Raw genomic sequence first — 57671 nt, 5'->3', positions numbered from 1 at the left:
CGCCGATATACGGCATGGGCCTGAGCGAGCAGATTGTGGGCGAAGCCATCAAAACCCTGCCGCGCGACAAGGTGCAGATTCTCACCAAATTCGGCATGCGCTGGGATTTGGCCAAGGGCGACTTCGCCATGAAAACCAAGGACAACAACGGCCAGGACGTTGACGTGTACAAGTTCGCCGGCCGCGACAGCATCATCAAGGAATGCGAGGACAGCCTCAAGCGCCTCGGCACCGACTACATCGACCTCTACCAGCAGCACTGGCCCGACACAACCACGAGTATCGACGAGACGATGGAGGCCCTGAGCCGCCTCATCGAGCAGGGCAAGGTGCGCGCCGGGGGCGTGAGCAACTACTCGGTAGCCCAGATGCAGGAAGCCGAAAAAACCCTCCACCTCGCCTCCAACCAGGTACCCTACAGCATGCTGCGCCGCGATATCGAAACCGACGTGGTGCCGTACTGCATCGAAAACAACAAGGCCATTCTGGTATACAGCCCGCTGCAGCTGGGCCTGCTGACGGGCAAGATGAAGCCCGGCCAGGAGTTCGGCGAGGGCGACCTGCGCAACGGCAACCGCTTCTTCACGCCGGAAAGCGTGAAGCGCGTGAACGACGTGCTGAATAAAATCCGCCCGCTGGCCGAAACCAAAAACGCCACCCTCAGCCAGCTCGTGCTGCGCTGGACGCTGGCGCAGCCCAGCATCACGGTGGCGCTGGTGGGCGCCCGCAACCCCGAGCAAGCCGTACAAAACGCCCGCGCTATGGATTTCAAGCTGACGTTTGAGGAGATTGATTTCATCAATAAGCAGCTAAAGACGCTGGAGACGGCAGCGGTGTAGTGTGTAGCGAATAAAAGAACGTCATGCCCCTCCCCTATCGCCGCCTCGTTGTCAAAATCGGTTCCAACGTCCTCACCCAAGATAACGGCTTGCCCGACCTCGCCCGCATGGAGCACCTTGTGGCCCAGATTGTGCAGCTTAAAGCGCAGGGCCTGGAAGTCATCGTGGTATCGTCGGGGGCGGTAGCGGCGGGGCGCAGCCTCATCACCCTGCCCGCCCAGGCCGATGCCGTGCGCAGCCGCCAGCTGCTGGCCGCCGTGGGCCAGGTGAAGCTGCTGAGCACCTACGCCGAGCTGCTGGCCCGGCACGGCCTGCTCTGCGCCCAGGTGCTGGTAACCAAGGAGGATTTCCGCGACCGCCAGCACTACCTGAATATGAAAAACTGCTTTCAGGAATTGCTCCAGCAGGACGTTATTCCCATTGTGAATGAGAACGATGTGATTTCCGTCACGGAGCTTATGTTTACGGACAACGACGAGCTGGCCAGCCTTATTGCCGCGCAGCTCGATGCCGATGCGCTCATTATCCTCAGCAACGTGGACGGCATTTTCACCGGCGACCCGCGCCTGCCGGAGTCGGAATTAATCAGGGAAATAGCGCCGGCTGATACGGGCTTCGACCAGTTTATTACAGCGCAGCGCTCGCAGTTTGGGCGCGGCGGCATGCTCACCAAGTGCCACATGGCGCACAAAGTAGCCAAGTTGGGCATCAGCGTGCACATTGCCAACGGCAAAACGGCCGATATTCTGCCCGGCGTGCTGGCCGGCACGGCGTTGAGCACTTGGTTTCGACCCAGCAAAACGGCCTCGGGCAAAAAGAAGTGGCTGGCCCACGCCCAAAGCGCCGCCAAGGCCGTGGTGCGCGTGAATGCCGGGGCCCGAGCGGCCCTGAGCACGCCCGGCAAAGCCGTGAGCCTGCTGCCGGTGGGCATTATCAGCATCGATGGGCAATTCCAGAAAGGCGATATTGTGCAGCTGGCCGACGAAGCCGGCCAGCTGCTGGGGCTCGGCATTGCCGAATACGGGGCCGAAAAAGCCCTGGAGCGGCTGGGCCAGCAGCACCAGCGCCCGCTGGTGCACTACGATTACCTGTTTTTGAATCCCGACCTGGGGTAGCGTTAAGCGTTGAAGCTCATCCTCAATTTTTGGAGTTGTTTAGAAAGTCACAAAAGGTACTCAAACGGTGATGCTTCGCTGCGCGCTGCATCACCGTTCGGGGACTTTCTAAACAGCTTCGTTAACTCCTAATTACTAACTTTTAACGCTTAACTCTTAACTTCTCCACCGTGGACCTGACGCCCCTCTTCGCCGCCGCCCAGCACGCCAGCCGCACGCTGGTCACGGTGCCCGCTACCACCATCGACGCCCTGCTGCGCGACCTGGCTGGTACCATGGTGGCCGAAACCGATTTCCTGCTGGCCGAAAATGCCCGCGATTTGGCCCTGATGCCCGAAGCCGACCCGCGCCACGACCGCCTGCGCCTCACCCCGGAGCGCCTGGCCGGCATCGCGGCCGACCTGCGCACCGTGGCCGGCCTGCCCTCGCCCCTGGGCCAAGTACTGGCCCAAAAAGACCTACCCAACGGCCTGCACCTAAGCAAAGTGCGCGTGCCGCTGGGTGTCATCGGCATCATCTACGAGGCCCGGCCCAACGTGACCTTCGACAGCCTGGCGCTGTGCCTGAAAAGCGGCAACGCCTGCCTGCTGAAAGGCGGTTCCGATGCCGCTTTCTCCAACGCCGCGCTGCTGGCCGTGGCCGCGCCCGTGCTGGCCCGCCACGGCCTGGACCCAGCCGTGGCCACGCTGCTGCCGCCCGACCGCGCCGCCACAGCGGCCCTACTGGCCGCCGTGGACTACGTCGATGTGCTGATTCCGCGCGGCAGCCAGTCGCTCATCAACTACGTGCGGGGAAATGCGCGGGTGCCGGTCATCGAAACCGGGGCGGGCGTGGTGCACACGTTTTTCGATGAAACCGGCGATTTAACCAGCGGCGCGGCCATCATCGCCAACGCCAAAACCCGCCGCGTGAGCGTATGCAACGCCCTCGACTGCCTGCTGCTGCACCAGCGCCGGCTGGCCGATTTGCCGGCGCTGCTGGCCCCGCTGGCGGCCACCAAAGTGCAGCTTTTTGCCGATGCGCCGGCCTACGCCATGCTGGCCGGGCACTACCCGGCCGCGCTGCTGGCCCCAGCTACCGACGCGCATTTCGGCACCGAGTTTCTGGCCCTGAAAATGGCCGTAAAAACCGTGGTCTCCCTGTCCGAAGCCCTCGACCACATTGCCCGCTACGGCTCAAAACACAGCGAAGCCATTATCTCGGAAGATGTAACTAACATCGAAACGTTTTTGAATGCCGTAGATGCCGCCGCCGTGTACGCCAACGCTTCCACGGCCTTCACCGATGGCGCGCAGTTTGGGCTGGGGGCCGAAATCGGCATCAGTACGCAGAAGCTGCACGCCCGCGGCCCCATGGGCCTGGAGGAGCTGACGAGCTACAAATGGCTGGTGCGCGGCACCGGACAAGTCCGGAGTTCGTAACAGTACGTCATGCCTACTCCCCTCTATTTCCACGCCGTGCTGGAGCCGGGCGGCCCCAGCTTCATGCCCACCCAGACCATTGTGGTGCCGGCCGAAGTGCTGACAGCCCTCAGTGGCAAGGCCGCGAGGCGCGTCATCGTCACCATTCGCGGGCACGCGCTGCGGCTGGGACTGCTGCCGCTGGAAGGCGGCGGGCGCTACCCCATGCTGAACAAGGACGTGTGCGCCGCCGTGGGCATCAGGCTGGGCGATGAGCTGGAAATCAGCATTGACCCTGACCACGTCGACCTGCCCGATGAGCTGGCCGAAGCCCTCGCCGCCTGGCCCGAGGCCGAAACCGCCGTCAACAGCTACAGCGGTTCGCACCGCCGGGCCATGGCCCGGCTGGTGGCCGGGGCCAAGCAGCCCGAAACCCGCATCCGCCGCGCCTTGACGCTGACCGAGCGGCTGGCGCGCGGCCTGCACTCGTTTCGGGGCGACTAGCCACTAGTGCTTCTCGATGCGGTGCACCGTGCTGCCCACTTTCAGCACGTAGAGCCCGGCGGGGATGCCGACCAGCGAAACTTCCTGAAGCTGTCCGCCCACCAGGGTTTCGTACCGCAGCAGCTGGCCCGTCAGGCTCAGCAGGCGCACTTCGCAGGGGGCGGCCGCCAGGGCGGTGAGGTCGAGGGTGAGACGGTCGGTAGCGGGGTTGGGGTATAGGCCGATGGACTCGTTGCCGGCCTTCCGGCTCACGGTTACGACCTGGGAGTATTCGGCGCTGCCATCCAAATCAACCTGGCGCAGGCGATAGTAGCTCAGGCCGACCAAGGGGGCGGCATCGGTAGCAGCGTATGCCGTGGCGGTGGTGGCATTGCCCTGGGCGGCTACATCGCGCACGACGCTGAATGCCTCGCCGGTGGCGCTGCGCTCTACCACAAACCGGGCGCTGCTGCGCTCCGTGGCCGTAGTCCAGCGTAGCTCTACTTTGCCATTCGCGACTTCGGCCGTGAAGCTGGTGAGCTCCACGGGCAGTGGGCGCAGCGAGCAGAAGGTGGTGTTGGGGCCCACCGTGCCGGACGGCATATCAAACCCCAGCCTGGGCTGCGTATCGGTGTCGCAGAAATCGAGGCGGCCCGTTGCGCCAAAGATGCCGTAGTTGCGGGTGTAGCCGCCGGCCGTGATGCTGCCGCGCAGCGGTGCTGCTGGCCCCGAAAACACTCCGCTGTTTTCGTTCGTGAAATTACCCGACACGGCGATGGTACCGCTGTTATCTACGCGCCCATTGCTGATGAACTGGCCCGTGACCCGAAACGTGGCCCCGCGGCTGTTGGTAAGCAGCGAGTTAGCGCTCAGGTCGCTCATGCCCTTGGTCATGAACATCACCCCGCCGTTGGTGATGGTGATGGTCGCGTCCATCCGCAGGTAGCTGTCGAGGGTGGCCGTGGAGCCGGCCGGGTTATTAAACGCGTTAGGGCCGGGTGTGGGGAAGATAATGCCCTTGGCCCAGGTGGCACCGTTGTTTACTACCAGCGAGCCCGTGCCGGCGAGAATAGCCGTCCAGGTCCCGCTGGTGTGGTTCACGGTGAGGGCACCGTTGTAGTTTATCTGCGCGGGCCACTGGCCCTGGTTATTCACGGTAATGGGGGCGGCGCTGTTGAAGGTAGACTCCTGCGCCCAGTTGCCGGTGCTGGTGTTGGTGATGGTGAAGACGGCCGCATTGCCACTGGTTTGCAGGTGGCCGCTCCAGCGGCCTTCGTTCACCACGGTCAGGTTGCCGGCGTTGGTAAGGTCAGGCGTCCAGGTCGCGTTTCGCTTGTTGGTGATGGTGCCCCCGGGCAGGTCCTGAATCTGAGCCGTCCACGACGCATAGTTATTAACAGTAATGGGCGCTTTAAAGTCATTGCCCACGTAGCCCGACCAAGTGGCCCCGGCTAACACCGTGGTGCCGCCATCGCGGCTCCCATTGTTGATGGTGACCGGCGAATTCAACTCGATGTTCTGCGAGGGTACCGCGCCCAGGTTGTGTATCAGCGTGCCGGTAAGGCCGTTGTTTACGGTCAGCCCGGCATTGCCGGCGATGGTGCCGTTGTTGATAATCGTCACATTATTACCTCGCACGCTCAGCCCACCCGTGTAGCTTACCCCGCTGCCAATGGTGACGGTTTCGCCCCCGACCAGCACAAAGCCAGCATTGGCATTCGTGCTGTTGATGGAAATGGTGCAGCTGATGCACTGCGCCAAGGAATTACCAGCCCCAATTGTCATAAACAACAGGGTGCCAGCCAGCACAGCCAGCTTACGAGCAACGCACCCTTTGGTGCCGGATACAGCAGCATAGAATTTTTCCATAACGAAAAAAAGAAAAACTAAAACATAAAAATGATGTAGCAAATCTAAAGCATTTTCAATAAATATAACAAGATTTTGATTTTATTTAATCATTTCCTGACACCCTCATTTACCGTAACCTCCCGCCTTTAGGTAGGAGGTTGCATTGGGACATAAAAAAGCCGCCGCTGCAAATGCAGCGGCGGCCTGGCCTATTCTGAGTTGGGATACCCACGCAGGCGGCTTCCGGCTCAGTCCTTGAGCACGATGCTCACCACCTTGCCGGGCTCGTCAACGGTGAACTTGCATTCATCGAAACCAGGCGCGGCGATGGTAGGCCGCACGTTGTTGGAAAAAGCATAAGGCTCGGTGGGGATGCCGAGGAAGTTCTTGTCGATTTTGTCGTTGTTGTTCAGGTCCTGGGTAATGGCCACGGCCCACTCGCCCCTGGGCAGCTCGACGGGCAGGGAGAACTCGCTCTTGCCCTGGGGCTTTACCGATTTGGAAAAGGCCCATTTCCCGCTTTTCAGGAAGCCTTCGCGGTTGTTGTAGAAGTACAGCCGCACGGAAGCAGTGGTGGATACCAGCGACGAAACAACCACCGTAACCGAGGTGGTTTCGTCGCGCGAGGCGGCGGGCACAGCGGCTCCCAGAAAGCTGCTGCCAATCAACAATGAGCAAAGCGGTAACACGTTCATAAGCGAATAATTTAGCTGGTGAGCGGTGGCGGGAAATACAATGCCAACGCCCGACTTTACGTAAAGAGTTCGATAACAACTGATTTCACCCGGCTAAATCGTCCATTCACCGAGGTTCTGACGCCCTACGCTGCCCTACTTCCCAACTTATTTGTTTTTCTATTACTGGAGTTGTTTAGAAAGTCACAAAAGGTACTCAAACGGTCATGCAGCGCGCAGCGCAGCATCTTGCTCGCATCGTTGAACGGGCCTGACGATGCGAGCAAGATGCTGCGCGCTGCATGACCGTTCGGGGACTTTCTAAACAGCTTCACTATTGCATTGCCACACCTGCTTACCAATCTGATGACCACCCGCCGCCTTTTCCCCCTGGCATTGCTGATGACTTTAGCGCTGGGCAGCTGCGAAAAAGACGACGCCACCCTGCCAACGCAGCCCACCGCGCTGCTGCAAAGCCGCTGGCAGCTAACGCAGATTGACAAGACCCCGGTGGCAACTTCCAGCTACGCCGAAACCAGTAAGTCCTACCTTGAATTTGTGGCGCTGGGCACCTGCACCGTGGGCCTGGGGCCGTGCAATAATTTCAGCGGCCGCTACGCCCTGGCAGCCGGCAGCCAGGAGCTGCACATCACGCCCCAGATTGCGACCCGCGCCACCTGTCCCGTGCAGGATTTGGAAACGCGCTACCTCGATAACCTAGCCCTGACGGCCCGCTACGAAATCAGCGGCAACGAGCTGCGGCTGTACGATGCCACCACGCCGGCCCCGCGCCTGCTGTTTCGGCGCACGGCGCAGTAAGCCGGACAACCTCCGGCCCGCAAAGCCGGTAAGCAGCCCATTGGTGGGCCAGCGTCTGGCCCGCATCTTTACCGCATGGAAGGGCTAACGAAAATTGACGACCTCGGCAAACCACGCGTGGTGATTGTGGGCGGCGGCTTCGGCGGCCTGGAGCTGGCCAAGGCCCTAGCCGATGCGCCGGTGCAGGTGGTGCTGATTGACAAGCAGAACTACCACGCCTTTCAGCCGCTGCTGTACCAGGTGGCCACGGCCGGGCTCGATGAGGGCGACATCGTGTCGCCGTTCCGCAAAATCCTCAACCACCAGGAGAATTTCTACTTCCGGCTGGCCGAAGTTACCAGCGTCGACCCCGAGGCGCAGGTGGTGGAAACCAGCATCGGCCTCGTTCGCTACGACTTCCTGGTGCTGGCCACCGGGGCCACCACCAACTACTTCGGCGATGCCGAGATGGCTAAAAATGCCATTGCCATCAAGAGCGTAGAGGATGCCATCGAGCTGCGCAATACCGTGCTCTCCAACTTCGAGCAGGCCCTGCAGCTCGGCGACTACGAGCAGCTGAACAGCATGCTGGATTTTGTGATTGTGGGCGGCGGCCCCACAGGCGTCGAAATTGCGGGGGCGCTCAGCGAGCTGCGCACCCACGTTTTCCCGAAGGACTACCGCGAAATCGACTTCAAGGAAATGGACATCCACGTGGTGCAGAGCGGGCCGGTGCTGCTGAAAGGCATGTCGGCCAACTCCTCGGCCAAGTCCCTGGAATACCTGAAGAAGCTGGGCGTGCAGGTGTGGCTCGATACGCGGGTGAAGTCCTACGACGGCTACACCGTGACGCTGAACAACGGCCAGCAGCTCATTGCGCGCACCCTGATTTGGGCGGCGGGCGTGACGGGCGCACCCATCGCGGGCCTCAACGCCGACTGCCTGCTGGCCGGCAACCGCTACCTGGTGGACGGCTACAGCCGCGTGCACGGCTACGAGAACGTATTCGCCATCGGCGACATCGCCATCATGAAAACCGACGCCACCCCCGACGGCCACCCCATGGTGGCCCAGCCCGCCCTGCAACAGGGCGACTGGCTGGGCCGCAACCTCAAGCGCCAGCTCAACGGCCAGCTCATGGAAAACTTCGAGTACCACGACAAGGGCACGATGGCCACCATCGGCCGCAACCACGCCGTGGCCGACATCAAGCTCTTCGGCCGCGAATTCCACCTCGACGGCTTCATTGCCTGGCTGGCCTGGAGCTTCGTCCACGTCATTTCGCTGGTCAGCTTCCGCAACCGCGTCGCCGTATTTTTCTCCTGGGCCTGGAATTACTTGACCCAGGATAAGGGCCTGCGCTACATCATCGGCAAAACCAAAGCCCCGCTGGTGGAAAAGGATATGGAGGAAAAGGCGATTGTGTAGTGGTCAGTGGTTAGTGAGCGGCGGCCGTTAGCGCAACGCCGCCAGGCCCTCGCAGAAATACCGGAAGCTGGCGGACGTATTCCGGGCCGGGTCAACGTGCCGGCCGATATCCGTGGCCCATTGCGTTTTGCGCTTGCCCGTGGCGAAGTAGCGGCCCTGCTTCAACACGCTCCACAGCACCTCATTTGGTTTAAGCGGAGCGTCGGGCTCGCGGTCAAGGCCCTTGAAATGGTGCGGCTTCACGCCGGGGTAGGCGGCCATAATGGCTTCCCGGTCGCCGAGCCACCACGCCTCCAGCTCCTGCACGGCTATCCGGTTGAGGACGTGGAATACCTCGCCGGGGCCGGCGGTGGTTTTGGTGCGTAAGCCCGCCTCCCGTGCTTTTGCTTCCAGCGCCGCTTTGCGCCGCTCGCAGATGCCGTCGCCATCCAGCAGCACCACTACCCGCAAATCCGTTTGCCCTTCCCGAAATATCCGCTTGTGGTAGCCTTGCAGCAGGGCTTTCAGCTGGCCCAACAAATCCTGCCAGCCCTCGAATACCCGCACGCGATACGAATGGCCCGGCAACAGGCGCGGCAACAGCTGGTCCAAGGCCGCTTGGGGCGAAATTTCCTCGACCAGAAAGTCAATCTGCATGGCCGCTATTTAATCGGAGCTGGCAGGTCCAGCGGGTTGCCCACGTCGAAGAAATTACGCGACCACAGGTAGCCCAGCGGCGAACCTTCCTCCACCATCGCGGGGATGCCCGGCAAGTCGGCCACCCGCGTGGCCTGGGTGTAGCCATCGGCCCCGCGATGCAGTATCCATACCTGCTCGGGGGCCAGGGCATTGAGCAGGGCCGGCGAATGCGTGACCACCAGCAGCTGCCGCAGCTCCGCCGCGTCAATCAGCTCCTCGGCCAGCCCGGCCAGTAGCTGCGGGTGCAGCTCGTTTTCCGGCTCCTCCAGGCCCAGCAGCCCGGCCGCGTCGGGCTCATAAAGCAGCGTGAGCAGGGCGGCCAGCCGCATGGTGCCGTCCGACATGTATTGCGCCGGCAGCGGCTTCTCAAATTCGGCATCCCTGAACCGCAGCAGGATTCGCTCATCCGAGGTTATTTCCGGGACGATGTCGGACAGTCCCGGCACCCATTTCCGCATCTGCGCCGTGATTTTGGCGAGGGTTTCCGGGTGTTTGGTGTGCAGGTAATAGAGCACGTTGGGCAGGTTGTCGCCATTGGGCGAAAGCTTTTCGCGCGGGCCGGCGTCGGAATAGCCTTTCAGGTGGTCGTCGGTGAGGTGGATATAGCGGTAGGATTTTAGCGTATCAATTACGGCATGTGCATATATGCTCAATTTTGAATTCACTGCGAAAGCATATCCCAGCATCACTTGCGACGAACTGCTAATCGAAATTTTAACTGGCTTTTCAATTTTGTCATCGTCAGACTGCTCAGTATTTAGTGATGAAATGAAGTCGGTCCATCCTTCTTTTCTAGCAGGCTCAGTGGTCAATAGCAATTCTTCTGTGCTATCATCCTTCACTGCCAACCATTCCTTCACCAGTATTTTTCCCTTATCACCTTCTTCTAATTCTAAGATGTATTTCAACTGACCTAGATAAGGGAAACCGCTTATTACTATTTCAAACGAAATGCTGCCTTCACTTCCTCGCGTTCGCATTCCCGCGAACCGGTTCCGCTTATCGCAAGCATCTTTTAAATCCCCCCCAACCGCTTCCGCCAGAAAATCCAGTGCATCCAGCACCGTGGATTTGCCGCTGCCGTTTGGCCCAATCAGCACCGTGAGCGGCGTGAGGTCGCGAAACTCCACGTCGCGCAGGGTGCGGTAGTTTTTGATGCGCAGATACGTGAGGCGGGGCACGGCCGGAGCCTGGGCGCGGGTGGGCATAAGGAGCATGGTTTTTCGCAAAGTAACACGGTTGAGCGCGTTGATAATTTGAGGGCCGCTCCGCCCGCAACTGCGCCGCGCCGTAGCTTACGGGCCACAAAAGCATTCCCACCCCATGTCCGACCTCACCGTTTCCTTTATTCAGACCGCGCTGCACTGGCACGATGCCGCCGCCAACCGCACCGCCTTCGACCAGTTTCTGGCCCGGCAAACCGTCCCCGCCGACCTCATTGTGCTGCCCGAGATGTTCACCACCGGCTTCAGCATGGAGGCCGCCGCCCAGGCCGAAACCATGCAGGGCGAAACCGTGGCCTGGATGCGCCAGCGCGCCGCCGACCACGATGCCGTCATCACCGGCAGCGTCATCATCGAGGAAGACGGCTACTTCTACAACCGCCTGCTCTGGGTGCGCCCCGATGGCAGCCTGAGCTGCTACGACAAGCGCCACCTCTTCACGCTGGCCGGCGAGCAGCACACCTACACCCCCGGCCACGAGCGCCTGGTGGAGGACTGGCGCGGCTGGCGCATCTGCCCGCTGGTATGCTACGACTTGCGCTTCCCCGTCTGGAGCCGCAACCAGCCCGTCGCGCCCTACGACCTGCTGCTGTACGTGGCCAACTGGCCCGCCGTGCGCCGCACCGCCTGGCGCACGCTGCTCCGCGCCCGCGCCATCGAGAACGTGGCCTGCGCCCTGGGCGTGAACCGCACCGGCAAGGACGGCAAAGGCCACGCCTACTCCGGCGATTCGGCCCTGATTGACGCCAAAGGCAGCTATCTCGTCGAAGCCCACGACCAGAACGGCATCTTCACCCACACCCTGAGCCGGGCCGAGCTGGATGATTTCCGCAACAAATTCACCGCCCTCAATGACGGGGACGGGTTTGAGTTGAACGATGTAGGGGCGGGGCCTGCCCCCGCCCACCGTTGAACGGAATCGTTGCCACGGAACCTAACGACGGGCGGGGGCAGGCCCCGCCCCTACCTTGTTCAGCCGGCACATTGAAGCCGAAACCGCCTTGGTGCCCCGCTGGGGCTTTCCGACTCCCCCTTACCGCACCAGCAGGCGCTGCACGGCGGCGGCTCCATCGGTTCCTTCGGCGCGCACGAGGTACACGCCGGCGGCCAGGCCCGTGAGGCTGAGCGTATGGCGGCGCTGGGCCGCGTCGGCGGCCTGCACCACGCGGCCCGTGAGGTCGAGCACGGTGACGCGGGTGGGCAGCGCGGTCTCAACGGTGACCATGGCGGTGGTGGGGTTGGGGTAGATGCTCAGGGCCAGGGCGCGGGCGGCCTCGGTGCGGGTGGCCGTGACGGTGCGGTTACGGGTGCCGTAGCTCAGCACTCCACCCGCCTCAATACCGATGAATAGCTCGGGCGCGCCGTCACCATTGATATCGGCGGCGGCCAGGCCGTAGTGCGAGTAGTCGCCCAGACCCAGGCGGGTGGGCTCGTAGAGCGCGGTGAGGGGGTTGTACTGCAAATCGGTACGCTCGGCGAACAGGGCCGGCGACTGCGTGCGGTAGTCGGAATAGAGGCGCAGGTAGCCGGTGGCATCGGCCGTGAGCAGGTCGGGGCGGCCGTCGCCGTCGAAGTCGGCCACGGTGGGGCTCAGGTTGGCGGGCCGGTCGCCGGTCGCGGTGCGGATGTGGCCGTAGTCGTTATTCACCAGCACGAAGGTGCTATCGAGCGGGCCGCGGCCACGGTTGCGGAAGTAGCGCAGGGCCATGCCCGGCTCGCGCACCTCATTGGTTCCGATGAGCAGGTCGACGTAGCCATCGTTGTCTACATCGGTAAAGCAGGGCATGTCGTCCTTCGTATAGGGCAGCAGGCCGGTGCCGGTGGTTGCGCCCTGCGGCTTAAAATTGATGGCATTGGCCGCGCTAAAGGCCACGGGCCGGCCGGCGGCGGCGGTGTTCAGAATGTAATAGAGGATGTTGGTGCCCCGGTCCCAGGCGGCGTAGGCCAGGTCGGTGGCGCCGTCGCGGTTCAGGTCGACGAGCACGGGTTTGAGGCCTTGCAGGCCCTGGGCAGCCAGGCCCAAGTAGTCGCTGCTCACGAACTGGAATACCGGCCGGGCGCGGGTGCCCACGTTACGGTAGTAGGTGAGGCTGGCGCGGTACACGTTGTTCACGCGGTCGGCCCGGTTGCCGATGAGCATATCCGGCAGGCCGTCGCCGTCGAGGTCGCCGAAGGTGGGCGCGGCCCCTTCGCTCACGTCAATCATGTCGTTTTGCAGGAAGCCGGCCGGCTGGCTAGTGTAAACGGGCGCACCGCTGGCGGCCGAATTGGTGAAGAGCTGCACGTTGTTGCGCATACTCACCAAATCCGACACGTTGTTGACCATGTTGGAAGCCACCACCAAATCGGGCTTGCCATCGAAGTTGGCATCGAACTGATAGCCGGCCGGAAATACTGGCACCCGCGCCGGCGCGGCCGCCGACGGAAAGCTGGCGCTGATGCCCACCTGCGTAACCACGGGCAGGGCCGTGGTACCCGAGTTGAGCAGGCGGGCCAGCTCGGGGCAGTTGTCGCGGCCGTCGAGCAGGTCCTGGTCGCCGTCGCCGTCGAGGTCCACCAGCAGCAGGCTGTGGCCGCCAGTGTGGGTGGGCCGGGTGGCCGTGAAGCACTGCTGGCCATTGAGCTTGAACTCGGCACAGCCGCCGCAGGACTGGATGCCGCCCCAGTTATCGGTGGTGAGGGTGAAGGTGAGGGCGCTGCCGCAGGTGCCGGGGCTGTTGTTAATGTACTGCTCGATGAACGACGCGCTGACGAAATCATAGGTCATGATATCGAGCTTGCCGTCGCCGTTCACGTCCTGAATGGCGGGCAGGTTGTAGCCGCCGATGGTGAGGTTGGCCGAGCCCGTGAAATTGCCGGTGAAGCGAATCTGATTAGTGGCCAGAGCAAAGCTGGGCCGGCCATTCACCAGGGCATTGCGGAACACCCGGATTTCGCCGCCGTTGATGTAGGTGAACAGGTCGGGGCGGCCGTCGCAGTCGTAGTCGCGCAGCAGCGCCCAGCCACGCAGGTCGCTGGGGAACAGGCTTTCGTACTGCGGGGCATACTCCCAGCGGCGACCGGCGGTGGTGCCGGGCGCGGCCACGCTCAGAAACGTGTAGCAGCGGCTGCTTTCGTGGTCGAAGGCAAACAGGTCCGGCTGGCCGTCGTTGTTCAGGTCGATGGTGCTGAACTGGGGCGTATTGAAGCCGCCGGCCCAGGCATTGCGCAGGGTATCGGTGCCCTGCACCACCTTGGCCGTGGCCCGGCTCTCAAACCCAAAGGCGGCGCTGCCCGACTGGCCCCAGGTAACCCCGGCAAAAGCCAGCAGCGCCAGCACCAAAGCGTAAGAACGAATCATGGAAAAGAAATTGGGGAAGCGGTGCCGTGCGCGGAACAAAAATCACGCCCACCTTTGCAGCAAGTTACACCCGGTTTGATTTTCCAGTTCCGCAGCATGTTGCTCTATTCCCGTTATTTGGCCGCCGGCGGCCTCGTCAGCACCGATTCGCGCCAGCCCCAGCCCGGCACCCTGTTCTTTGCCCTGAACGGCCCCAGCTTTCGCGGGGCGGCATTTGCGCCGCAGGCCCTGGCCGCTGGCGCGAGCCACGCCGTGGTCGACGACGTGCTGCTGGCCGCCTCCGATCCTATCCGCTACACCTACGCCCCCGACCCGCTGGTGGCCCTGCAGCAGCTGGCCCGCCACCACCGCCGGCAGTTCCGCATCCCGGTGCTAGCCATCACGGGTTCCAACGGCAAAACCACCACCAAAGAGCTACTCACAGCCGTGCTGGCGCAACAGTTCAAAGTGCTGGCCACCATTGGCAACCTCAACAACCACATTGGCGTGCCGCTCACGCTGCTGCGCCTGCGCACCGGCGAGCACGACTTTGCCGTGATTGAGATGGGGGCCAACCACCGGGGCGAAATCGCGGCCTACTGCGAGTGGGCCGAGCCAACCCACGGCCTCATCACCAACATCGGCAAGGCCCACCTCGAAGGATTTGGCGGGGCCGAGGGCGTGGCTCTGGGCAAGGGCGAGCTGTTCGACTACCTCACCCGCACCGGCGGCACGGCCTTCGTGAACACCCTGGATGCGCGCCTGCCGTCGCTGGCGGCGCAGGTGCCCGTTATTCGCACCTATCCCCGCGTGATGGACGACTACCCCGCCACGCTGCTCTCGGCTGCGCCCGCCGTGGCCCTGCGCCTCGGCGACAATACCGAAATAGTGGCCCAGCTCACCGGCGACTACAACTTCCCGAACCTAGCGGCCGCCGCCGCCGTGGGCCAGTTTTTCGGAGTTCCGACCAATAAAATCGCGGCCGCCCTGGCCCGCTACAACCCGCAAAACAACCGCTCGCAGCTCCTGCGCACCCCCGCCGGCAACGAGCTGGTGCTGGATGCTTACAACGCCAACCCCAGCAGCATGGGCGCGGCCCTGCGCAGCTTCGCAGCCCGCCCGGTGGCGGCTGGCCAAACCAAGCTGGTGCTGCTCGGCGACATGTTCGAGTTGGGCGACGAGAGTGCTAAAGAGCACGCGGCGCTGGGCCAGCTGCTGGCGGAGCTACCGCTGCCGCAGGTGCTGCTCATCGGCCCGGAAATGGCGCGGGCGGCGGCGCGGGCCGGCTCAGCCCAGCATTTCGCCACCAAAGCAGAGGCGGCCGAATGGCTGCGCGCCCACCCCGTGTGCGGCCGGCAGGTGCTGGTGAAAGGCAGCCGCGGCATGGCCCTGGAAACGCTGGTGGAGCTGCTGTGATTGGTGAGGTGTGAAATGGTGAGGTGGTGAGTTTGATGTTCAATTGGCCGAAATGCGCAAATCGAACATCAAACTCACCACCTCACCATTTCACACCTCACCACTAAAACGGGCTCACGAAATCCTTGAAGGCCGGCAGCTCATTGTCCTTGCCCGACACGAGCGGGTGCACTTCGGTGCCCCAGTTGATGCCCAGGTCGGCATCGTCCCAGCGCAGGCCGCCTTCGGTGGCGGGGGCGTAGTAGTCGGAGCACTTATAGATGAAGATGGTATTGTCTTCGAGAGCCATGAAGCCGTGGGCGAAGCCGGCCGGAATGTAGAGCATGTTGGCCTTGTGGGCCGTGAGCTCCACCATTTGGTGCTGGCCGTAGGTGGGCGAATCCTGGCGCAAATCCACGGCCACGTCGAAGGCGCGGCCCTGGCCTACGCGCACCAGCTTGGCCTGCGCGTGGGGTGGGCGCTGGAAATGCAGGCCGCGCAATACGCCTTTTTTGGAGTTCGACTGGTTATCCTGCACCCATTGGGCATCGGCTCCGGCCTCGGCCATGAGGCGCTCGCAGAAGGTTTCAAAGAACACGCCCCGGTCGTCGGCGAAAACGCGGGGGGTAAACTCAATCAGGCCGGCTAGGGGGAATTTCTTTACTTCCATCGGGGCAAAGGTAGAAGATTGGGGAATATTGGTTTTATAGTTAGGCCGTAAAAAGAACGGTCATGTTTCGGCTGCGCTCAGCATGACCGTTCTTTTCTTTCTTACTCATTTACTTCCGCTGCACTGCTGCTACTGCGGCAATGTACTTATCGAGCACCAGCCGCTCATCAAACTTAGTTTCGGCGAGGTAGCGGCTGTTCTGGCCCATGCCGCGCAGGTCGGCATCGCTCAGGTGCAGCACTTGCAGCATTTTGGCGGCCAGGTCCTCGCCGTCGCGCACCTGACAGAGGTAGCCGTTGCGGCCGTCCACCACGGTTTCGCGGCAGCCGGGCACGTCGGTGGTTACGATGGGCTTGCCCACGGCGGCCGCTTCGAGCAGGGTTTTGGGGGTGCCTTCGCGGTAGCTGGGCAGCACCACGCAATCGGCGCGGTGCAGGTGGGCGGCCACATCGTCGGAGCGGCCCAGGTATTCGATATCGCCGCTCAGCAGCCACTCCTCAAACGTGGCACGGGGCACGCCCACGCCGCCGGCCTCATCGAGGCTACCGAGCAGCTGAATGCGGGTGCTGGGCACGGCCTGCCGAATGATTTTGGCGGCCTCAAAGTATTCAACCACGCCCTTTTCATAGAGTACCCGCGCCACCATCAGAAACACGAACGGGGTTTGGCGCACGAACCCGGCGGCGGGCCGGAACTTGGTGGTATCAACGCCCGAGCCGGGCAGCAGGTCGGTTATTTCGCTTTTTATCAGGTCATTGTCCAGAAATAGCTGCCGGTCGTCGCCGTTCTGGAAAAACACTTTGGCCGGGAAGCGGAATGCGAAGCGGTAGAGCCCCAGGGCCACCTTGCTCACGAAGTTTTTGATGATAAACACCGTGCCCAGCCCACTCACGTTGTTGATGCTGGGGATGCCCGCGATGCGGGCCGCAATGCTGCCGTAGATATTGGGCTTGATGGTGTAGTGCAGCACCACATCGGGCTTTTCACGCTTATAAATCTGGTAGAAACGGCGCGTAAGGGCGGCATCCTTCACGGGGTTGGTGCCCTTGTTCTCCATCAGAATGGGCACGAAGCGGCAGCCCAGCTCGGTTTCGAGGCGCGCCGAATAGTCATCGGGCGGGGCAATGGCCAGCACTTCGTGGCCAGCGGCCTGCAAGGCCCGCACGAGGCTGGCGCGGAAATTCCAAATGTTCCAGCTGGTATTGATGACGATGGCGACGCGCAAGACGGTGAGTAGTGAGTGGTGAGATGGTGAGTTCCGGGGCAAAGGTCGACCTTACGGATTTTACCCACACCTGTTTATTCAAACACTCACCATTTCACCTTTTCGCCGGTACTTTGTGGGCGCTTTGCGTGTTATGCCTGCCATGAACCTTCAACTTTCAGCCTTTCTGTTTCTGCTGGCGCTGCTGCCGCAGGTGGCTTCGGCCACGCCGCCGGTGCTACCGGGCCAGCTTATCTTCCAGAAAAACTGCGTGCGCTGCCACGGAGCCAACGGCAAGCGCGGCCTCAATGGCGCGCATGACCTCACCAAGAGCAACCTCAACGCGTTCGGCCGCACCTACCTCGTTACCAATGGTATGGGCAAGATGCCGGCCTTCGGCAAATCCCTTATGCCCGAGCAGGTGCAGCAGGTTGTGGCCTATTCGCTTACTTTGAAGTAACATTGAGCGTCATGCCGAGCGCAGCCGAGGCATCTCGCGTGCCGAAGTAATTCAATCGTATTGATTAGTGGCAGCACGCGAGATGCCTCGGCTGCGCTCGGCATGACGTTCTTTTTGGCCGGAACTGCGTTTAGCTTATTCTGACCCATCCAATACTGATTACAACCCCATCCCATGGCAAATACCCAATCCGGCGGCCGCAAGCCCGGCAACAGCACCCGCCACGTCGGCGCCGTCGACGGCGTGAAAGGCCGGGCGGGCCGCATCCTCCTGAAAGCGACCGACAACGGCACCTACGAAACGGCTAAGGAGCACGAAACCGCTGTACTCATTTCCGTGCCCCCGCGCCGGCAGTCCGAAGCCCAGACCACCGAATACCTTGACGAGCTGGCATTTCTGATTGAAACCGCCGGTGCCACCGCCACCAAGCGCTTTGTGCAGCGCCTCGAAAAGCCCGACATCCGGACCTACGTGGGCGAGGGCAAGCTGGCCGAAATAAAAGCCTACGTGCAGCACGAAGGCACCAGCATGGTGGTGTTTGACGATGACCTGTCGCCGTCGCAGCTGCGCAACCTGGAGGCCGAGTTGCTGGTGAAAATTGTGGACCGATCGCTGCTTATTCTCGATATTTTCGCGCTGCGGGCCAAGTCGGCCACCTCGCGCACGCAGGTCGAGCTGGCGCAATATCAGTACTTATTGCCCCGCCTCACCGGCCTCTGGACTCACCTGGACAAGCAGCGCGGCGGCGTGGGCATGAAGGGCCCGGGCGAGACGGAAATTGAAACTGACCGCCGCATTGTGCGCGACCGGATTGCCTTCCTCAAAGAGAAGCTCGAAGACCTCGACAAGCAGAGCCATACCCAGCGCAAATCGCGCGGCGGCAACATTCGGGTGGCGCTGGTGGGCTACACCAACGTGGGCAAGAGCACGCTGATGAACGTGCTGGGCAAGGCCGATGTATTTGCCGAAAACAAGCTCTTCGCCACCGTGGACGCGACCACGCGCAAAGTGGTGCTCGAAAACACGCCGTTTTTGCTTTCGGACACGGTTGGGTTTATTCGCAAGCTGCCTACTAAGCTGATTGAAAGCTTCAAGAGCACGCTCGACGAGATTCGCGAAGCCGATTTGCTGCTGCACGTGGTGGATATCTCGCACCCCAATTTTGAGGAGCAGATTCAGGTGGTGAACGATACGCTGGTCGACATTGGTGCGGCCGACAAACCAACCCTGCTGGTATTCAACAAAATAGACCAGTACAAGCACGACGATGTAGAGATGGACCCCTTCGGCGAAGTGCTGGATGCCGAGGACGATGGCACTGCCCCGCGCCCGCCGCTTGAGCAGCTGCAGGCCACCTACATGGCCAAGCTACACGACCCGGTGGTATTTATTTCGGCCCAGGACCGCACCAATATGGAAGAGTTACGCGAGCTGCTGGGCAAGCGCGTAGTGGCCCTGCACCAGCAGCGCTACCCTTACCAGGCCAACACCTGGGCCAGCGAATAGCCCAATCGGTCCGGCGGCATTAACAAATTTTTGCCGGGCCGGCCGGGCATGAACGTTACGTGAATATTATCGTAGGGGCGAAGGCCGGGCTTTATCAGGCTTGTCCTTACCCAAAACTCAAACGCCCTTCCGGCCATGTGGCTGGAAGGGCGTTTTTGCGCGGTTGCCTATCAGGTTTGCCGCTTTTCAAGCGGAGTCAGCCAGCAAAAAGGGGCCTTGGCGTTACCTCGGAGAAGTCGGGAAAAGATTTGGGTAAGGACAAGCTTTATCAGGCCCGGCCTTTTCTGTTATGATGCAGGTGCGTTTTCTTCGTTTGGGTGGCCTGCTACTGCTGGGTTTGGGCCGAGCCACCGCGCAGGATATTCCCGTGTACCCGCCGCCCGCGCCGCTCGACACGATGGGCCTGGGCCGCACCGACGGCCAGACGTTCGCCAACTCGCAGGTGGTGGGCATGGGCCCGAGCAAGGGCCTGATTATAAAATACGAACGGATTCCGGGCAACTTCACCCTGCGCAGCACGGCCGTGGGTGGGGTGGGCGACTACAACACCACCGTTAGCAAAAACGCCAACCTCGTTATCAAGGCCTACGCGCCGCTGCTCAACCACCCGCACCTCAAGCTGATTCTGGGCCTGAACTACGACCGGCAGGAGTTCCAGTTCAGCTGTAGTACTCCCCAAAAGCTGGACAGGTTAAGCGGGCTAGCTTAGCTCGATTATGACCCCAAAACGCACCCGCCGTCGCTATACGGCCGAGTTCAAAGCGGAGGTGGCGCTAGCCGCCCTCACCGAGCGCCAGCCATTGGCCGAGCTGGCCGCTCACTACCAATTGGCTACCGCTCAAATCACCCGTTGGAAGCTGCAACTGCGTGAGCAGGCCACCCAGGTTTTCACCGAAGCGCCTGCGGCCGGCACGCCCTTACCCGACGTCGAGCCCCTCTACGCGGCCATCGGTCGGTTGCAAATGGAAAACGCGCTGCTAAAAAAAACGCTACCCCGATGAGCACGGCCCAACAACGGGTCCTGGTTCAGGCCTCGGACCCGGCCGGTAGCTCGGTCGCCGCTCGCTGCCAAGCCCTGGGCCTGGCCCGCAGCAGCTTCTACTACCAGCCCTGCGGAGAAAGTGCTTACAACCTGGAGCTCATGCGCCTGCTCGATGAGGAGTTTACCGACCACAACTTCAAAGGAGTGCTCGGCCTGCGCGACCACCTGCGCCTGGCCGGCCACGCCGTCAATGCCAAGCGCGTGCGCCGCCTCGTGCGCCTGATGGGCCACGAGCCGATTTATTCCAAACCGCGCTTGTCCATTCCTGGTCAAGGCGTTACACCCTACCCGTACCTACTGCGGGACCGCCCGGCCACCGCCCCGAATGAGGTATGGAGTACCGACATCACGTACGTGCCCATGGCCAAGGGCTTTCTCTATCTGGCCGCCGTGCTCGACTGGCACTCGCGCTACGTGCTCAGCTGGCAGCTCTCCAACACGCTCGACGTGGGCTTTTGCCTGCAAGCCCTGGCCGATGCGTTGCGCCATGCTCCGGCTCCCTACATCTTCAACTCCGACCAGGGCAGCCGGTTCACCAGCCTCGCCTACGAACAAGCTTTGCTGGACGCCGGCTGCCGCATCAGCCGCGACGGCCGCGGCCGCGCCACCGACAATGCCTTCATCGAACGCCTCTGGCGCACGGTCAAATGGGAACATATCTATCTTATCCCGGCCGATGACGGCCAGCATCTGCACCAGCAATTAACCGCGTACTTTGCCTACTACAATCATCGCCGACCCCATCAAAGTCTCGGGGGCCAAACGCCCGCCCACGTCTACCAAACCAACACAACATTCAATCATAACAATATTACTTAACAAGCCCCGCTAAACTGTCCAGTTTTTGGGGAGTAGTACACGGCCGTGATTCGGCCCGTGGACGCGGTGCACTGGTACCTGTTCCGCGCCAAAACCGAGCTCAACGGCGACTACAATTCCGACGAGCTTAGCGTGAGCGACTACCTAAAAGTCACTTCCGAATTCATCTACGGCTGGAAGCGCAGCTCCACGTTTGCCTGGGGCATCGGGGTGCAGCTGGGCTACAACCTGGGCCGCCAGAGCCTCTACCCAGTCATCGTGTACAACCGCACGTTTAATCCGCGCTGGGGCGTAGAGGCGCTGTTTCCGGCCCGGGTGCTGGTGCGGCGCAACCTGTCGTCCAACGCGCTGCTGTTTGCCGGCTACGAGGTGGCCAGCAATAACTACAATATCAAGCTGCGCAATGCCTGCGCCGCGCCCAACAACTCCAAAGTCACCTCGCTGGAGCTGCGCCAGATTGACCTGAAATTCCGCCTGCGCTACGAGCGTGAGCTCCTCTTCTTCCTCTGGACGGGCATTGAGGCCGGCTACCGCTATAACTACCAGCTCAACGCCTTCGACCGCACCAACAACACCCGCGACCGCCTCATCGACAGCCAGCTCGGCGGCACGCCCTACGCCAGCCTGGACCTGTTCATCGTGCCGCCCAAAAAGCTGCTGCAAAAGGCCGCGCGCCGCCGGAAGTAGCGCTTACCTTACACCCTTTGCTTGGCGGCGCTTCAGGCCCTTCAGCCACGCGTAGGTGGCCTCCTGCGCGTGCATAGGCTTCTCCCCTTCCAGCGCTGGGATATAGTCATTCTCAAAATCGCGGGCCTTCACGTTGTCGTTGCGCTGAAAATCGAGCAACTGGCGCACTTCGGCCCGCAGGCTTTCATCGAGGATGGGGAAGGCTACTTCCACGCGGCGGTCGAGGTTACGAGTCATCCAGTCGGCAGACGAGACGTAGACTTTTTCCTCACCGCCGTGGCCAAAGACGTAAACCCGGCTGTGCTCCAGAAAGCGGTCGACGAGGCCGCGCTGGCTGATGTTTTCGCTGAAGCCGGACTGGCCGGGCACCAGCCGGCCAATGCCGCGCACAATGAGCTCGACGCGCACGCCGGCGTGGCTGGCTTCGTAGAGCTTGGCAATCATACCTTCGTCCTCCACGGCATTCACTTTGAGGATGATATAGGCCTCACGGCCCTTTTTGGCCTGCTTGATTTCGTAGTCGATGAGCGCGTTCAGGCTGGGGCGCAGGCCGAAGGGAGCCACCAGCAGCTGCTGCAGCTCGGGCACCACGCTTTGGTCGCGCAGGTACTCAAACACGGCGGCAACCTCTTCGGTCAGGCGCTCATCGGCCGTAAACAGGCCGTGGTCGGTGTAGAGCTCGCTGGTGCTTTCGTTGAAGTTGCCGGTGCTGAAGTAGCCGTAGCGGCGCGTGGTTTCGTCGGCCTCGCGGCGCACGATGACCAGGAGCTTGCTGTGTACCTTGAGCTCGGGCGGGGTGAAGATGACGTGCACCCCGGCCCGCTTCAGCTTATCGGCCCAAAAGAGGTTGGACTCTTCGTCAAACCGCGCTTTCAACTCCATTACCACCGTCACCTGCTTACCGCTTTTGGCGGCTTTGAGCAGGGCTTTCACCACAGCGCTTTTGCTGGCCACGCGGTAGAGCGTGATGTTGATGACGGCCACGCGCGGGTCGGTGGCGGCTTCGCGCAGCAGGCGCGTCACGTAGTCGAACGACTGGTAGGGCGGGTGCAGCAGGTGGTCGCGCGCGCCGATGACGGCCAGCAGACTGCCCGTGCGCGGCAGCGTGGGGTGCGGCAGCGCGGGCCGGGGCGGGTAGTGAAAATCGGCCTCGCCGAAATCGGGAAAGCCGAAGAAATCGCGGAAGTTGTGGTAGCGGCTGCCCTCCACCAGCTCCTCGTCGGTGATGCCGGTTTTCTGCCTGATGGCGCGCAGCACTTCCCGGGGCATTTCGGGGTCGAAGAGCAGGCGAGCGGGGAAGCCGGTGGCGCGCTTGGCCAGGCTGCTGCGGATTTTCTCCATCAAATCGCCCGAAACCTCTTCCTCGATATCCAGCTCGGCATCGCGCGAGAGCTTAATGGCATTCACTTCGACCTGCTGATAGGCCGGAAACAGACTGGCCGCGCCCACCCGAATCACATCGTCCAGAAACAGTACGTAGCGCTCCTCGCCTTCGTCGGGCAGGCGCACGAAGCGGCTGCCATGGCGCTTGGTAGGCAGCTCCATTATCAGCACCCGCTCATCGTCGGGCCGTCTTTTGGCTTTGCCAGCGGCGGCGTGGGGCTGGCTGAGGAAGAAGGTGAGGTAAACGGCCTGGTCCTTGAGAAAGAGGTGGTGCAGGGTGTCATCGAGCACCATGGGCGAGAGCAGGTCGCGCACGTTTTCGGCAAAGTAGCGGGCCGTCCACTCGCGCTGCTGGTCGGTGAGGGTGGCCTCGGTGAGCAGGTGAATGCGGCGGCGGTTGAGCTCGGGCAGCAGCTGCTCGCGGAACGTGGCCCCGAATTCCTGCTGCTGCCGCGCCACTTCGGCCAGCACTTCTTTCAGCTGCCGCTTGGGGCTTTCGCCGAGCTTGGCGCGGGTTTTCTTTTTGAGCTTCGTCAGCCGCCGCAACGTGGCCACGCGCACCTTAAAAAACTCGTCGAGGTTGCTGCTGAAAATAGCCAGAAATTTGAGGCGCTCCAGCAGCGGCACGGTGGGGCACTGGGCTTCCTGCAATACGCGGGCGTTGAAACGCAGCCAGCTCAGGTCACGGGAAAGGGTTTTCAATTGATTATGCGGGTTGGTGAACCAAGCGTTTAACGGAAAAAGAAAGCACAACGGTCATGCCGAGCGCAGCCGAGGCATCTCGCTCGCATCGTTGCAGCGATTGGGTTACTGCTCTACACGCGAGATGCCTCGGCTGCGCTCGGCATGACCGTTCTGTTAAATTCGTTCAACCCAAACCCTACTCTACCCTACTATTTTTCAGGTACAAAAACGGGGCAGCCCGACCTTTGGGGTTACGACACCACCAAAAACCCGTTCTGCCCCGTGAAGCAACACTTCGCCGCTAAAATTACGACGCTTTTGCAGCAGGCCCCGTTTGTGGGCCACTTGTCCCGCCAAAAGTTTGTGGGCCAGTTTATTCTTGGCCTGATAAAGAGCCGCAACGTGCAATTCGGCGAGGTGGCCCAGCACCTCAATGACGCGGCCAAGCCCGCCTCGAACGAAACGCGCATTCAGGACTTTTTCCGCGAAGTAGACCTCAATTACGTACTGGTGGCCAGGATTTTACTGAGTTTGTTGCCTGCGCAGGGCAAGCTGCGCTTATGCCTCGACCGCACGGAGTGGGACTTCGGCCAGTGCCAAGTGAACATCCTGCTCGTCACCGTCGGCACGGGCGAGGTCCACGTGCCCCTTTATTGGCACCTGCTCGACAACCGCAGCGGCAACTCCAACGCCGCCGACCGCATCGCGGTGCTCGAAAAGTGCCTGGCCTTGCTGGGCAAAGACCGCATCGGCCTGGTCGTGGGCGACCGGGAATTTGTCGGCCATGCGTGGTTCAAGTGGCTCAAAGACAATGGGCTTAATTTTGTCATGCGCCTGCCCAAGCACCACTGCCTGACCCACGCCGACGGCCGGCGGCAGGCCGTGGCCGACCTGGGCCTGGTGCCGGGGCAGGTGCGCCGCTTCGCCCACGTGCAGGTCGACGGAGTCTGGGGGCAGGTCTGGGTCAAGGCCGTGGCGGCGGACGCGTTTGTCTTCCTGTTTGCCACGGCCGGTCTGAACCACCTCGAGCAACTCTATGCCAAGCGCTGGACGATTGAGCAATGCTTTCAAAATCTGAAAGGGCGGGGCTTTAACCTGGAAGCCACCCACTTGCGCTGTTTCCAAAAGCTGCGCAAGCTCGTGGCCCTGGTCAGCCTGGCCTACGCGTTTTGTCTGGGCGTGGGCGCGGCCGCCCACGGCGGCCGCCAGCCCATTGCCCGCAAAAACCACGGCTACCGGGCCGCCAGCCTGAGCCGCCACGGCCTCAATCTGCTCCGCCAACTCGCCCGCCCGCTGACCCTGCCCGAGGACCCATTGGCCCGCTTGGTTGAAACGCTACTGAACTGGATTACGAGGCAACTTGCTAAAAATCAATTACTAAAAATAGTAGGGTAGAGTACCCAAACCCTACTCCGCGTTGCGCGGGTAGTCGTAGAAATAAAACTCGGCGTTCACCTTGCTCACTTCGGCCCAGTGCTCGCAGGCGAAGCGCAGGCAGACCACGGCGGCGGTGGGCATTTCGTTGAGGCTGGAGGGCGAAAGCTCGTTGGCCGTTTCGGTGATGGTGGGGTTGTGGCCCACCACCAGGGCCGAGGCAGCCGAATCGGGCAAGTCTTTGATAATGGCGAGGAAATCGTCTACGTCGGCCCCGTAAATGCCGGGCTCGACCTTGATTTTATCGTGCGGGTACTGCATTTCGCGGGCCACCAGCACGGCGGTGTTCATGGCGCGCACGGCCGGCGAGCTCACCACGATATCGGGGCAAATGCGGCGCTTGGCCAGGGCCTGACCCATGAGGGGGGCATCGTCGCGGCCCCGGTCGTTGAGGGGGCGCTCCTGGTCGCTGAGCTCATCGAAGCTCCAGCTGGATTTGGCGTGGCGAAGGAGATAGAGGGTTTTCATGGGGACGAAGCTAACGGGCTTTTGCTTACCGGGGAGGTTAGGAAAAGGTTATGGACGGTCTGGGTTCGGCGGAGCTGTGCCGCTGCACCTTCCCTGCCCGCGAAGCCCGAAGTACATGAGGGCCATTGCTCCGCCAGCGGCCGACGTGGCGGCCGGGACGGGAGAACAGGGCTGGCCTTTTCCCTCAAAAGCGCGTCATTATCGATTCAAGCGCCAAGCGTATCTTCCAGCCATGAATCCTACCGCTCCCGACTACCACCAGCTGCTCACTGCCGTGAAACAGCGCGTTCGCGAAGCCCAGTACCAAGCCTTGCGGCAAGTCAATCAACAGCAAATCCAGCTCTAATAGGACCTGGGCCAACTCATTGCCGAGCGCCAGCAACAGCACGGCTGGGGCAAAGGCGTAGTCGAGAACCTGGCGCACGACCTGCAAATGGAGTTTGTGGGCATGAGCGGGTTTTCGTCCCGCAACCTATGGTACATGCGTGATTTTTACCTGGAATACATTGGAGTTGTTTAGAAAGTCACAAAAGGTCCCCGAACGGTCATGCAGCGCTGCGCGCTGCATGACCGTTCGGGGACTTTCTAAACAGCTTCGAAGTCTTGTTCGACGTGGTATGAGTTCCGGGCCATGCTTTTCAAGGTGCACGGAGTTACCTACCAAGGTGAGCTTTTTGTTCGCTAGGCAAGGTGTAAATGTGGTCATTGAGAACGACAAGGCGGCGGTGCTGGCCTATTAATGGTGGCACGCGAGATGCTTCGACTCCGCTCAGCATGACGGTCATATCAACATGATGTTCTTTCTTTATTGACAGAGGCTACAACACAAAAGAGCCCCGACCAACCGGCCGGGGCTCTTTTATTTTCAGTAGCGCAGAAAGGCTATTCTTTCACGAAGCGCTGGTGCGAGGTTTTGCTGCCGTCGCTCACGCTCAGCGTGTAGATGCCGGCGCGTAGCGAAGCCACGTTCAGCTGGCCATCCACGAAGGACAGGCCCTGGATTTCGCTGCCGCGCACGTCGTACACGCGCACCGAGAAGGCCTGCTCGGGGTCCATGCTCAGCGGGCGGGCAATGCTCAGCACGCTACTGGCTGGGTTGGGGTACAGCGTGTACTGGTCGGCCAGGCCGGTGGTGCCGCTGGTGCGGGCCGTGGTGGCATCGAGGCGGGCCCCACCGGTTACGGTGATGGTGTAGTCCTCGGTTTCGCCGTAACTGTAGCTGCCGCAGCTGGTGGTGGCGCTGGCATCGCTCAGCACTACGCGCATGCGGGTGTTGCCGCTTTTGGCCGTGGTGGGCACCGTGAAGGAGCCCGTGCGGGTGGTAGCAGCCGTGCTGGCGGCGGCCGATACGACCAGCTCACCGGCATCGGTGAACACGCCGTTCTGGTTGTAGTCGATGTACACGTTCACGTACTCCGAGTAGGCCGTGCCCACAAAGCCGGCCGAGAAGCTGATGGTTTGGGCCGAGCCGGCGGCTACGCTGGTGCTCAGTGCGGTGCCGTCGTAATAGCCGCCATCGGCGCCCGAGGTGCGGGCAATGGTGCCCAGCTTCACGTAGTCGATATACTCATAGGCTACGCTGGCACCCTTGCTGGTGCAGTAGGTAACGGTGGGGGGAGGCGTGGTGCCGCCGCCGCCGCTCGGGGCTACGCCGCCCTGCGAGGTGAGCAGGCCCACGCGGGCCCCGCCGGTGCCAAACAGCGCGTTCATGCGCGAGCTCTGGCCGGTCGAGAACATGAACATGGCGTTGTCGTCCACGTAGTCCATGTAGTTCATGAACATGTCGCCGTTGGGACCGTTCGAGCACGATACGTGCGGGAACACGGGCTTACCGTAGTTCTCAGCGCCCTGGTTAGGGGTGTCGGCCACGTTATCAGTGCCGGTGCAGGCGCCGTTGTCATCGCCCCAGATGTGATTCAGGTTCAGCCAGTGGCCCACTTCGTGGCTGGCGGTGCGGCCCAGGTTGTAGGGCGCGGCCACGGTGCCGGTGCGGCCGATGTACACGGGCGAAATCACGACGCCGTCGGTAGCCGCCGCGCCGCCGGGAAACTGCGCATAGCCCAGAATGCCACCGCCAATGGTGCCCACCCACAGGTTGAGGTACTGGCTGGCGTTCCAGGCGTCGAGGCCGCCGGTGCTGGCTTTCTTGATTTTATCGGCAGTGCCCCAGCTGGTGGTGGTGCTGCTTTTGCGCTCGATGCCCGTGGTGGCGAGGCCACTGGGGTTGCGCTTGGCCAGCACAAACTGGATGCCCACGTCGGCCACCTGGCCGGCGAAGGCGCTGGGGGTTTTGGTGTAGTCGGGGTTCAGCTTGTGGTAGTCCTCGTTCAGCACGTCAATCTGCGACTGAATCTGGGCATCAGAAATGTTCTCGCCCGTTGTGCTGTACAGCACGTGCACCACCACCGGAATGGTGAGCGTGACGGCGGAAGTGGCATTGGTGGCCGGGTTGTTTTTGGCAAATTGCACGGCCTGGCTGTTGATGACGGCCATGCGCTGAGCCAGGCCGGGGTCGGCGGCGAGCTGGGCGGCCAGCACTTCTACCGAAGCACAGGTACGGTGGGGAGCGGGTGCCTGGGCACTGGCCGAATTAGTGGTGAGCGCAAGACCCAAAAGACTCAGCGCAGCGGCGTAAACATTTACTTTCATTCAAACAGGAATTTGGTGGCAAAAATGGTTTATGGACTGGCAAGCTATTGAAAATATGGCAATATTATTAATAAAATTCCGGAATTGGTTGCGTTTTTCTCAATCTATTATCTTATTCCATTATTTACCCGCTAATCAACCGGGAAAACTCACCGGGTTTTCATTTTAGACTCAGTAAAAAAATTATGGTAAAACAAAAGAGCCGCCCAAGTGGACGGCTCTCAGAGGGATAAGTCATTATTAGTCGGCCATAAACCCTGCACTAACAATACATTAGAACAGGAAGTCGAACCCGACGAACACCAGCTTCTCCTCGCCTACCGAGTAGGTGGCATTGATGATGGCTGCCTTGAGGATATCGACGTAGATGCCGCCGCCGAAACCGCTGTGGAAGGCATTTAGGCCGGTATAAGTGCCGGTGTCGTTGTCGGAATATACGCGGCCGATATCGGCCAGGCCCATCACGCCAAACTTGCCGGGGAAGAGGTAGGCATTGAAGGAAAACAGCTCCAGGCGCGGCTCAAAGTTGGCATACACAGCCGTGCGGCCCGCGAAGCGGGTGCGGCGGTAGCCCCGCAGGTTGGTGGTGCCGCCCAAGGTGTTGGCCTGGTAAAAGCGGTAGTCGCCGAAGTTGTGCTGGTAGCCAATGCGGCCAGCGTAGGTGAGGTGGAAGGGGAAGTTGGGCGTGAGGTAGGCCCGTACCTCGGTGCTGAAGCGCCCAAAGCTCAGGCTTTCGCTGTTGAGCTGCCAGTTATACTGGTACTCGTTGTACCAGCGCAGGCCGATGCGGGGGTTTTTGGCCGAGGAGCTGGCGTCGAGGTTCAGGTACATCAGGCCGCCGAGGTACTGGTTGGTCTGGAAATCGGAGGCGCGCACGCCGAAGCGGCGGTTTTCGTAGGTGGTCACCCCGCTCTTGTTGGTCAGGCTGTCTTTGATAACCGAGCCGATGGGGTCTTGCTCGATGCGGAACTGGTCGTACTGCGGCCCGATGCCGAACTTAAGGAAGTTGAACAGCTTGCGCTCGAAGGTGGGCGCAATGGTGAGCCGGTTGAAGCGCACGCGGTAGGCGCTGTTCACGCTGCGGTTGGTAACCACGCCCCGGTTCTCATCCTTGGTAGCCAGGTTCACCGTGTTGTTGCCAATGCCGAAGAAGTTGTACAGCAGCTGCGGGCCGTAGTACTGGGCGGCAATGTGCAGGTCGGTATTCTTGAAAATACGGGTAAACTGGCCCATGTAGCGGATGTTGTAAGCCGCGCGAGCCGGCGCGAAGTTGGCCGTGATGCTCTGCTCCCACGAATACGGCTCGCGGCGGAAGCCGTAGTGCCGGTAGGTCACGCCGCCGCCCAGCAGCACGCCATCGTCAATGTTGTAGCCGAAGTACAGGGCCGGGCCCACGTAGTCGAGACGGTAATCCTTCAGGTCAAAGCGGTGCGGGTAGTCGTAGCGGCTCACCTCGTAGCCGGGCTCCAGGCGCTGGCGGGCTTCGGAGCTGGTGTTGATAACGTTGCCGGAATCGGCGTCGTAAATCTGGGTTTTGTGGAGCAGGCCGCCCACGTGGTCGCGGGTGGTGATGGAGTCGCGGCCCGTACCGGCGATGATGCGCAGCTTCACGCCGCGCTTCACGTCGCCCTTCACGTCGTACACGTCTTTGCCGGCAATGCCGTAGAGGCGTACCTCGTCGGTCACGGCATCGTCGAAGGTGCGGTCGTAGAGGATTTTGGTCAGCTTGCCATCCTTGTTAATCTTCTGCATCACCACGCGGGTTTTGCGGTCGGCAAGGCGCTCCACGGTAAACTTCTCGTTCTTTTTGGAGCCGCGCACTTCCACTATTTCGGCCAATAAGTCGGCGTACTTACCGGCCACGTCGGGCAGCAGGTCGCGGCGGCTTTTCAGCTTGGCGATGATTTCCTTGCCGTGCAGGTCGTAAATTTCCTTGGGCCATTTATCGCGGAAGGCCTTCTCGATTACCTCATCGGTGAGGTGGGCTTTCATGTAATCGGCCTCCTTTATCCAGTCCTGGCGGGTCACGGCGCTCATAAACACCCGGTCGTTGCTCATACCGGTCTGGTTCAGGCCCTTATAGTCGGCGTAGTCATACCCGAAGTTCTGGAAGTTGCGGATGGCAAACCTGCGCGAAATGATATAGGGCAGCACGCCATCGCCCTTAAAGAAGGCAATGTCGCGGTCTTCGGGCACGGCCGTGAAGGTGCGGTCGCCGCCCTTATCCTTCGTTTCGCTCCAGCGCCACTGGTCCTCGTGCCGGTCCCAGTCGCCAATCCACATATCGAAGAGGCGCGAGCGGGCGAAGGCTTTCTGGTTCACCTGGTTGTCGTTGTCGTCGAGCAGGCGGGTCAGCATCTTCTCGGTGCCCACCAGGTTTTTGGCGAAGCCCAGGCTGGCCACATTGTCCTGGCTGTCCTTGGCGTCTTCTTCCAAGGCGGCGGGCAGGTTGGCAAACTGCGCGTAGTACTGCCCCAGCAAGGGGTCCTGCGGAATGTAGACCGGCACCGGGTTGGTGTGCAGAATGCCGGCTGCCGTGCCCAGCGGCGGCAGCACAAACGACGCATACGGGTGCTGGGCCGAAATCTGGTCCTGCAGCACGGCCTTGGCCAGGCCGGTGCGCAGCTGCTCGGGCAGCACGGCGGCGGGGTCTTTGTCGATGCCGCGCAGGGTGAAGTTGTAGCCCACCTCGTTGCGCACTTTCAACGAGGCGGTTTGCTTGCCGCCGCCGGTTTTGTAGGGCATCAGGCCGTCTTTATCGTTGGCCAGGTCCAGGGTGCGGAATTTCACGGGCGTGGCCCACTCCTTGCGGTAATGCTCGCCCAGCAGCCAGTTGTGAAAACCGCCGTGGCGGTCGTAGTTCGCGTTGATGGCCACCGTCACGGAGCTGTCGCGGTAGTCGGGGCGCGTGGTCGGAATCGGGGCCTTGGCGATGGCGGCTTCGGCCTTTTGCTGCTTCTTTTTCTTGTCCTTTTTCTTTTCCTCAATGGCCGCTTCCGTCTGGGGCAGCTTCTGGCCGCCGGCCTGGCCATTGGTGGTGGTCAGCACCGTTTCGGAAAGGGGCTCGGCGGGCGTGGTGGCAATGGTGCCCGTGGTTTTGGCATACATCGGCGTGCGGAACACGCGGCGGGCCGTCTGGCCATTACCCTGCGGAATGAAGTACTCGCTCCACACCTGGCCGTCGTCGTAGTAGTTCACCACGGCAAAGCCCTTCTCCTTATCCGAGAAAATGGCCCCGCCGCCGTCACCGGGCTTCACGTGCTGGGTTTTGCAGCCCGAGCCGCTGGTGATGAAGTGCGTGCTGCCCTCCGTGTAGTATTGCAGATTGTGCTCGTGCCCGGCGGCGTACACCACGTTGGGGTATTTGGCAAAAATATCGAGCAGCCCCTTACGGTAGGCCTGGTACATGGGGTGCGGAATGTCCTGGCTGATGCCGCCGTACTTGCGCGCAAACGGGTAAATCGAGCCAATGACGGGCAGCGGAATGAAAGCGTATTTGAACACAATGCTCAGGGGGAAAATATGGTCGGCCAGCGTGAAGTAACCGCCATGAATGCCGTCGCTGAACAGCGGATGGTGGGCAAACACCATAATGTGCTTGTCCTTATTGCGGGCAATAATCTCCTCCAGCGCCGCAAATACGTCATCGTTGTTATCGGCCCCGCAGGCCCCGTTCAGGCCGAAAGGCCGGTTGGTGGGCGGCGTCAGAAACCACTGCGAGTTCAGGGCGATGAGCACCAGGTCGTCCTGCACGCGCACCTCAAACGGGCCGGGGCAGCCGTCGCGGGGCAGGAAAAAGTCGCCGGTGTAGGAGAAGGCCGTCGAGTCCTTGCGCATGTACTGCTCCACAAAGGCCTGCTCGCGGTTGACCTGTTCCAGGCCGCCGGCCGTGCCCTGAATCCAGTCGTGGTTGCCGGGCGTCATGTACTTCTCGCCGGGGTAGCCCCGGAAAATATCGAGCTGGGCGGTGAGGCGCTCCTCGGCATTTTTACGGTCGTAGGCCCCTTCCTCAGGCATGCCGTAGTTGTACACGTTGTCGCCCAGGAAGATGGTGGTGCTGTTTTTACCGGCCTTCATTATCTCCTGACGCAGGAAATTCAGGCTCGGCTCGCCGCCCTTGGCCACCGGAATGGGATTACCCACGTCGCCAATCAAGAAGACGCGGTAGCGGATGCGGGTCGAGTCCGGAGGCGTATTGCGCGCCCAGTTCACGCCGGCCTTGCGGTAGTTGGGGCGGCTGGTGTGCGGGTTCTGGTCCGACTCGCCGGGCTCGGGAAGCTCCCGCTGGGTTCCGCGGGACTCTTTGGGCGCTTTGGGGGTTTTGAGAGCAGCTTGCTGAGCCGTGGCAACCAGCGGCAGGCAGCAAGCAAGCAGAAAAGTGAACCGGCGAAATAAGTACATGAAATAAAATTACGAGGCGAAGAACTGGCTACGCCGCAGGACCCGGACAAATACAAAAATACGGCGGCCGGCCGGCAAAGGTCCGGCGCCATAGCGCCCGATACGCAAAGCACGGCAGTGCGGTTTGGCCGGGGTTTTCAACTTCCGGCGGGCGCTTCGCGTTGAAAGCCGGCGGACCGGCCAAATGCGCCGCCGTAGCTTCGCGTATCATGAAAGAAATTATCCCCGAATCCGTCGAAACTTCTGCGGCGTCCGCACCGGCTGCATCGGTGGAAACCCCGGCTCCGGCCGCGCCCCCGGCGGCCCCCGCCCCCGAGGAGCCGCTTGCGGCAGAGGCCGACAAAGCCCCCAAGGCCAAAACCTCGGCCCTGACAAAAGCGGCGCAGGCCTACATCACCGACCTGTTTGCCAAAGAATTATCGCCCAAGCTCACCTACCACACCCTGGGCCACACCGAGGCCGTGGTGAAGGAGTGCCGCGCCCTGGTCCCCGCCGCCAACCTCAGCGCCGACGACACCGAGAGCCTGCTGCTGGCCGCCTGGTTTCACGACTCGGGCTACCTTGATGTGTACGACGGCCACGAGTTTCGCAGCATGGAGCGGGCCGGGGCCTGGCTGGCCAAACACGACCTGCCCAAAGCCCGCGTCGAGCTGATTCAGGGCCTGATTAAGGCCACGCACCGCGACTCGCCGCCCGAAACCGAGCTGCAAAAAATCCTGGTCGATGCCGACATGAGCAACCTGGCGCGCGACGACTACCGCTCCCGCGCCGAGCTGCTGCGCACCGAGTGGGAGCTAGTGCTCGACAAAACCTACTCCACGCCGGAGTGGACCGAGCTGCAGCTTAACTTCATGCTGGCCCACAAGTACTTCTCCCAAGCGGGCAAAGACCGGTACAAGAAGGCCCTCAAAAAGCACATCGACGACCAGCGCGACCACCTCAAGAAGAAGGAAAAAAAAACCAAGAAGAAAACCCGGGGAAAGAGCGAAACCTTTGCCGAGCCCAAGCGCGGCATCGAAACCATGTTCCGCACCATGTACTCGAACCACATGAAGCTGAGCGACATGGCCGACAAAAAGGCCAGCATGATGATTCAGCTCAACGCGGTGCTTATCTCGGTCATCATCACCTACCTGGGGGCCAAAATAGGCAAGGCCGGCAGCCTGGCCCCGCTGATGGGTAACAACCCCGTGCTGGCCATTCCGGTGAGTATTCTCCTGATAACGGCCCTGGGCTCGGTGACAACGGCCATTCTCTCGGCCCAGCCCGATGTTACAAGTTTCCACTGGCTCAAGAAAAGCCCCGAAATTGCCACCAACCGCCGCGTCAACCTGCTGTTCTTCGGGCAGTTCACCAAGCTCAACCTCGATAATTTCCAGAGCGGCATGCGCGAGATTATGCAGCAGAAAGACATGCTCTACACCAACATGGTGACGGACATTTACTACCTCGGCGAGGTGCTCACCCGCAAATACCGCCTGCTGCGCACCAGCTACACCATTTTTCTGGTGGGCATTATTCTCACGGCGCTCTCGTTCGGCATCGCGCTGCTGTATAAGTCGTAGGGCGGCGGCGTATGTTCTTATCTTTGTAGCATGGCTGCGTAGTTCAACGGATAGAATAGGCGTTTCCTAAACGCTTGATATGAGTTCGATTCTCGTCGTGGCTACTTGATTTTCAGACAGTTAAAAAATGCCGTTTTCAATTCGAAAACGGCATTTTTATTTATGCACCGGATACAAATTCCTTTTCTGCCATAGAAGTGATGAGAGCAACAGCTAAGCGCCCGTGGTCGAACTCCCAATGATGATTGGGGCAAAGCGCCACCAAATTGGTCAGTTTATTCACCCCAGCGACGAAATCGATGGGTAAAAACTCATTAATGGGCTTGATATGGCATACTTCGTAATGCACATCGTAGCCACAAACCGCACACGCTTTGGGCCGGCTTGATTTGCGGTACGCCAGGCGCGCCAGACTGCGGATTTGGGCGGCGTACTGTTGTAGGGCTTTGGTTTTGAGTTGTTGCAGCGATACCGTAGTCCAATCAACCACGCTCGGGTTACAACTATCACAAGTAGTACGCCGGGTTTGCAGTGCGGCGCCGCAATGCTTGCAGCTGCGAGCAATGGGTTTGCGGCTGGGAAATAGATGTCCGTTTACACGGTTAGCGCACGAGCGGGAGCAATACTTTGCGTTAGCAATTTTAGCACCGCAGTGCAGGCAGTTATTCATGGCTGAAATTACCGCATTAGGCCGGGCAAATTGCTGCGCCAAGGAAAAAAAAAGGACCACCGCTCCTATCTTTTATCCCCCTGATTTCAGACGCAAGCTTGAACCGTAGCAAGCAAAATACCCCCGATATACTTCTGGTTAACACCATAATATTTGCAGTGTATTGTATAAAAACAAGTCTTTGGCAGCTCCCGGCGGTCCTTGTGCTTCGTTCACTTCATCATGGCTAACTCCTACCCCCGCCGCCCCGCCGACGAGGCGCACCGGCTGCAGGCTCTGCGCCCGTATCAGCTCATTACCTCCATTCCAAACCCGCTGTTCGATGACCTGATTCGGCTCACGGCTATGCTTTTCAACGTGCCCATTGCCATTGTGGCGCTGGTGGAAGAAAGCACCGTGCAGTTTCGGCTAAACGTGGGCCTGCCCGCCGGCACCGCCCGGGAGCCCCGCGACGAGAGCCTGTGCTCGGTCGCCATTCTGCAAGGCGATACCACAGTGTTCGAAAACCTCGAAACCGCCCCCTGCGAGCTGGCCGAACCCGGCTTCGTGCAACGGATGAATCTACAGTTTTATGCCGGCAGCCCGCTGCGCACGGCCAGCGGCTTTCCGGTGGGCGTGTTGTGCGTAATTGACCGCTTGCCCCGGTACTTCGGCACCGAAGAACAGGCACTGCTGGAGCGCCTTTCCGACATTGTGATACGCCTGCTGGACCTGCGCATTCAGTTGGAAAATACCGACCTCTACGACCAGATTGAGGCCTCCGTGAACCGCCTTGACACCCTGGCTGAGCTGGCTGAGCTGGCTGAGCTGGCTGAGCTGGCTAAATGGGAAGAAAGCTCCGAAACCGATACCGCTGTAGCCTACCGTACCTCAACGCAGGAAGAAATCGGGCGCGTAGTGGATGCGCTGCACGAGCAGCTTACGGAACGGCTGCACTAGGGCGCGGTGCACGCAAGGGCCTTTCTTACCTTGCGTCTCATGAAACTCCTGCTGCTCGCCGCCGCAGCTGCCACCGCCCAAAAAGTCTTCGAAAACCACGTCCAGTACCTGCACCCCATGGTGGGCACGCAGAAGATGGGCCACACCTACCCCAGCGCTACTATGCCCTACGGCATTGTGCAGTCCTAGCCCGAAACCGCCACGCTCAGCTACGAGCTGAACGCCAAGTATACCCCGACGGCTACCAGTCCTGCGCGGGGCATCACTACGACGCCCGAAGCATCGCCGGCTTCAATCATACCCACTTTAGCGGCACGGGGCACTCCAATTTGGGTGATTTCCTGCTCATGCCCACCACCGGCCCACTCCAGCTCCCGGCCCCGCCAACCGGCCCCGGACCGGATACCGCTCCGCCTTCTCGCACCAGAACGAGGTGGCCGAGCCGGCCTACTACCGGGTGAAGTTCGACGACCACAACATCCTCGCCGAGCGCACGGCCACCACCCGCGTGGGCTTACAACAATACACGTTTCCGGGCACCGAGCCGGCCCACATCATTCTGGATATGATAGCCGGCATCTACAACTACCCCGACAAGAATGTTAGGACTTACGTAAACGCCAGCGTGGGCTGCCTCAATTCGTGTCGCATATATTCATCTAAGAACCCTTGTTTGAGTTGATACACCGTTTTTTGGGTCTGGTAGGCGGCTTGTTTGAGGCATGTCCAGGCCCGCACGGCCAGGGCGATGTGGTTGCGTTGGCTGCGGGCCAGCCGGCACTGGCAGGCCTGCACGCCGGTGAGTTGCTTGCGTTCGCGGTAAAACTGCTCAATCGTCCAACGGACGCTGCTTTCTTGTTCGGCAGCGGCCGTTTCGCGGGGCTCCACCTCGTTGGTCACGAGGTAGTCCGTCCGGTGGGTGGACACCAGTACACGGAAGAGTTTCAGTTTGCAGTCTTCGGGCATTCCCTTTACTTTCAGCATTTTGCCTTGCGCTATCTCCTCGTTCGACCAGCACAGGCAGCCCACCGGCTGGTAGGGCTCTTGGCCGCCGGAATCATCGACGAGGCGGTTACTTTTCAGCGGGCAATAAAACGTCTTGCCCGCTGCCAGCAGCCACTTGAACAGGGCCGTGGTGGCGTACCAACTGTCCATCAAGACCGTGCGGTAGGTAATGCCGCGCGGGGCCAACTGCGCGAGCATGTCGGCCACGTGCTCGAGCTTGGTCTTGCCGTCCACGTCGGGGGCGAAGAGGCGGTAATCAAGGAGCCAGAACTGGTCGGTTTCGGGGTTGACGTACACGCAGGTGACGGCCGATGCCGGCAATCACGCCGTGGGCGTTGCCGCTGTACTGGCGGCGGACCAGTTCGATGCGTCGGCTGTGGTGCTTATCGAGCACCGTGTCGTCGAACAAGACGTAGCCCCGCGCGCTGAACACCACCTGCGGGCGCACCTGCTGCCAGAGCTGACGGGGCGTGAAATGCCGGGTCTTGAGAAAATAGCGCACGTTGTCGTGCGTCAAGCCCTCCAGATGGTCGGCCAGGTACGTGCCCGTGTAATTCACCTGGCTGCTCACCAAAAATTGCCCATAAAGTTGTGCGGTCACTTTCATGGCTTTTCCTTTCAAGTTACACCTTTTGCGTAAGTCCTATGATAAAAATCAGCTTATAGCAAACCTGCAAGTAGTTGACCCTCAATTCGGCAATGTGACCGAAGGATTTAGGCCTTTTGGGTTTCGAATTGACAAAACGAAATATGGGGCTGAGGTTGTGCACATCGCAGGAGCCGTAATTCGAGACAAGCAGAGCAATGCGTTTAGTGTTGACCTCAATCTAAATGGCAAGGATGACAAAGCTTATAAGCTCGAATACGAGTTATAAGCAGACACTATTTGGCACTTGACTTTCAAAAAAGCCGCCCGCTTCCCAACCGGAAGCGGGCGGCTTTTTTGAAAGTCCTGCCGAAACTTACGTCGCGGCCGGTTTCTCCTGGCCGCCCCTGCCGCCGGAGTTGAGTAGCTGGCGGGCCTGTGGGTAGCCGGCGTAGAGCGGGCAGCGGCCGGCTGAGCAGCGTGAAGGCATGCATGTCTTTATCAGTGCTGCGCAGAAAGTTGAACGGCATCCCACCTTACAAAGCAGCCAGTATGGCAAAACCTGTGGTCCTTCCAGGGGGCAACTGTCCTATGTTACCCACATTATTTATTTGTACTAAAAGAATCTATTATTGAAGTACATTTGAGGCATTGGCAACATAATGCATTTTAAAGCAAGAATTATTATAGCAACAGGGTGTGGCGCTTAACCACGCTCCGCCATTGCTTATCTGTCCTTCCCAGCCCGTTTCCGTTCGAAAGCCAAGCGTATGAAAATACCTCATTACTCGCTTACTGCTCTTTTGCTGCTGGGGCTGCTGCTGGGCGCTGCCCCACGCGCCAGGGCCCAACGAACGCAGATAAAGGGGTTCGTTGATGCGGTGACCTACTACCAAAACGGCAAAGTGAACTTTGGCCTCGGCGAGCAGGACCTGTTCATCACCTCCGAAATCACCGAGCGCCTGTCATTTCTGGGCGAAACCGTGTTCAAATACTCGCCCGAGTCGCCCACCGATTTCAACATCAGCGTTGAGCGTATCATTCTGAAATACAACTATTTCGGCAATCACAGCGTGCTGCTGGGCAAGCACCACACGCCCCTCAACTACTGGAACGATACCTACCACCACGGCCGGGTGTTCTTCCCCACCATCGACCGGCCTTTGCTGTTTGCCCAAGGCATTATCCCGCTGCATACCACGGGCGTGAGCCTGCAGGGGCAAAATCTGGGCCGCCTCCGCTTCGGTTACGACGTGATGGTGGGTAACGGCATCGGCTCGGGCGATGTGGTGGACAACAACCCGTTCAAATCCACTACGCTGGCGGTGCACGTCAAGCCCACCGACGGGCTGCGGCTCGGGGCGTCCTTCTACCACGATGCCATCTCGAAGGGCAGCACGGCGCACAACCACTTGGGCGGGGTGATGCCCGTGGCCCTCACCCGCATCAACCAGGACATCATGACAGCCTCCATTTCCTACAACGATTCGATTTTCACGAAGAAATTTGAGCTGCTGGCCGAGAGCAGCATGGTCAGCAACCGCTCCGACAGCCTGGGCCTGCAGCGCGCCGTGGCCACCTACGTGTACGCGGGCCTGCGCCTCACCGAGAAATTCATCCCCTACATCCGGCTCGATGACATTCGGTTTGCCAACCAGGAGGTGTACTTCATGCCCAATAGAACCCAATCCTTCGTGGGTGGGCTGCGCTACGAGCTCAGCTACCTGGCCGTGCTGAAGCTGGAGTACCAACGGGCCAACAGCCCCCTGTACCCCACCACCGACAAGGTAACCTTCCAGATAGCCGTTGGCTTTTAACTCGTTATGGATATGGCCTGGCTTTATCGATTTACGTTCTGCCTGCTCCTGCTCATCGGGTGCGGCCACCCGCCCGCCCGGGCGCAGGACCAGAACCTGGTGGTTATCGGCAACAGCAAAGGGGTGCCGCCCGAGATGCACCTGGCGCAGCTGAAATCGACCCTGAAGGGCGAAAAGCTGCGCTGGCCCGACGGCAGCAAAGTGGTAATTGCCCTGATGAAAACCACCACGCCCATTGGCCAGAGCACCAGCAAAAAAATATACAACATGAGCGCCAACGAGCTGAATAAATACTGGCTGGCGCTGGTGTTTCAGGGCAGGGCCGACGCGCCCAACTTCTTCAGCTCCGAAACCGAGTTGGCCGAGTTCGTAGCCCAGACCACCGGGGCCATTGGCGTGGTGAACCAGCCCATGGCCAGCAGCAAAACCATCACCATCGACGGGAAGAAATTTTTATAACAACCGTGTTTTTCCGGCCTGCTCCGCCAGGTCCCGCCCCGCATGGCCAACCACGCCCGCACCCCCTACCTGCCGCAGCTTATCCGGCATTTGCGCCTCACGGTCAAGACCAAAATCTGGTTGGCGGTAACGAGCATTGTGCTGCTGTTTTCCTTTTTCGTGCTTTTCTACCTGCCCGCCATTCAGGAGCGCAGCCTGCTGAACAACTTCAACAAAGACGTGCAGAACCAGGCCAACACCGTGGCCCTGGGCGTGAAAATCGCCATGACCGAACAGAATTTCCAGGGCGTGCAAACCGCCATGGATTTTGTGAAGCAGGACCCGCTGCTGCAGTTCGTGAGCCTACTCCAGACCGATACGGCCTGGGACGCCCGCCACGCCCGCTACCGCCTCACGCGCACGGTGTTCAAAACCTATCCCGCCGGGGAAAAGATAAACGTGGGCGCGGCCTCCAACGACTCCACGGTGGTGAAGCGGGCGGGCTTTAGTACCCCGGTCATGAGCGGCGAAATCCTGCTGGCCCTTTCCACGCAGGAGATTGTGCAAAGCCGGCGGCAGATTCGGATTACCTCGCTGTTTTTCAGCTTCGTGGTGTTCAGCATCGGCATCGGCATTGGCTTTGTGCTGGCGAAAAACATTTCGGTGCCCGTGCTCAAGCTGCGCGATGCTGCCACCAAAGTGGGCCGGGGCGACCTCACGCAGCGCGTGCCCAGCAACTCGCGCGATGAGATTGGGGAGCTGGGCACGGCCTTCAACAAAATGGTCACCGACCTCTCCACCACCCGCCAGGCGCTGGATGCCCGCAGCAGCGAGCTGCTGGCCGAGAAAAAGAAGTCGGACGACTTGCTGGAAGGCCTGAAAAAAACGCTGGCCGACCTGCGCGAAACCCAGGAGCAATTAATCCGGCAGGAGAAGCTGGCTTCCATTGGCCAGCTCACCAAAGGGCTGGTCGACCGGCTACTCAACCCGCTGAGCTACGTGAACAACTTTGCCGAAATATCGGCCGAGCTGCTGGATGAGTGCCAGCAGCTGCTTACCCAGCCCCCCTACGCCGCCGATGCCCACGTTCAGACGGAGCTGGTGCCGCTGCTGGCCCTAGTGGCGGGCAATACCAGCAAAATCAACGACCACGGCGCGAGCCTGACCCGGATAGTGCGCAGCATGGACAAGCTGCTCCAGGCCAAATCGGCGCAGTTCGTCGAAGTCGACATCAACGCGTTTGTGGACGAGCAGCTGGCGGCGTATCGCAAGGGGCTGGATAAGGCCGACCGCACAATTCCCGTGGAGCTGGTGAAAGACGCCAACACAGAAAACGTTGCGGCCAGGATAGTGCCCGCCGAGATAAGCACGGTCCTGTTCAGCCTGCTCAACAACGCGCTGTATTCGGTGCGGGAGAAATCACGGCTAACGCCCGGTTTTCAGCCCCAACTGGTGGTCACCACCGCATTTCACGCAGCCGATGTACAAATTCGGATTCGGGATAATGGCCCGGGCATCTCCGAAGTGGAGCAGGGACAGCTGTTCTCCCCCTTTTTCACCACCAAGCCCACTTCCAAAGGCACCGGCCTGGGGCTGTTCATCAGCCAGGACATCGTAAAAAACCACAAGGGCCACATCACCGTCGAAACACAGCCGGATGTGTGCACCACCTTCACCATCAGCCTGCCCACCGTGGCGTACACCTGAGCTAACCCGCCGGGCCCAGGCAAAGCAGACGCCTGAAATCGCAAAGCGTCGTGCTGAGTTTATCGAAGAATCGCTACCGCGCAATTATTCCGACTAGAAAACTCTGCTCAATTGTTAGCATGAAACCGAAAATCATTAGTCTATAAAATATTTATAGTACTATTAATCATACTTTAAATCCAACGAACATAAATATGTAGTATGTTATCCCGTTCAATTAGTTAACGCTTTAGCCTAGCCCCCATGACTTCATCCGCTAGCCCTATTCTCGACCGCAGCAATGTTACCATTTCCAGCGCTACCGGCCCCGGCACCCAGGCCATCGTCTTTCTGCACGGCCTCGGCGGCGACCAGCACGACTGGCGCCTCATCGCCCCCGCCTTTGAAAACCATTACCAGGTTATCCTGCTCGACCTGATTGGGGCCGGCCAGTCCGACCTCAGCGCCTACCAGTCCACCACCTCCCACAGCACCCTCGACGGCCACGCCACCGACCTGCTGGGCGTACTCAGCGCCCTGGCCCTGCACGATGTCGTGTTCGTGGGTCATTCGGTGGCCGCCATGATTGGCGTAATTGCCGCCGTGCGCGAGCCCCAGCGCTTCGCCAAAATGGTATTGATTTCGCCCTCCCCGCGCTTCGTCAATGAGAAGGGCTACGCGGGCGGCTTCGAACAAAAGGATATTAACGAGCTGCTGGCTGCCATGGAGGCCGACTACAACGGCTGGGCGCACGGCTTCCCGCCCGTAATGGCGGGCCAGCAGGACTCGCCCGAGCTGGCAATGGCCCTCACCAACAGCTTCGTGCGCACCAACCCCGAAATCGCCAGGCATTTCGCCCGCGTCACCTTTTTCTCCGATACCCGCGCCGAGCTGGGCTTCCTCACCATCCCCACGCTCATCGTGCAGTCGGCGCACGACGTTATCGCGCCGCTGGCCGTGGGCCACTACATCAACGAGCAGCTGGCCGACAGCCGCATGGTGGTTATCGAAACCAACGGCCACCTCCCCCACCTCAGCGCCCCGCAGCAAACCCTTTCGGCCATGGACCACTTCCTGCACCACGAAACCATGCTGTAGGCCTCCATTCACAGCCCCGGCAATACCACTTATTCACAGCCGAATGCTGAACGCCAGCGGCTCGACCACCCAGGCCCCTACCGCACCCCGGTACACCACCCGCACGCCCGCCTCGATGGGCGTGCGCAGCCGCAGCAAGTTGAAGAGCAGCAGCAAATCGGCCCCCGCGTTGCGGTAGTTGAGGTGGGCGGCGGTGCCCCGATAGTCGTTGCCCTGGGCCACGTCGCCGAACACGGTGGCCCGCAAGCGCTGCACGTAGAGCAGGCGGCCCAGCTCCCAGTGCGTGAAAGCCAGCGGCAGGTTATAGTCGAAGCTGGCCACGGCCAACCGGTCAAAACTGGTATAGCCCTCCCCGCGCGGAATGGATACGGCGGGCGCAAACTGGTACTGCAGCTGGTCCTGCCACTGGTAGCCGGCCCGCAGCCGAATGGCGTGGTTGCGCGTCAGGCCCGGCAGGTACAGGCTGCCCTGCGCCGCCCACTGCCGGGCCTCCAGCCCCGTACCGAAGGGCGTGGTGCGCCAGGTGCTCAGAAAGGAGCCACCCCACCTGGGAGCCACGCTACGGGCGCTGCGCTTGAGCTGCGTGACGTAGCTCAGAGTGGTCTGCACGGCGTTTAGTGGCGAGTTGGGGCCGGTTTCGGAGAGCCGGGGGGCGGGCAGGTCATAGCCGTACACCTGCTCGTGCAGGAAGTAGGTGCCGAGCGAGAGCGCCTGCAAATACCTGGAATGCGTGAGGTTGAGTGGCAGCCGCAGGCCGGCCGTGAGGCGGGCGTACTGCCACTGGTCGCGGTAAGTAGCGCCCCGGTAGATGATGGCTGCATCGCGCCCGCCATAGGTCACGTCGGCATCCAGCACCGGAAAGCGGCCCTGGTAGCTAAGCGCCCCGGTAGCGCTGAAGGTGCGCTCCGTCTGGTCGTAGCCCACGCCGGCAAATACCTGCGTGGTGTTCAGCAAATCCTGGGAGCGCAGGCCCACGCTCACGGCGTTGCCGCTGGGGCTTTGCACCACGCCGTAGCTGAACAGGTTGAAGGCGTGCGCCAACGGCAAATACCGCCGCACCCCGTAGCGCGGCAGGGCCGAATCGGGGCGGGCCAGCAGGCGCGGCACAGCCTGCCCGGCGGGTTCCTGCGCCGTGAGGGCGGCCGCGTACGGCCCGGCGATATCGGCGGTGGCGGTGGGCAGGGGCACCCAGGCGGTGGTATCGAGCGGCATTTCGACCACCCGCGCCCCGGTGGCCCGGTAGTCGTGAAAGGCCAGGGTGCGGCCATCCGGCGCCACGGCCACCTGGTAGGCACCGAAGGGCCGCGAAGTCACGCGGTAGGTCTGGCCCGTGCGGGCACTCACGGCGTAAATATTATCGATGCCCGATTGGGAGGAATTATAGAGCACGAAATCGTGCCAGGGCTGCGGGTTGGCCAGGTTGAGGTTGGCCACGGGCAGCAGGTTGTGGGCGGCGCTCGTGACAGAGCCTGGCCCGGCGGGGCCCTGCCCGGAAGGTTCGAGCACAACAATGGTTTTACCGGCGCTGCTCAGGGCCACGGCCACCAAGCGGCGGCCGTCGGGGTGCCAGCGGGGCTGCTGGTAGAAGTCGTTGGCGGGGTTGGGCAGGGTCTGGATTTCGGCCCCGGTTTCCGCATCCAGAATGACCAGGGCGTGGTGGTAGGCGGCATCGGTGCGGGCGGCCACCAGCCAGCGGCCGTCGGGCGAGAGGGCGGCGGCCGTGTAGCGCTGCCCGCGCCCGATACGCGTGAGCCGGCCGGTTTTCAAATCCAGCACCTTCAGCTCCGAGGCAATGCGCTGGCCCCAGCGGGCGTGCTGCTGGTACTCGGGCCACACGGCCCGGCCGCCGTTCACCGACAGCATTTCGGGCAGGTTGAGCTGGCCCGGCGTGAATACCTTTTGCTCGGCTCCGTGCCGGCTCAGCAACACGAATTGCGGAATGTAGTCGAGGCCGGTTTTCAGGGCCAGTACCGTGCTGTCGGTCACGTACTGCGGGTATTGGTATTGGGTGAAGATTTTCCCCACCCCGGCCTGCCTCAGCTCCCGCACCGGCGTGAGGGCCGGCTGCTCCCGCTGCTGCACCCACCACAGCGAGTCGATTTCCGTCATGCTGCGCGCGTACACCTGCTCTACACGCAGGCCCGTCGTGCGCCGGATGCCGTTGGAAAATGAGAATGGATAGAACGGGAAGCGGTAGTAGTTATCCAGCACCTTGGCCCACACGTCGGGGCCGTAGTGGGTTTTCAGGTACGACGTCATGAAGTAGCCCAGTACGTACCAATCGGGCACATTATCCACCAATGAGCCGTTCACGGCCTTCTGATAAGAGTAGCGGCGACCAGCCAGCAGGTTGGCCCGCAGGCCCACGTTGAAGCTGGGGATGCGCCCACGCCCGCTGCGCGTGAGGGCCGTTTCGGTGCCCACAGCGTCGCCCTCAAAAAACCACTGCGGCACGCCTACCGCCGCAATACCCAGCGCCCCATCGCCAAAGAGCGGCCCCAGCACCCGGCCCACGCCCTGCCGGGCCTTCTCAAACTGCCCCACGTGCCGGAACTCGTGCACCGCCAGCCCATCGAGCCAGTCCACGGTGCCCAGCCCGAACCCCTGCTGCGGCGTGGTAAAAAACTCGGCGTGCCGGGGCAAAAACGTTACGAAGCCGTTGCTGACCGTGGTCTGGTTCTGCAGCACCACCGCAATGGGACGCGGGCGCACGCCCAGCGTGGCCACGCCGGGGCCGTGCAGCTGCTCCAGCCGCGCCGCCGTGTGCTGCGCGGCCGAGTCGATGCCGCCCGCGTATAGCACCCGGAAATGCGGTGTGCGCACCTCGCGCCAGCGCAGCTCGGGCGGGTTCTGGGAGAGAATGGGCAGGCTTTGGGCGTGGGCCGGGGCAATGGCAAACAGGCTCAGCAGCCCCGGTAGTAGCAAACGACGCATAGAATAACCGGACTTCGGGATACGAGGTATAAAGAACGTCATGTCGGGGGCAGCAGAAGCCGGACAAGTTCCTGATGGGCAGTAGCACCCGCTTTGACTTGTGCCGTAGCCACGCAACGCCGCACAAGCTAAATACGCTACAAACCAGCCGCCTACGCAACACACGATATAGGACACTAAACGATGAAAATCAGTAGCATGACCTCGTTGCAGGCCTCAGCCACGCCCGGTATCCGAACTAATTTAGATGCCGGGCAATAGGGCTGAAAATATGATTCATGTATCGACATCAAATGTAGCAACATTGATTATCTTTGTAATCCTAATTCACCTTTTCAATCCCCAACGCCATGTCCGATACCACCGCCACCGCCACCAAATGGGTGCTCGACCCGATGCACTCAGAAGTTCAGTTCAAAATCAAGCACCTGGTGATTTCCACCGTCACAGGCTCGTTCAGCACCTTCGCGGGCTCGATGGAGTCGGCCGGAGACGACAAGTTTGAGAATGCCCAGGTGGAGTTTTCGCTCGACGTAGAGAGCATCAGCACCAACCAGGAACAGCGCGACGCGCACCTGCGCGGCGAGGAATTTTTCGACGCGGCCAAATTTCCGCAAATCAAGTTTGTGTCGACTTCCTTCGTGAGCACCGGCGGCAACGAGTACAAGGTGACCGGCAACCTGACCGTGAAAGATGTAACCAAGCCCGTGACCCTGGAAGCCGAATACGGCGGCTCGGCCGTCGATTTCTACGGCAACCACAAGGCCGGCTTCGAGGTAACCGGCAAAATCAACCGCAAGGAATTCGGCCTCACCTGGGGTGCCGTCACCGAAGCCGGCTCCATTGTGTTGGGCGACGACGTGAAGCTGATTATCAACGTGCAGTTTGCCAAGCAGGCCTAACCGGACTCGCCGAATGGCGGCTCCCAACCATAAAAAAAGCGGCTGCTCCTTCGGGAGCAGCCGCTTTTTTTATGGTTGATTTATCAGCTACTCCACGCGCAGTGTGCCCTGGCCCTGGGCGGGCTGGCCACCACGGGACAGGCCTTCGGTGCGGAGCTGAAACGCGCCTTTGGCATCGGAGGTGAAGAAGCGTACTTCGGCCTGGCCGGCGGCATCGGTCTGCACGGTGGGGTTCCAGTAGAGCGTGGAGCGGCGGGCATCGGGAAATTCCCGGTTGGTTTTGGGCGCGTCGTAGCGCGGCACGTAGAATTCGCGGCCGCAGTAGTAGGCCGGCAGATGCAGCACGGCCACGCCCGGCGCGGGCGCTGACGAGGGCTTGTAATTGGGGCTGCGGCGCCGCGAATACACGGCAATAACGCCATTGGAACCACGGCTGCCGTAAATCGCGGCTTGGCCGCCTTTCAGAACTTCAATGCTTTCGGCATCAGTAGCCGGGAAGTAAGCCAGGGCGCTCACGTCCACGGGCACGCCGTCGAGCAGAAACAACGGAGAGGAGCTGCCGGCAAAGCTGGTGACGCCCCGAATCAACACGTTGGTGTTTTCGCCGGTACCGGTAACGGTGACGCCCGCTACCCGGCCCTGCAGCATCTGGAGCACCGTGTTGCTGCCGCTGCCGGGGTAATCGTCCATTTTCAGCACGGTAGCGCCCGTGGACGGATAGAGGCGGCGCGGGTCGCTGACCACGGCCTTGGCCCCCTTCACCATGACACCGCCGAGCAGGATGGTTTTGGTGGTATCGAGCCGAAACTTGCGTTCGATGGTGCGCTGCTGCTGGCTGCGGGCCAGGGCATCGGCCAGGGAGCCCGGTACCTGCATGGGTAGCGGGAACATTGGCCGGCGCAGCACGGGCGGGCCGGGGTCGAGGTGCAGCTCGGCATTGCGGCCGTCTTTACCGGTGCGGGACTGCAGCGTTACATGAATGGTGTCGCAGCCGCCAATACCGTTGAACAGAAAACGGCCTTCCTCGTCGGCAGTAGTGGCCATAAACAGCTTGGTGGGCGCAGTTTGCAGAAAGTTGAGCTTGCCGCCCGGCACCGGCTTGCCGTTGCGCTGCAGTATCTGACCCAGTACGCTCACCGAGCGCTCAACGCCAAAATTCTGCACCGGGGCCTTGTTGCTCAACACGTTGGTCCAGGCAAAGCGCCGCCAGCCCTGCGTGAGCAGCAGGGCGTCGAGGTGCTGGGCGGTTTCGGGGGTGGGGTTCTGGAAGTAGTAGCCGGGGGTTTCGACGTAGCCCGCCAGGTCAGAAGTCAGTAATAGATTCGATGCGATAGTTTCGGCGTTGGCCTCGGCCTCGGCCACGCCGGCATCGGTTACGGCCAGCGACAGGTTGGCGGCCACCGGCTCGCCGGCAGCATTGGCTACGGCCACACGCACGCGCACCGGCTGACGGCTGCCGTAGCTGGGCCGGTCGGGCGTGAGGGTAACGCGCAGGCCCGGGTCGGTTTGGGCAAAGGCCAGCCGCTCGGCCAGCGGCGCACCCTGCCCATCAAAAAGCGTGAAATGCACAATGCCGGCCGGGAACTTACTTTTCGGAATGCGCGCCGTGAAGGTCTCGGTACCCGACACCTGGCCCCGGCCCACGTAGGCCGCCGTGCCGCGCACCTGGCCCAGCAGCAGCACCGGCCCGCCACTGCCCCCCTGCTGCCGGATGGCCACCAGGTAGTCGTTGGTGAGGGTGACGACGTGCAGCGTGTAGCCGCTGGCCTGCACCGCCGGCAAGGGCACCGTGAGCGGCACGGCCGCCGGGGCCAGCACCGCGTGGTAGCGCTGCCCCGCCACCGGGGTGAGCACAAACGTGCCCATGCCCAAATGACTACTGCCAAACGCGGCAACGAGTTTATTATCCCCATCAAATACTTTGCCCTCCACATCGATGCCGTGGGCGGCAAAGTCGGTGACTTTAAATGCCACGGTGTTTTCGAGGCCGGCCACCAGGTTGCCGCCTTCGGGGAAAAACTGCACGTCGGGCGGCGTGGCCACGGACTGGGCCAGCTGGCGGGCGGCGGCGGCCCGGGCCCGCACGGCCGCCGGCTTCGAGTCGGGGGTTTCGACCGGGGCCGCGGGCCAGATGGCCACCTGGCGGCTATAGAAAAAGGTGGGGCCGGCGTTGCGCATCCAGCCGGTATAGGCCCGCAGGGTGTAGTTACCGGGGCTGAGGGTATCGGGCAGGGCCACGTCGCCGGGGGCCAGGCCGGCTTCCAGGCGCAGGTTACGGCGGGCCACCAGCTGGCTGTTGGCGTTCAGCAGCTCTACGTGCAGCACCTTGCTCAGGGTGTCGGGCTGGTGGCGTTCGGCGTCTACCACGTAGGCTTTCAGCCAGATGGTTTCGCCGGCCGTGTACCAAGGCTTATCGAGGTGCAGATAAGCTTTTTCGGGTAGTGCAGCGGCATAAAACCGCTGCACACTCAGCACAAGGCGGCGCACCACATCATCGTCGGTGGGCGAGTGAAAGGCGGCGGCGCTCAGCGCTACAACGGCCAGCAGGGCGGCCGGCGGCCACGCCCGGCGCAGGCGTAAACGGGTAGAAAACGACATGGAACGGTGGAAAGAAACGCAACGGGAAGGGCCTTCGGCAAGCGGCAATAATCCTACCTACTCCGAAATCGGCTCAATATAAGAGCGCCCGGCCAAATTGGTCGGGCGCGCCGGGCATTCCAGTAAAACCGATTAAAAACCCTAGGCCGAGAGCAACTCCTTATCGGGCACGCTCATATCCTTGAGGGTGGCGGTGCCGCGCTCCTTGCGCGTAATGCGCGAGTAGAGGCTGATTTCCTGGTCGAACAGGAACATGAAGAAGAGCTTGGTATAGCTGGTGTGGGCCAGCAGGGGCTCGTAGAACTCGGGGGCCACGGTTTTGAGCTTGGGCAGGTTGTTCCACGGAATGCTGGGCATGTCGTGGTGCTCGTTGTGAAAGCCCACGTTGAGGTTGATACCGTTGAGACGGCCATAGTAGGAATAGGTTTCCTGCGAGTCGCTCAGGGTGAGGTAGTGCTCCTGAATCCAGCGCGCCCCGAGCGGGTGCAGACCCACCGAAAACCAGAAGCTCAGGAATAGGTACAGCAGGGCCGTCCAGCCGAAGAAATACACGATGGCCACGTCGAAGGCAATCTGGGCAGCGATGTTGGCAAAAACATACTTGTCGACGGTAGCAATTTCGCGACAGCGGATGGTGCGAATGAGCTGAAACACCGGGAAGAAAAACAGCCAGATGGCTTTCCCAATGCTGTAGTTGTTAATCAGCTTGGCCTCGTACCAGTCGGGCAGGTCGGCATCGAGCTCGTGTACGCCCTGAAAAACGTGGTGCTTGATGTGAAAATTCTTGAAGCTGATGGCCGTGGGGAAAATCGACGGGAAGTTGGCCAGAATGCCGGTGGCCACGTTCTGCCACAGCTTGCGAAACACCAGGTTGTGGGCCGCCTCGTGAATGACCACAAACAGCGTGTGCGAGAAAAACGCGCCCACCAGATACGCCACCGGAATGGTCCAGTACCAGGCCTGACCACGCAGAAAGTACGCAATGGCCACCTGCGCCACCACGCAGCCCAGCCCAATGAGGAAGGTAGTGGGGTTGCGCGTCATCAGCTGCTTCACCTCGGGGTGGGCCTTGATGATTTGGCGGGTGCGCACGCGGTGCGGCTCGGGGGCCGTGGCCACGGTGAAAGCATTAGGTGCTGAAGCCATAAAGAAGCAGAAGACGGGCGTGGTAAATGAGGACGCGCCCGGCCTTGCAGACAAAAATACGGCAAATAGGTTCAGCCCGGCCGCTGGCTACATCTGCTTTAGCCAGCCTTGCGCCGTGTCAACGTCGTCGAAGGTGGCCACCACCGGGCTACCAGCCGCGAACTGCAGGGTGAGGTCGGTGGAAAGGCGGCTGTAGAGGTTGGGCGAATACACCCAGGCGAAGTACCGTAGGCCGGCGGCCGCCAAGGCTGGAAACAGGTCTTTGCCGGCCCACTCGGCGGCTTCGCTCCACATGCTGGTTACGCGGGTATTGTCGTTCAGCACCTTATGGCAGCGCTGCAATTGCATGAGCCGCAGTATTTCCTGGCTGCCCTGCTGCACACTGGCCAGGTCCTGGTTGCCGTGCCAGTCGGCCAGAAGCCACTCATTCAGATGGTCATAAGCAATGGTAATATGAGGTGCTTCAAGTAACGTTTGCAGGGACATAGCTTCAAATTGGATAGCAATAGCGCCTGCTACGGGAAGTACGTAGCAAAGGATGCAAACATGAATTTTTTGCTCATCTTTATTGGGGCCCCCTCCCTCAAAAAGCATGCGCCAACCGCTGCACCAGTACAAATACGGATACTACGTCATTTCGCATCCTCCTGAATCTGCGCATTGAGCAATTGATTTCGCAACCACGGCGGCGCTGTTGCGGTTGCCATTGCAGGCCCGGCCACTAGCACGGCCACCCCACCAACCCGGACGGCTCCCGAGGCCGTACATTAAGAATCAAGGAGATTGGCACGGGTTGTAAGGCCGGCCAGGCTTCGGCGTCTATCGTCGCAGCTATCTCCTTTTAGCATTCCTCTCTTCGTCTCATTTTCATGAAAAGTCAATTGAAATCCCTTTTTGGCATTGGCCTGCTGGCCTTCACGTTTGCCTGCGGCTCGCAGCAGCCCGCCGATGCTCAGAACCCGCCGCGCTCCACGGCCGGCTTCGCGCCCACCAACCTGACCGGGCTGGCCCAGGCCACCTTTGCCGGCGGCTGCTTTTGGGCGCAGGAAGAGGCCTTTGAGCAGCTAAAGGGCGTGAAGCAGGTGGTGAGCGGCTACGCCGGCGGCACCAAGGCCAACCCCACCTACGAGGAAGTGGCCGACAAAACCACCGGCCACACCGAGACAGTGCAGATATACTACGACCCCAAAGTCATCAGCTACCAGAAGCTGGCCGACATTTTCTTTACCGCCTCGCACGACCCCACCCAGCTCAACCGCCAAGGGCCCGATGCCGGGCCGGAGTACCGCTCGGCCGCGTTCTACCGCACCCCGGAGGAAAAGAAGGTGCTGGAAACGACCATTGCCAAAGTCAACGCCACGAAGGAGTACGACGGCAAGATTGTGACCCAAGTAGTGCCGTTCCAGAAGTTCTGGCCCGCCGAGGACTACCACCAGGGCTACTACCGCCTGCACCCCGAAAGCTCCTATATTATCCACGTATCGGCGCACAAAGTAGAGCATGTGCAGAAGCTATTTCCCAAAGACCTCAAAAACCCGCTGTAGGCGTTGGCTGTTTAGTTGGCGCCCTACCAAAATGCCCTGGTCCGCAACGGCCGGGGCTTTTTGATGGCCGCCGTGCACCTGCTTCCAGCAGCCTATCTTCGAAAGCGGAAGTGGCCTGCTGGTGGCTGTTTTCAGTTGAATATCCGCTCTTGATATGTCGTTTGCTACCCCACCAGCGCTGGATTTTGAGCTGCTGTTCTCGCTGCTGCCCGCGCCCCACGGCGTATTAGCACCCGATGGCACGGTGCTGCACCTGAACGCGGCCATGGTTGCCCTGCTGCCCGCCGGCACCGCGCCCGATGCCCTCATCGGCCAGCCGCTGGCCGTACTGCGCGCCGCCGCCGAGGCGGGTGGTGCCGTGCTGGCGGCCAGCACCGCCTGGGCTCCGGCCCTGGCAGCCGCGCTGGCCGGCACGGCCCAAGTCCTGATGCCAGCCCCGGTGCCCTCCGGCCTGGCCGCACCGCACGGCTACTGGCAGGCCACGCTCCAGCCCATTCCACCGCCGCAGGCGCGCTATGTGCTGCTGCGCCTGCTCGACGTGACGCCACAGCTGCACAGCCAGCTGGTGGCCGAGCAAGAGCAGGAGCGGTTCCGGTTTCTGGCCGAAAGCCTGCCGCAGCTCGTGTGGGCCACCAACGCGCAGGGCGAGCCTGATTATACCAATCAGCGCTTCCTGACCTACACCGGCCACGACGTGCTGCAGATGAGCGAAGCGGAAAAAGCCGTTTTGTGGCAGCAGATTATTCATCCCGATGACCTGGCCGGGATGTACGCCCGCTGGGGCGAGGCGCTGCACAACGCGCAGCCCTTCGAGCTGGAGTTCCGGATGCGCGGCGTGGCGGGCGAGTACCGCTGGTTTCTTTCGCAGGTGGTGGCCCAGCGCGGGGCCGATGGGCAGGTGCAGCGCTGGTTTGGCCTGTGCACCGATATAGACGCCCGCTACCGCGCCCAGGTGCTCATGGATGACCAGCAGCGCCACATGCAGCGCATTCTCGACCAGCTGCCGCTCACCATCACCTCGATGGAAGCGCCCGATTTTCGGTTTACTTTTCTCTCGGCCCGCGCCCGGGAGTCGATGGGTTCCCGGGCCAGCATCGGCACGACCGTAGCCGAGAGCCTACCCGAAATCGCCGACCAGGGCTACCTTCAGCTTCTGCAGCAGGTAGTGGCCACCGGACAGCCCGTGCTGGGCCACGAAGAGCGTTCCATCCTGACCGACCCCACCACCGGCGAGCTCCGCGAGTATTACAACAACTTCGGCTACCTGCCGCTGGCCGGCGAGCCCGGGGCCGCCCCCGGCGTGCTGGCCTACAGCCTCGACGTGACCGAGCAGGTGCAGGCCCGCCAGCGTAGTGAAGCCCTGCTGGCCGAGGCCCGCGCCGCCGACCAGCGCCTGCGCCACGTGACGGAAAGCCTGCCGTCCATCACCTTCATCAGCGACCAGACCGGGCAGGTGCTCTACCTCAGCCCGCAGTGGTATGCCTACACCGGCACCCAGCTGGGCGATGACCTGGCCAATGCCTGGACTGCCTGCCTGCACCCCGACGACAGCGCCCGCGTGGCCACCGAATACGCCGTTGCGCTGGCCGCCGGCACGCCGTGGCACTACGAGCTGCGCCTGCGCCGCCACGATGGCGAATACCGCTGGTTTATGAGCCAGGGCGTGCCCGAGCCGCTGGCCGATGCCGTGGGCCACGCCCGGCAGTGGTTCGGCTCCGACCTCGACATTCACGAGCTACACGAGGCCCGGTATAGCCTCGAAGTTAAAGACCGGCAGCTAAGCCAGATTCTGGCCCAGGCCCCGGCGTTTATTGCCACGTTTGAGGGCCCCGACCACCGCTACTCTTTCTTCAACGCCGGCTACTACCAGCTGATGAGCCCCCGCCCCCACCTGGGCCAGCCCGTGGCCGAGGTGCAGCCCGAAGTGGCCAGGCAGGGCTTTCTGAAGCTGCTCGACCGCGTGTACCAGACCGGCCAGCCATTTGTGGGGCACGAAATGCTCATTCGGCTGCCCGGCCACCACCCCACCGAATCCCTGACGGAGCACTACTTGGACCTGAACCTGGTGCCCCTGCGCGACAACCAAGACCGGGTGTATGGCGTGCTGAGCTTTGCCCTGGAAGTAACCGAGCGCGTGCACGCCCGCCAGCACGCCGAGGCCCTGGCGGCCGAAATGAACCGCCGCAACGAGCAGGTGAACGCCATCACCGCTTCGGTGCCGGTGTTCATTTTCAACTTCGACCCCAGCGGCTACATCACCTACACCAACCCGTACTTCTACGAATACACCGGCCTGAGCCCGGCCGCTGCGCCCAACGCGGCCTGGGACTTCCTGCCGCCCGACGACCGCGCCGCCGTGAGCACCGTGGCCCAGGCGGCCATGGCGGCCGGCGAAGCCTGGCAGGCCACCTTCCGCTGCCGCCGGCACGATGGCGAGCTGCGCTGGTTTCAGACCAAAGTGCAGCCCTACACCAATGCCGCCGAGCAGCTGGCCGGCTTCAGCGCGGCCACCGTGGAGATTCACGACCTGCACGAGCGCACCGAGGAGCTGACCCGCAGCCGCACCGACTTTGCCGCGCTGGCCGACAACATGGCCCAGCTGGCCTGGATGGCCGACGCCACGGGCCATATTTTCTGGTATAACCAACGCTGGTACGATTACACCGGAGCCACTTTTGAAACCATGCAGGGCGAGGGCTGGCAGGCCGTGCACGCCCCCACCCTGCTGGCAGACATCAATGCCCGGTACCAAGTGGCTATTCAGGCCGGGCAGCCGTGGGAAGACACCTTCCCGCTGCGCCGCCACGACGGCGAGTACCGCTGGTTCCTGAGCCGCGCCCGGCCCATCCGCGACGAAGCTACCGGCGCGGTGGTGCGCTGGTTCGGCACCAACACCGACGTGACCGAGCTGCGCCACCTGCAAACCCAACTGGCCGCCAGCGAGGAAGAGCAGCGCATTCAGGTCGAGAGCATTCCGCAGCAGGTGTGGACGGCCCGGCCCGATGGCACCGTGGACTTCTACAACCATCGCACGGCCGCCTACCTGGGCGAAGCCATGGAGAAAAACGGCGCGGCGGAGTGGCTCAGCTTCGTGCACCCCGACGACCGCGCCCCCATGGAGCAGCGGTGGCAGGCCGCCATTGCCAGCCAGCGCTACTACGAGGCCGAATTCCGCCTGCGCCGCTACGATGGCCAGTACCGCTGGTTTCTGGGCCAAGCCCAGGCCCGCCGCGCTCCCGGCGGCCACATCCTGAAATGGTACGGCACCAACACCGATGTGCACCAGCAGCGCGTGCTGCAGGAGCAGGTGCTGGCCAGCCAGGCCCGCTTCAAGCAGTTGCTCGAAACCCTGCCCCAACTGGCCTGGACAGCCCGACCCGATGGCAGCATCAACTATTATAACCAGCGCTGGTACGACCTGCTGGACACCTCGTTTGAAGAGCTGAAGGGCTGGGGCTGGGAACAGTTTATCCACCCCGATGACCTGACCGGCACCCTGCGCCACTGGCGCCATAGCCTACGCACCGGCGAAACCTTCACCAACGAGCACCGCTGGCGCGACAAGCAGGGCCACTACCGCTGGTTTATGGCCCGCGGCGAAGCCATCCGGGATGCCCACGGGGAGGTGGTGCTGTGGGTGGGCACCAACACCGACGTGCACGATTTGAAGCAGGCCCAGCACCAGCTCGAAAGCCAGAATGCCCGCCTGCGACGCACCAACGAGGACCTGGACAATTTCATCTACACGGCCTCGCACGACCTCAAGCAGCCCATCAACAACATGGCCGGCATTTTTGAGGAGCTCACCCGCACGGCCTATTTCCGCGACCCCGACGCCATCAAGCTCATCAACTACTTTGAGCGCGCCCTGGCCCGGATTTATGCCACCATCGACGACCTCAGCGCCATTGTGCAGGTGCAGCGCCAGCAGCAGGAAATGCCGGCCGAAGCCGTGAGCCTGAGTCAGCTGACGGACGAAATATTAGCCAGCCTGCACGACCAGATTACCCAGACCGGGGCCACGTTTGCGCTGGATTTTGCCACGTATCCGGTGGTCACATTTGTGCGCCTCAACCTGCAAAGCGTCCTGTTCAACCTCATCAGCAACTCGCTGAAATACGCCGCCCCCGGCCGGCCGCCGCGCATCCGCCTCAGCAGCACCCCCGATGCCCTCACCGGCCGCCCCACCCTCACGGTGCAGGACAACGGCCTGGGCATCGACCTCGACCGCTTTGGCCCGCAGCTGTTCCAGCTCTTCCGCCGCTTCCATCCGCAGGTCGACGGTACCGGCATGGGCCTCTACCTCGTCAACCGCATTGTGCAGAACCACGGCGGCCGGCTCGAAGTGAGCAGCAAGGTGGACGAGGGCACCACGTTTCAGATTTATTTGTGAGGATTGGGGGCGACTGGTTGTCACACTAAAAAAGAACGTCATGCAGCGCGCAGCGAAGCATCTTTGCCGCAGCAAGTAATCTAATCGAAAGGATTTACTATTGCAGTAAAGATGCTTCGCTGCGCTCGGCATGACGTTATTTTGAAATCCTCCATCTCACCCCTCCCCCCATGCTCCAGTCTAAGCTTCCCGACGTTGGCGTCAGCATCTTCACCCAAATGACCCTGCTGGCCCAGGAAACCGGGGCCATCAACCTGGCGCAGGGCTTTCCCGATTACGACCCGCCGCAGGAGCTGCTCGAAGCCCTGGCCCGCCACGCCCGCACCCCCGGCCACCACCAGTACGCGCCCATGCCCGGCCTGCCCCGGTTGCGCGAGGCCATTGCGGCCCAGGTAGCCCGCCTCCACGCCGACGCGCCCACCCCCGACCCGGCCACCGAAATCACCGTCACGGCCGGTGCCACCGAGGCGCTCTATGCCGTGCTGGCCGCCGTGGTGCGCCCCGGCGATGAAGTGGTGGTGTTTGAGCCGGCTTATGATTTGTACGGACCGGCCATTCGGCTGCAGGGCGGCGTGCCGCGCTACGTGCGCCTGCCCGCCCCTCATTTCCGCCCCGACTGGGACGCCGTGCGCCGGGTGGTATCGCCCCGCACCCGCCTCGTACTGGTGAATACGCCCCACAACCCCAGCGGGGCCCTGTTCACGGCCGACGACTGGCACGAGCTGGCCCGCCTGCTCGACGGTACCGATGCGCTGGTGCTCAGCGACGAAGTGTACGAGCACCTCGTGTTCGACGGCGCCCCGCGCATGAGCGCCCGCCAGCATCCGGCCCTGCGCGAGCGCAGCTTCGTGCTCTCATCCTTCGGCAAAACCTACCACGCCACCGGCTGGAAAGTAGGCTACTGCATTGCCCCGCCCGCCCTCACGGCCGAGGTACGGCGCGTGCACCAGTTCCTCACCTTTGCCGTGAGCACGCCCACCCAGCACGCCCTCGCCGACGCCCTCACCGATGATGCCACCGATGCCCATGCCCGGGGCCTGGCCGGCTTCTACCAGCAGAAGCGCAACGAATTTCGGGCCCTACTCGACGGCGCGGGCTGGGACCTGCTGCCCGTGCCCGGCGGCTATTTCCAGCTAGCCCGCTACGATGCCTTTTCGCCCGCCAGCGACCTGGCCTTTGCCCAGTTCCTGGCCCGCGACAAGGGCGTGGCCGTGGTGCCCGTCTCGGCCTTCTACCACGATGGGTTCGATGATGGCCTAATCCGGTTCTGCTTCGCCAAGGAATCGGCCACGCTGCAGGCGGCGGCGGCGCGGCTCCGTCAGTAGCCGCCGGCCCGCCTCGCTCGCAGGCTGCTGATTTTCAATTGCCCGCTTTTTCCCAAAGAAGCGGGCAGTTTTATTTCCGACGCTCAGCATGCTGCGACCCGGGCCCGGTAAGTGGCTCCATTTCTCGCAGTGGCCATCCATATTCTGGAGGCCTGTCGGGTGAGAAGCGGGGCTAAAGTGTCCGATACCAGCATGTAACACCGGGTAAACAGCACGATTGCCGGGGCCTGCGCTGCTCGCTTTGAGTTGTGAGAAAAGGCCTGCGGCCTGCAAAACCGCTGTTCTGGCCGTCACCCCCCTTGCCCAAAGGGCCGACACACGAAAACAAGCTCAGCTATTAGCGGTTGCCCCCCTTCAACAAGGGAGTACTTTAAGTACTTTTTAGAAATTCCCGATTCTTGAAAAAAACCACTTT

General features: G+C 61.6%; 44 protein-coding genes, 1 tRNA gene and 2 pseudogenes (1 of these 47 running past the window's edge). 30 read left to right on the top strand and 17 right to left on the bottom strand.

The features are described 5' to 3' along the window. From KQ659_RS02635 to KQ659_RS02620, 4 genes are all read left to right on the top strand, one after another. Window positions 1–839 carry the 3' portion of an aldo/keto reductase gene (locus tag KQ659_RS02635; RefSeq protein ID WP_216678916.1) on the top strand. 160 nt of this gene lie to the left of the window's left edge, so 839 of the gene's 999 nt are visible here — the last part of the coding sequence; its start codon lies beyond the left edge, outside the window; its stop codon occupies window positions 837–839. Window positions 840–862: 23 nt separating this feature from the next. Next, entirely contained in the window at window positions 863–1954 is a 1092-nt protein-coding gene (proB, locus tag KQ659_RS02630; RefSeq protein ID WP_216678917.1) for a glutamate 5-kinase, read from the top strand. Window positions 1955–2124: 170 nt separating this feature from the next. Then, a complete protein-coding gene (locus KQ659_RS02625; RefSeq protein ID WP_216685400.1) occupies window positions 2125–3375 on the top strand; it encodes a glutamate-5-semialdehyde dehydrogenase in 1251 nt (416 codons plus the stop codon). A gap of 9 nt (window positions 3376–3384) precedes the next feature. Next, window positions 3385–3858 (top strand): YdeI/OmpD-associated family protein, encoded by a 474-nt coding sequence (locus KQ659_RS02620; RefSeq protein ID WP_216690331.1) that lies wholly within the window; start codon window positions 3385–3387, stop codon window positions 3856–3858. Window positions 3859–3861: 3 nt separating this feature from the next. Here KQ659_RS02620 and KQ659_RS02615 read toward each other — a convergent pair whose 3' ends face one another. Together KQ659_RS02615 and KQ659_RS02610 are read right to left on the bottom strand one after the other, a co-directional pair. Then, window positions 3862–5706 (bottom strand): T9SS type A sorting domain-containing protein, encoded by a 1845-nt coding sequence (locus KQ659_RS02615; RefSeq protein ID WP_216690332.1) that lies wholly within the window; start codon window positions 5704–5706, stop codon window positions 3862–3864. A gap of 230 nt (window positions 5707–5936) precedes the next feature. After that, window positions 5937–6383 carry a DUF2141 domain-containing protein gene (locus KQ659_RS02610; RefSeq protein WP_216678921.1) on the bottom strand — a complete coding sequence of 149 codons (447 nt, stop codon included), beginning with the start codon at window positions 6381–6383 and terminating at the stop codon, window positions 5937–5939. Between the two features lie 345 nt (window positions 6384–6728). Here KQ659_RS02610 and KQ659_RS02605 point away from each other — a divergent pair, with 345 nt between their 5' ends. Continuing rightward, window positions 6729–7181, top strand: a complete 453-nt coding sequence (locus KQ659_RS02605) for an META domain-containing protein (protein ID WP_216678922.1) — start codon at window positions 6729–6731, stop codon at window positions 7179–7181. A 75-nt stretch (window positions 7182–7256) separates the two neighbouring features. Beyond that, complete coding sequence (locus KQ659_RS02600) at window positions 7257–8588, top strand: NAD(P)/FAD-dependent oxidoreductase (RefSeq protein ID WP_216690333.1); 1332 nt, start codon at window positions 7257–7259, stop codon at window positions 8586–8588. A gap of 27 nt (window positions 8589–8615) precedes the next feature. Here KQ659_RS02600 and KQ659_RS02595 read toward each other — a convergent pair whose 3' ends face one another. Then, complete coding sequence (locus KQ659_RS02595; RefSeq protein ID WP_216690334.1) at window positions 8616–9224, bottom strand: DUF4276 family protein; 609 nt, start codon at window positions 9222–9224, stop codon at window positions 8616–8618. Between the two features lie 5 nt (window positions 9225–9229). Then, window positions 9230–10474, bottom strand: coding sequence for an AAA family ATPase (locus KQ659_RS02590; protein ID WP_216690335.1), 1245 nt, complete (start codon window positions 10472–10474; stop codon window positions 9230–9232). Window positions 10475–10589: 115 nt separating this feature from the next. On the opposite strand from KQ659_RS02590, the gene KQ659_RS02585 reads away from it, so the two are divergent. After that, complete coding sequence (locus KQ659_RS02585; RefSeq protein WP_216690336.1) at window positions 10590–11402, top strand: amidohydrolase; 813 nt, start codon at window positions 10590–10592, stop codon at window positions 11400–11402. Window positions 11403–11522: 120 nt separating this feature from the next. On the opposite strand, the gene KQ659_RS02580 is transcribed toward KQ659_RS02585, so the two are convergent. After that, complete coding sequence (locus KQ659_RS02580; RefSeq protein WP_216690337.1) at window positions 11523–13829, bottom strand: T9SS type A sorting domain-containing protein; 2307 nt, start codon at window positions 13827–13829, stop codon at window positions 11523–11525. A 96-nt stretch (window positions 13830–13925) separates the two neighbouring features. On the opposite strand from KQ659_RS02580, the gene KQ659_RS02575 reads away from it, so the two are divergent. Next, on the top strand, window positions 13926–15224 hold the full coding sequence (locus tag KQ659_RS02575) for a UDP-N-acetylmuramoyl-tripeptide--D-alanyl-D-alanine ligase (RefSeq protein WP_216685411.1): 1299 nt from the start codon (window positions 13926–13928) through the stop codon (window positions 15222–15224). A 103-nt stretch (window positions 15225–15327) separates the two neighbouring features. Here KQ659_RS02575 and rfbC read toward each other — a convergent pair whose 3' ends face one another. Together rfbC and KQ659_RS02565 are read right to left on the bottom strand one after the other, a co-directional pair. Next, window positions 15328–15873, bottom strand: a complete 546-nt coding sequence (gene rfbC, locus KQ659_RS02570; RefSeq protein WP_216678930.1) for a dTDP-4-dehydrorhamnose 3,5-epimerase — start codon at window positions 15871–15873, stop codon at window positions 15328–15330. 109 nt (window positions 15874–15982) lie between these two features. Next, window positions 15983–17098 (bottom strand): glycosyltransferase family 4 protein, encoded by a 1116-nt coding sequence (locus tag KQ659_RS02565; RefSeq protein ID WP_216678931.1) that lies wholly within the window; start codon window positions 17096–17098, stop codon window positions 15983–15985. Window positions 17099–17240: 142 nt separating this feature from the next. On the opposite strand from KQ659_RS02565, the gene KQ659_RS02560 reads away from it, so the two are divergent. The 6 genes from KQ659_RS02560 (at window position 17241) to KQ659_RS02535 (ending at window position 21591) form a co-directional block, all read left to right on the top strand. Beyond that, the gene (locus tag KQ659_RS02560) at window positions 17241–17537 is read left to right on the top strand and encodes a c-type cytochrome (protein ID WP_216678932.1); all 297 of its coding nucleotides are present in this window, start codon (window positions 17241–17243) and stop codon (window positions 17535–17537) included. Window positions 17538–17711: 174 nt separating this feature from the next. After that, window positions 17712–19043 carry a GTPase HflX gene (hflX, locus tag KQ659_RS02555; RefSeq protein ID WP_216678933.1) on the top strand — a complete coding sequence of 444 codons (1332 nt, stop codon included), beginning with the start codon at window positions 17712–17714 and terminating at the stop codon, window positions 19041–19043. Between the two features lie 289 nt (window positions 19044–19332). Next, complete coding sequence (locus tag KQ659_RS02550; protein ID WP_226929803.1) at window positions 19333–19752, top strand: hypothetical protein; 420 nt, start codon at window positions 19333–19335, stop codon at window positions 19750–19752. A gap of 7 nt (window positions 19753–19759) precedes the next feature. Then, window positions 19760–20044: a transposase gene (locus KQ659_RS02545; protein WP_216679462.1), complete on the top strand. Its 285-nt coding sequence runs from the start codon at window positions 19760–19762 to the stop codon at window positions 20042–20044. Then, window positions 20041–20904 carry an IS3 family transposase gene (locus tag KQ659_RS02540; protein WP_216690339.1) on the top strand — a complete coding sequence of 288 codons (864 nt, stop codon included), beginning with the start codon at window positions 20041–20043 and terminating at the stop codon, window positions 20902–20904. The genes KQ659_RS02545 and KQ659_RS02540 overlap by 4 nt, the downstream gene beginning before the upstream one ends. A gap of 45 nt (window positions 20905–20949) precedes the next feature. Then, window positions 20950–21591 (top strand): DUF6268 family outer membrane beta-barrel protein, encoded by a 642-nt coding sequence (locus KQ659_RS02535; RefSeq protein WP_216685414.1) that lies wholly within the window; start codon window positions 20950–20952, stop codon window positions 21589–21591. Window positions 21592–21594: 3 nt separating this feature from the next. Here the strand turns inward: KQ659_RS02535 and ppk1 are convergent, their stop codons facing one another. Then, on the bottom strand, window positions 21595–23676 hold the full coding sequence (gene ppk1, locus KQ659_RS02530) for a polyphosphate kinase 1 (RefSeq protein WP_216678936.1): 2082 nt from the start codon (window positions 23674–23676) through the stop codon (window positions 21595–21597). Window positions 23677–23940: 264 nt separating this feature from the next. Between ppk1 and KQ659_RS02525 the strand changes: the two genes are divergently transcribed. Then, entirely contained in the window at window positions 23941–25053 is a 1113-nt protein-coding gene (locus KQ659_RS02525; RefSeq protein ID WP_216688119.1) for an IS4 family transposase, read from the top strand. Window positions 25054–25065: 12 nt separating this feature from the next. Here KQ659_RS02525 and KQ659_RS02520 read toward each other — a convergent pair whose 3' ends face one another. After that, window positions 25066–25560, bottom strand: a complete 495-nt coding sequence (locus KQ659_RS02520; RefSeq protein WP_216678937.1) for a SixA phosphatase family protein — start codon at window positions 25558–25560, stop codon at window positions 25066–25068. A gap of 352 nt (window positions 25561–25912) precedes the next feature. Between KQ659_RS02520 and KQ659_RS22005 the strand changes: the two genes are divergently transcribed. Continuing rightward, complete coding sequence (locus KQ659_RS22005; RefSeq protein WP_216690773.1) at window positions 25913–26080, top strand: DUF1016 N-terminal domain-containing protein; 168 nt, start codon at window positions 25913–25915, stop codon at window positions 26078–26080. A gap of 362 nt (window positions 26081–26442) precedes the next feature. On the opposite strand, the gene KQ659_RS02510 is transcribed toward KQ659_RS22005, so the two are convergent. Both KQ659_RS02510 and KQ659_RS02505 read right to left on the bottom strand, forming a co-directional pair. Continuing rightward, on the bottom strand, window positions 26443–28209 hold the full coding sequence (locus KQ659_RS02510) for a GEVED domain-containing protein (protein WP_216690340.1): 1767 nt from the start codon (window positions 28207–28209) through the stop codon (window positions 26443–26445). Window positions 28210–28482: 273 nt separating this feature from the next. Further along, window positions 28483–32610: a metallophosphoesterase gene (locus tag KQ659_RS02505; RefSeq protein ID WP_226915672.1), complete on the bottom strand. Its 4128-nt coding sequence runs from the start codon at window positions 32608–32610 to the stop codon at window positions 28483–28485. 209 nt (window positions 32611–32819) lie between these two features. Here KQ659_RS02505 and KQ659_RS02500 point away from each other — a divergent pair, with 209 nt between their 5' ends. Continuing rightward, window positions 32820–34175, top strand: coding sequence for a Pycsar system effector family protein (locus tag KQ659_RS02500; protein WP_226915673.1), 1356 nt, complete (start codon window positions 32820–32822; stop codon window positions 34173–34175). A 32-nt stretch (window positions 34176–34207) separates the two neighbouring features. Further along, a tRNA-Arg gene (locus KQ659_RS02495) sits at window positions 34208–34279 on the top strand. 56 nt (window positions 34280–34335) lie between these two features. On the opposite strand, the gene KQ659_RS02490 is transcribed toward KQ659_RS02495, so the two are convergent. After that, a complete protein-coding gene (locus KQ659_RS02490; RefSeq protein WP_216690341.1) occupies window positions 34336–34887 on the bottom strand; it encodes an HNH endonuclease signature motif containing protein in 552 nt (183 codons plus the stop codon). 180 nt (window positions 34888–35067) lie between these two features. Here KQ659_RS02490 and KQ659_RS02485 point away from each other — a divergent pair, with 180 nt between their 5' ends. From KQ659_RS02485 to KQ659_RS02475, 3 genes and pseudogenes are all read left to right on the top strand, one after another. After that, window positions 35068–35784 (top strand): GAF domain-containing protein, encoded by a 717-nt coding sequence (locus tag KQ659_RS02485; protein WP_216690342.1) that lies wholly within the window; start codon window positions 35068–35070, stop codon window positions 35782–35784. Window positions 35785–35823: 39 nt separating this feature from the next. Continuing rightward, a complete protein-coding gene (locus tag KQ659_RS02480; RefSeq protein WP_226915954.1) occupies window positions 35824–35973 on the top strand; it encodes a hypothetical protein in 150 nt (49 codons plus the stop codon). 92 nt (window positions 35974–36065) lie between these two features. Further along, window positions 36066–36466, top strand: a pseudogene (locus KQ659_RS02475) (hypothetical protein). Here the strand turns inward: KQ659_RS02475 and KQ659_RS02470 are convergent. Beyond that, window positions 36394–37396, bottom strand: a pseudogene (locus KQ659_RS02470) (IS701 family transposase). The pseudogenes KQ659_RS02475 and KQ659_RS02470 overlap by 73 nt on opposite strands. A gap of 25 nt (window positions 37397–37421) precedes the next feature. Between KQ659_RS02470 and KQ659_RS02460 the strand changes: the two are divergent. The 5 genes from KQ659_RS02460 (at window position 37422) to KQ659_RS02440 (ending at window position 42414) form a co-directional block, all read left to right on the top strand. Next, window positions 37422–37664, top strand: coding sequence for a hypothetical protein (locus tag KQ659_RS02460; RefSeq protein WP_216678944.1), 243 nt, complete (start codon window positions 37422–37424; stop codon window positions 37662–37664). 481 nt (window positions 37665–38145) lie between these two features. Further along, entirely contained in the window at window positions 38146–39192 is a 1047-nt protein-coding gene (locus KQ659_RS02455; protein ID WP_216678945.1) for a hypothetical protein, read from the top strand. Between the two features lie 12 nt (window positions 39193–39204). Then, window positions 39205–39651: a hypothetical protein gene (locus KQ659_RS02450; protein ID WP_216678946.1), complete on the top strand. Its 447-nt coding sequence runs from the start codon at window positions 39205–39207 to the stop codon at window positions 39649–39651. Window positions 39652–39693: 42 nt separating this feature from the next. After that, a complete protein-coding gene (locus KQ659_RS02445; RefSeq protein WP_216678947.1) occupies window positions 39694–41337 on the top strand; it encodes a sensor histidine kinase in 1644 nt (547 codons plus the stop codon). Between the two features lie 243 nt (window positions 41338–41580). Next, window positions 41581–42414: an alpha/beta fold hydrolase gene (locus tag KQ659_RS02440; protein ID WP_216685421.1), complete on the top strand. Its 834-nt coding sequence runs from the start codon at window positions 41581–41583 to the stop codon at window positions 42412–42414. Window positions 42415–42447: 33 nt separating this feature from the next. Here the strand turns inward: KQ659_RS02440 and KQ659_RS02435 are convergent, their stop codons facing one another. Next, the gene (locus KQ659_RS02435; RefSeq protein WP_216690344.1) at window positions 42448–45348 is read right to left on the bottom strand and encodes a hypothetical protein; all 2901 of its coding nucleotides are present in this window, start codon (window positions 45346–45348) and stop codon (window positions 42448–42450) included. Between the two features lie 350 nt (window positions 45349–45698). Between KQ659_RS02435 and KQ659_RS02430 the strand changes: the two genes are divergently transcribed. Then, on the top strand, window positions 45699–46250 hold the full coding sequence (locus tag KQ659_RS02430) for a YceI family protein (RefSeq protein ID WP_216678950.1): 552 nt from the start codon (window positions 45699–45701) through the stop codon (window positions 46248–46250). Window positions 46251–46337: 87 nt separating this feature from the next. On the opposite strand, the gene KQ659_RS02425 is transcribed toward KQ659_RS02430, so the two are convergent. From KQ659_RS02425 to KQ659_RS02415, 3 genes are all read right to left on the bottom strand, one after another. Further along, the gene (locus tag KQ659_RS02425; RefSeq protein WP_216690345.1) at window positions 46338–48848 is read right to left on the bottom strand and encodes a TonB-dependent receptor plug domain-containing protein; all 2511 of its coding nucleotides are present in this window, start codon (window positions 48846–48848) and stop codon (window positions 46338–46340) included. 141 nt (window positions 48849–48989) lie between these two features. Further along, on the bottom strand, window positions 48990–49994 hold the full coding sequence (locus tag KQ659_RS02420; RefSeq protein WP_216678952.1) for a fatty acid desaturase: 1005 nt from the start codon (window positions 49992–49994) through the stop codon (window positions 48990–48992). A gap of 87 nt (window positions 49995–50081) precedes the next feature. Further along, on the bottom strand, window positions 50082–50480 hold the full coding sequence (locus KQ659_RS02415) for a hypothetical protein (protein WP_216685424.1): 399 nt from the start codon (window positions 50478–50480) through the stop codon (window positions 50082–50084). A 383-nt stretch (window positions 50481–50863) separates the two neighbouring features. Between KQ659_RS02415 and msrA the strand changes: the two genes are divergently transcribed. The 3 genes from msrA (at window position 50864) to KQ659_RS02400 (ending at window position 57256) form a co-directional block, all read left to right on the top strand. After that, a complete protein-coding gene (msrA, locus tag KQ659_RS02410; protein WP_216685425.1) occupies window positions 50864–51538 on the top strand; it encodes a peptide-methionine (S)-S-oxide reductase MsrA in 675 nt (224 codons plus the stop codon). Between the two features lie 154 nt (window positions 51539–51692). Further along, on the top strand, window positions 51693–55931 hold the full coding sequence (locus tag KQ659_RS02405) for a PAS domain-containing sensor histidine kinase (RefSeq protein WP_216690346.1): 4239 nt from the start codon (window positions 51693–51695) through the stop codon (window positions 55929–55931). Between the two features lie 170 nt (window positions 55932–56101). Continuing rightward, entirely contained in the window at window positions 56102–57256 is a 1155-nt protein-coding gene (locus KQ659_RS02400; RefSeq protein ID WP_216690347.1) for a methionine aminotransferase, read from the top strand. The last annotated feature ends 415 nt before the right edge of the window (window positions 57257–57671 follow it).

The sequence above is a fragment of the Hymenobacter siberiensis genome (genome assembly GCF_018967865.2).
GTDB classification, from domain to species: Bacteria; Bacteroidota; Bacteroidia; order Cytophagales; family Hymenobacteraceae; genus Hymenobacter; species Hymenobacter siberiensis.
This window is presented reverse-complemented; position numbering and strand designations above follow the sequence as displayed.

Coding starts and splice junctions, on each gene's coding strand:
- proB (WP_216678917.1), top strand. CDS start 863: ATGCCCCTCCCCTATCGCCGCCTCGTTGTCAAAATCGGTTCCAACGTC.
- KQ659_RS02620 (WP_216690331.1), top strand. CDS start 3,385: ATGCCTACTCCCCTCTATTTCCACGCCGTGCTGGAGCCGGGCGGCCCC.
- KQ659_RS02615 (WP_216690332.1), bottom strand. CDS start 5,706: ATGGAAAAATTCTATGCTGCTGTATCCGGCACCAAAGGGTGCGTTGCT.
- KQ659_RS02610 (WP_216678921.1), bottom strand. CDS start 6,383: ATGAACGTGTTACCGCTTTGCTCATTGTTGATTGGCAGCAGCTTTCTG.
- KQ659_RS02605 (WP_216678922.1), top strand. CDS start 6,729: ATGACCACCCGCCGCCTTTTCCCCCTGGCATTGCTGATGACTTTAGCG.
- KQ659_RS02600 (WP_216690333.1), top strand. CDS start 7,257: ATGGAAGGGCTAACGAAAATTGACGACCTCGGCAAACCACGCGTGGTG.
- KQ659_RS02595 (WP_216690334.1), bottom strand. CDS start 9,224: ATGCAGATTGACTTTCTGGTCGAGGAAATTTCGCCCCAAGCGGCCTTG.
- KQ659_RS02590 (WP_216690335.1), bottom strand. CDS start 10,474: ATGCCCACCCGCGCCCAGGCTCCGGCCGTGCCCCGCCTCACGTATCTG.
- KQ659_RS02585 (WP_216690336.1), top strand. CDS start 10,590: ATGTCCGACCTCACCGTTTCCTTTATTCAGACCGCGCTGCACTGGCAC.
- KQ659_RS02580 (WP_216690337.1), bottom strand. CDS start 13,829: ATGATTCGTTCTTACGCTTTGGTGCTGGCGCTGCTGGCTTTTGCCGGG.
- KQ659_RS02575 (WP_216685411.1), top strand. CDS start 13,926: ATGTTGCTCTATTCCCGTTATTTGGCCGCCGGCGGCCTCGTCAGCACC.
- rfbC (WP_216678930.1), bottom strand. CDS start 15,873: ATGGAAGTAAAGAAATTCCCCCTAGCCGGCCTGATTGAGTTTACCCCC.
- KQ659_RS02560 (WP_216678932.1), top strand. CDS start 17,241: ATGAACCTTCAACTTTCAGCCTTTCTGTTTCTGCTGGCGCTGCTGCCG.
- hflX (WP_216678933.1), top strand. CDS start 17,712: ATGGCAAATACCCAATCCGGCGGCCGCAAGCCCGGCAACAGCACCCGC.
- KQ659_RS02550 (WP_226929803.1), top strand. CDS start 19,333: ATGATGCAGGTGCGTTTTCTTCGTTTGGGTGGCCTGCTACTGCTGGGT.
- KQ659_RS02545 (WP_216679462.1), top strand. CDS start 19,760: ATGACCCCAAAACGCACCCGCCGTCGCTATACGGCCGAGTTCAAAGCG.
- KQ659_RS02540 (WP_216690339.1), top strand. CDS start 20,041: ATGAGCACGGCCCAACAACGGGTCCTGGTTCAGGCCTCGGACCCGGCC.
- KQ659_RS02520 (WP_216678937.1), bottom strand. CDS start 25,560: ATGAAAACCCTCTATCTCCTTCGCCACGCCAAATCCAGCTGGAGCTTC.
- KQ659_RS02510 (WP_216690340.1), bottom strand. CDS start 28,209: ATGAAAGTAAATGTTTACGCCGCTGCGCTGAGTCTTTTGGGTCTTGCG.
- KQ659_RS02505 (WP_226915672.1), bottom strand. CDS start 32,610: ATGTACTTATTTCGCCGGTTCACTTTTCTGCTTGCTTGCTGCCTGCCG.
- KQ659_RS02500 (WP_226915673.1), top strand. CDS start 32,820: ATGAAAGAAATTATCCCCGAATCCGTCGAAACTTCTGCGGCGTCCGCA.
- KQ659_RS02485 (WP_216690342.1), top strand. CDS start 35,068: ATGGCTAACTCCTACCCCCGCCGCCCCGCCGACGAGGCGCACCGGCTG.
- KQ659_RS02480 (WP_226915954.1), top strand. CDS start 35,824: ATGAAACTCCTGCTGCTCGCCGCCGCAGCTGCCACCGCCCAAAAAGTC.
- KQ659_RS02455 (WP_216678945.1), top strand. CDS start 38,146: ATGAAAATACCTCATTACTCGCTTACTGCTCTTTTGCTGCTGGGGCTG.
- KQ659_RS02450 (WP_216678946.1), top strand. CDS start 39,205: ATGGCCTGGCTTTATCGATTTACGTTCTGCCTGCTCCTGCTCATCGGG.
- KQ659_RS02445 (WP_216678947.1), top strand. CDS start 39,694: ATGGCCAACCACGCCCGCACCCCCTACCTGCCGCAGCTTATCCGGCAT.
- KQ659_RS02440 (WP_216685421.1), top strand. CDS start 41,581: ATGACTTCATCCGCTAGCCCTATTCTCGACCGCAGCAATGTTACCATT.
- KQ659_RS02435 (WP_216690344.1), bottom strand. CDS start 45,348: ATGCGTCGTTTGCTACTACCGGGGCTGCTGAGCCTGTTTGCCATTGCC.
- KQ659_RS02430 (WP_216678950.1), top strand. CDS start 45,699: ATGTCCGATACCACCGCCACCGCCACCAAATGGGTGCTCGACCCGATG.
- KQ659_RS02425 (WP_216690345.1), bottom strand. CDS start 48,848: ATGTCGTTTTCTACCCGTTTACGCCTGCGCCGGGCGTGGCCGCCGGCC.
- KQ659_RS02420 (WP_216678952.1), bottom strand. CDS start 49,994: ATGGCTTCAGCACCTAATGCTTTCACCGTGGCCACGGCCCCCGAGCCG.
- KQ659_RS02415 (WP_216685424.1), bottom strand. CDS start 50,480: ATGTCCCTGCAAACGTTACTTGAAGCACCTCATATTACCATTGCTTAT.
- msrA (WP_216685425.1), top strand. CDS start 50,864: ATGAAAAGTCAATTGAAATCCCTTTTTGGCATTGGCCTGCTGGCCTTC.
- KQ659_RS02405 (WP_216690346.1), top strand. CDS start 51,693: ATGTCGTTTGCTACCCCACCAGCGCTGGATTTTGAGCTGCTGTTCTCG.
- KQ659_RS02400 (WP_216690347.1), top strand. CDS start 56,102: ATGCTCCAGTCTAAGCTTCCCGACGTTGGCGTCAGCATCTTCACCCAA.